This window comes from Micromonospora palythoicola (genome assembly GCF_036689795.1).
GTDB classification, from domain to species: domain Bacteria; phylum Actinomycetota; class Actinomycetes; order Mycobacteriales; family Micromonosporaceae; genus Micromonospora; species Micromonospora palythoicola.
The window spans coordinates 1-57671 of record NZ_JBAGKI010000029.1 but is presented as its reverse complement, the minus strand read 5'-3'; the positions used below and the strand labels follow the sequence as shown (position 1 = coordinate 57671).

Annotated in this window: 51 protein-coding genes, 1 tRNA gene and 2 pseudogenes (1 of these 54 running past the window's edge); 37 read left to right on the top strand and 17 right to left on the bottom strand. The window is 71.5% G+C overall.

Going from position 1 to position 57671, the window contains the following annotated elements:
• Positions 1-831, bottom strand: the 5' portion of a protein-coding gene (locus tag V5O40_RS15425) for an FAD-dependent oxidoreductase (protein ID WP_332906071.1). It extends 540 nt beyond the left edge of the window; only the first 831 of its 1371 coding nucleotides appear in the window; the start codon lies at positions 829-831; its stop codon lies beyond the left edge, outside the window.
• Positions 832-847: 16 nt separating this feature from the next.
• Positions 848-1996 (bottom strand): carboxylate-amine ligase, encoded by a 1149-nt coding sequence (locus V5O40_RS15420; RefSeq protein WP_332906070.1) that lies wholly within the window; start codon positions 1994-1996, stop codon positions 848-850.
• 212 nt (positions 1997-2208) lie between these two features.
• Between V5O40_RS15420 and V5O40_RS15415 the strand changes: the two genes are divergently transcribed.
• Entirely contained in the window at positions 2209-3633 is a 1425-nt protein-coding gene (locus V5O40_RS15415) for a carbohydrate-binding protein (RefSeq protein WP_332906069.1), read from the top strand.
• Positions 3634-3779: 146 nt separating this feature from the next.
• Positions 3780-5183, top strand: a complete 1404-nt coding sequence (locus tag V5O40_RS15410) for a chitinase (protein WP_332906068.1) — start codon at positions 3780-3782, stop codon at positions 5181-5183.
• A gap of 157 nt (positions 5184-5340) precedes the next feature.
• On the opposite strand, the gene V5O40_RS15405 is transcribed toward V5O40_RS15410, so the two are convergent.
• Together V5O40_RS15405 and V5O40_RS15400 are read right to left on the bottom strand one after the other, a co-directional pair.
• Positions 5341-5994 carry a DedA family protein gene (locus V5O40_RS15405; protein ID WP_332906067.1) on the bottom strand — a complete coding sequence of 218 codons (654 nt, stop codon included), beginning with the start codon at positions 5992-5994 and terminating at the stop codon, positions 5341-5343.
• 76 nt (positions 5995-6070) lie between these two features.
• Positions 6071-6661, bottom strand: coding sequence for a DUF1349 domain-containing protein (locus tag V5O40_RS15400; RefSeq protein WP_332906066.1), 591 nt, complete (start codon positions 6659-6661; stop codon positions 6071-6073).
• A 58-nt stretch (positions 6662-6719) separates the two neighbouring features.
• Here V5O40_RS15400 and V5O40_RS15395 point away from each other — a divergent pair, with 58 nt between their 5' ends.
• Both V5O40_RS15395 and fabG read left to right on the top strand, forming a co-directional pair.
• Positions 6720-8372 (top strand): alpha-amylase family protein, encoded by a 1653-nt coding sequence (locus tag V5O40_RS15395; protein ID WP_332906065.1) that lies wholly within the window; start codon positions 6720-6722, stop codon positions 8370-8372.
• 140 nt (positions 8373-8512) lie between these two features.
• Positions 8513-9271, top strand: a complete 759-nt coding sequence (gene fabG / locus V5O40_RS15390) for a 3-oxoacyl-ACP reductase FabG (protein WP_332906064.1) — start codon at positions 8513-8515, stop codon at positions 9269-9271.
• A gap of 29 nt (positions 9272-9300) precedes the next feature.
• Here fabG and V5O40_RS15385 read toward each other — a convergent pair whose 3' ends face one another.
• Together V5O40_RS15385 and V5O40_RS15380 are read right to left on the bottom strand one after the other, a co-directional pair.
• Positions 9301-9729 (bottom strand): hypothetical protein, encoded by a 429-nt coding sequence (locus tag V5O40_RS15385; RefSeq protein WP_332906063.1) that lies wholly within the window; start codon positions 9727-9729, stop codon positions 9301-9303.
• Positions 9722-10120, bottom strand: a complete 399-nt coding sequence (locus V5O40_RS15380; protein WP_332906062.1) for a hypothetical protein — start codon at positions 10118-10120, stop codon at positions 9722-9724. The genes V5O40_RS15385 and V5O40_RS15380 overlap by 8 nt, the downstream gene beginning before the upstream one ends.
• A gap of 192 nt (positions 10121-10312) precedes the next feature.
• On the opposite strand from V5O40_RS15380, the gene V5O40_RS15375 reads away from it, so the two are divergent.
• Positions 10313-11215, top strand: coding sequence for a Gfo/Idh/MocA family protein (locus tag V5O40_RS15375; RefSeq protein WP_332906061.1), 903 nt, complete (start codon positions 10313-10315; stop codon positions 11213-11215).
• Between the two features lie 329 nt (positions 11216-11544).
• Positions 11545-12342, top strand: coding sequence for an ErmE/ErmH/ErmO/ErmR family 23S rRNA (adenine(2058)-N(6))-methyltransferase (erm, locus tag V5O40_RS15370; RefSeq protein WP_332906060.1), 798 nt, complete (start codon positions 11545-11547; stop codon positions 12340-12342).
• Between the two features lie 5 nt (positions 12343-12347).
• Here erm and V5O40_RS15365 read toward each other — a convergent pair whose 3' ends face one another.
• A complete protein-coding gene (locus tag V5O40_RS15365; RefSeq protein WP_164447670.1) occupies positions 12348-12539 on the bottom strand; it encodes a DUF2795 domain-containing protein in 192 nt (63 codons plus the stop codon).
• Between the two features lie 85 nt (positions 12540-12624).
• On the opposite strand from V5O40_RS15365, the gene V5O40_RS15360 reads away from it, so the two are divergent.
• Complete coding sequence (locus V5O40_RS15360) at positions 12625-13881, top strand: erythromycin esterase family protein (protein WP_332906059.1); 1257 nt, start codon at positions 12625-12627, stop codon at positions 13879-13881.
• A gap of 59 nt (positions 13882-13940) precedes the next feature.
• Here V5O40_RS15360 and V5O40_RS27960 read toward each other — a convergent pair.
• The 3 genes and pseudogenes from V5O40_RS27960 to V5O40_RS15350 all read right to left on the bottom strand — a co-directional run.
• A pseudogene (locus V5O40_RS27960) lies at positions 13941-15074 on the bottom strand (MMPL family transporter); the annotation flags it as partial.
• A gap of 113 nt (positions 15075-15187) precedes the next feature.
• A pseudogene (locus V5O40_RS27955) lies at positions 15188-16193 on the bottom strand (MMPL family transporter); the annotation flags it as partial.
• A 36-nt stretch (positions 16194-16229) separates the two neighbouring features.
• Positions 16230-16781, bottom strand: a complete 552-nt coding sequence (locus V5O40_RS15350; protein ID WP_332906057.1) for a TetR/AcrR family transcriptional regulator — start codon at positions 16779-16781, stop codon at positions 16230-16232.
• 126 nt (positions 16782-16907) lie between these two features.
• Here V5O40_RS15350 and V5O40_RS15345 point away from each other — a divergent pair, with 126 nt between their 5' ends.
• Positions 16908-17678, top strand: a complete 771-nt coding sequence (locus tag V5O40_RS15345) for an isocitrate lyase/PEP mutase family protein (protein WP_332906056.1) — start codon at positions 16908-16910, stop codon at positions 17676-17678.
• Positions 17679-18009: 331 nt separating this feature from the next.
• A complete protein-coding gene (locus V5O40_RS15340; protein WP_332906055.1) occupies positions 18010-18969 on the top strand; it encodes a DNA polymerase domain-containing protein in 960 nt (319 codons plus the stop codon).
• A 91-nt stretch (positions 18970-19060) separates the two neighbouring features.
• On the opposite strand, the gene V5O40_RS15335 is transcribed toward V5O40_RS15340, so the two are convergent.
• Entirely contained in the window at positions 19061-19654 is a 594-nt protein-coding gene (locus V5O40_RS15335) for a hypothetical protein (protein WP_332906054.1), read from the bottom strand.
• A gap of 259 nt (positions 19655-19913) precedes the next feature.
• Here V5O40_RS15335 and V5O40_RS15330 point away from each other — a divergent pair, with 259 nt between their 5' ends.
• Positions 19914-20234 (top strand): PIN domain-containing protein, encoded by a 321-nt coding sequence (locus tag V5O40_RS15330; protein WP_332906053.1) that lies wholly within the window; start codon positions 19914-19916, stop codon positions 20232-20234.
• A gap of 259 nt (positions 20235-20493) precedes the next feature.
• On the opposite strand, the gene V5O40_RS15325 is transcribed toward V5O40_RS15330, so the two are convergent.
• From V5O40_RS15325 to V5O40_RS15310, 4 genes are all read right to left on the bottom strand, one after another.
• Positions 20494-20565 (bottom strand) — tRNA-Arg (locus V5O40_RS15325).
• A gap of 59 nt (positions 20566-20624) precedes the next feature.
• Positions 20625-21317, bottom strand: a complete 693-nt coding sequence (locus V5O40_RS15320) for a winged helix-turn-helix domain-containing protein (RefSeq protein ID WP_332906052.1) — start codon at positions 21315-21317, stop codon at positions 20625-20627.
• A 172-nt stretch (positions 21318-21489) separates the two neighbouring features.
• The gene (locus V5O40_RS15315) at positions 21490-22143 is read right to left on the bottom strand and encodes a DUF305 domain-containing protein (protein ID WP_332906051.1); all 654 of its coding nucleotides are present in this window, start codon (positions 22141-22143) and stop codon (positions 21490-21492) included.
• A 1-nt stretch (position 22144) separates the two neighbouring features.
• Positions 22145-22963, bottom strand: a complete 819-nt coding sequence (locus V5O40_RS15310; RefSeq protein ID WP_332906050.1) for a DUF3105 domain-containing protein — start codon at positions 22961-22963, stop codon at positions 22145-22147.
• 100 nt (positions 22964-23063) lie between these two features.
• On the opposite strand from V5O40_RS15310, the gene argS reads away from it, so the two are divergent.
• The 10 genes from argS to prfA all read left to right on the top strand — a co-directional run bounded on the left by argS (position 23064) and on the right by prfA (position 38592).
• On the top strand, positions 23064-24728 hold the full coding sequence (gene argS / locus V5O40_RS15305; RefSeq protein WP_332906049.1) for an arginine--tRNA ligase: 1665 nt from the start codon (positions 23064-23066) through the stop codon (positions 24726-24728).
• A 58-nt stretch (positions 24729-24786) separates the two neighbouring features.
• Positions 24787-26172, top strand: a complete 1386-nt coding sequence (lysA, locus tag V5O40_RS15300) for a diaminopimelate decarboxylase (protein ID WP_332906048.1) — start codon at positions 24787-24789, stop codon at positions 26170-26172.
• Positions 26169-27491 (top strand): homoserine dehydrogenase, encoded by a 1323-nt coding sequence (locus V5O40_RS15295; protein WP_332906047.1) that lies wholly within the window; start codon positions 26169-26171, stop codon positions 27489-27491. Before lysA ends, V5O40_RS15295 begins: the two co-directional genes overlap by 4 nt.
• Before the next feature lie 35 nt (positions 27492-27526).
• Positions 27527-28576 (top strand): threonine synthase, encoded by a 1050-nt coding sequence (gene thrC / locus V5O40_RS15290; protein ID WP_332906046.1) that lies wholly within the window; start codon positions 27527-27529, stop codon positions 28574-28576.
• Between the two features lie 250 nt (positions 28577-28826).
• Positions 28827-32123 carry an efflux RND transporter permease subunit gene (locus V5O40_RS15285; protein WP_332906045.1) on the top strand — a complete coding sequence of 1099 codons (3297 nt, stop codon included), beginning with the start codon at positions 28827-28829 and terminating at the stop codon, positions 32121-32123.
• An 88-nt stretch (positions 32124-32211) separates the two neighbouring features.
• Positions 32212-33450, top strand: a complete 1239-nt coding sequence (locus V5O40_RS15280) for an MFS transporter (RefSeq protein ID WP_332906044.1) — start codon at positions 32212-32214, stop codon at positions 33448-33450.
• 82 nt (positions 33451-33532) lie between these two features.
• Positions 33533-34477 (top strand): homoserine kinase, encoded by a 945-nt coding sequence (gene thrB, locus V5O40_RS15275; protein WP_332906043.1) that lies wholly within the window; start codon positions 33533-33535, stop codon positions 34475-34477.
• Positions 34478-34773: 296 nt separating this feature from the next.
• A complete protein-coding gene (gene rho / locus V5O40_RS15270) occupies positions 34774-36765 on the top strand; it encodes a transcription termination factor Rho (protein ID WP_332906042.1) in 1992 nt (663 codons plus the stop codon).
• A 429-nt stretch (positions 36766-37194) separates the two neighbouring features.
• On the top strand, positions 37195-37419 hold the full coding sequence (gene rpmE, locus V5O40_RS15265; protein ID WP_093405395.1) for a 50S ribosomal protein L31: 225 nt from the start codon (positions 37195-37197) through the stop codon (positions 37417-37419).
• Positions 37420-37503: 84 nt separating this feature from the next.
• Positions 37504-38592, top strand: coding sequence for a peptide chain release factor 1 (gene prfA / locus V5O40_RS15260; protein ID WP_332906041.1), 1089 nt, complete (start codon positions 37504-37506; stop codon positions 38590-38592).
• A gap of 14 nt (positions 38593-38606) precedes the next feature.
• On the opposite strand, the gene V5O40_RS15255 is transcribed toward prfA, so the two are convergent.
• Complete coding sequence (locus V5O40_RS15255) at positions 38607-40157, bottom strand: GGDEF domain-containing protein (protein WP_332906040.1); 1551 nt, start codon at positions 40155-40157, stop codon at positions 38607-38609.
• Positions 40158-40227: 70 nt separating this feature from the next.
• Between V5O40_RS15255 and prmC the strand changes: the two genes are divergently transcribed.
• From prmC to V5O40_RS15235, 4 genes are all read left to right on the top strand, one after another.
• A complete protein-coding gene (gene prmC / locus V5O40_RS15250) occupies positions 40228-41208 on the top strand; it encodes a peptide chain release factor N(5)-glutamine methyltransferase (protein WP_332906039.1) in 981 nt (326 codons plus the stop codon).
• Positions 41208-41852 carry an L-threonylcarbamoyladenylate synthase gene (locus V5O40_RS15245; RefSeq protein WP_332906080.1) on the top strand — a complete coding sequence of 215 codons (645 nt, stop codon included), beginning with the start codon at positions 41208-41210 and terminating at the stop codon, positions 41850-41852. Before prmC ends, V5O40_RS15245 begins: the two co-directional genes overlap by 1 nt.
• Positions 41853-42464: an arsenate reductase/protein-tyrosine-phosphatase family protein gene (locus V5O40_RS15240; protein WP_332906038.1), complete on the top strand. Its 612-nt coding sequence runs from the start codon at positions 41853-41855 to the stop codon at positions 42462-42464.
• A gap of 96 nt (positions 42465-42560) precedes the next feature.
• A complete protein-coding gene (locus tag V5O40_RS15235; protein ID WP_332906037.1) occupies positions 42561-44675 on the top strand; it encodes a transglycosylase domain-containing protein in 2115 nt (704 codons plus the stop codon).
• A gap of 5 nt (positions 44676-44680) precedes the next feature.
• Here V5O40_RS15235 and V5O40_RS15230 read toward each other — a convergent pair whose 3' ends face one another.
• A complete protein-coding gene (locus V5O40_RS15230; protein WP_332906036.1) occupies positions 44681-46174 on the bottom strand; it encodes an SDR family oxidoreductase in 1494 nt (497 codons plus the stop codon).
• A gap of 34 nt (positions 46175-46208) precedes the next feature.
• Here V5O40_RS15230 and V5O40_RS15225 point away from each other — a divergent pair, with 34 nt between their 5' ends.
• The 13 genes from V5O40_RS15225 (at position 46209) to V5O40_RS15165 (ending at position 57271) form a co-directional block, all read left to right on the top strand.
• The gene (locus V5O40_RS15225; protein WP_332906035.1) at positions 46209-47495 is read left to right on the top strand and encodes a serine hydroxymethyltransferase; all 1287 of its coding nucleotides are present in this window, start codon (positions 46209-46211) and stop codon (positions 47493-47495) included.
• Positions 47492-47962 carry a hypothetical protein gene (locus tag V5O40_RS15220; RefSeq protein WP_332906034.1) on the top strand — a complete coding sequence of 157 codons (471 nt, stop codon included), beginning with the start codon at positions 47492-47494 and terminating at the stop codon, positions 47960-47962. Before V5O40_RS15225 ends, V5O40_RS15220 begins: the two co-directional genes overlap by 4 nt.
• Positions 47963-48127: 165 nt before the next feature.
• Positions 48128-48349, top strand: coding sequence for a hypothetical protein (locus tag V5O40_RS15215; RefSeq protein ID WP_093405421.1), 222 nt, complete (start codon positions 48128-48130; stop codon positions 48347-48349).
• Positions 48350-49171 carry a F0F1 ATP synthase subunit A gene (gene atpB, locus V5O40_RS15210; RefSeq protein ID WP_332906033.1) on the top strand — a complete coding sequence of 274 codons (822 nt, stop codon included), beginning with the start codon at positions 48350-48352 and terminating at the stop codon, positions 49169-49171.
• 95 nt (positions 49172-49266) lie between these two features.
• Positions 49267-49488, top strand: coding sequence for an ATP synthase F0 subunit C (atpE, locus tag V5O40_RS15205; RefSeq protein ID WP_013735640.1), 222 nt, complete (start codon positions 49267-49269; stop codon positions 49486-49488).
• Between the two features lie 29 nt (positions 49489-49517).
• Positions 49518-50048, top strand: a complete 531-nt coding sequence (locus V5O40_RS15200) for a F0F1 ATP synthase subunit B (RefSeq protein WP_332906032.1) — start codon at positions 49518-49520, stop codon at positions 50046-50048.
• On the top strand, positions 50048-50869 hold the full coding sequence (locus V5O40_RS15195; protein WP_269738057.1) for a F0F1 ATP synthase subunit delta: 822 nt from the start codon (positions 50048-50050) through the stop codon (positions 50867-50869). Before V5O40_RS15200 ends, V5O40_RS15195 begins: the two co-directional genes overlap by 1 nt.
• A gap of 91 nt (positions 50870-50960) precedes the next feature.
• Positions 50961-52607, top strand: coding sequence for a F0F1 ATP synthase subunit alpha (gene atpA / locus V5O40_RS15190; RefSeq protein WP_093405432.1), 1647 nt, complete (start codon positions 50961-50963; stop codon positions 52605-52607).
• Positions 52608-52616: 9 nt separating this feature from the next.
• Positions 52617-53546, top strand: coding sequence for a F0F1 ATP synthase subunit gamma (locus V5O40_RS15185; RefSeq protein ID WP_332906031.1), 930 nt, complete (start codon positions 52617-52619; stop codon positions 53544-53546).
• Positions 53546-54982, top strand: a complete 1437-nt coding sequence (gene atpD, locus V5O40_RS15180; RefSeq protein ID WP_332906030.1) for a F0F1 ATP synthase subunit beta — start codon at positions 53546-53548, stop codon at positions 54980-54982. The genes V5O40_RS15185 and atpD overlap by 1 nt, the downstream gene beginning before the upstream one ends.
• A 301-nt stretch (positions 54983-55283) precedes the next feature.
• Complete coding sequence (locus V5O40_RS15175) at positions 55284-56429, top strand: LCP family protein (RefSeq protein ID WP_332906029.1); 1146 nt, start codon at positions 55284-55286, stop codon at positions 56427-56429.
• A gap of 89 nt (positions 56430-56518) precedes the next feature.
• The gene (locus V5O40_RS15170) at positions 56519-56803 is read left to right on the top strand and encodes a F0F1 ATP synthase subunit epsilon (protein WP_269738053.1); all 285 of its coding nucleotides are present in this window, start codon (positions 56519-56521) and stop codon (positions 56801-56803) included.
• 12 nt (positions 56804-56815) lie between these two features.
• A complete protein-coding gene (locus V5O40_RS15165; RefSeq protein ID WP_093405446.1) occupies positions 56816-57271 on the top strand; it encodes a DUF2550 domain-containing protein in 456 nt (151 codons plus the stop codon).
• The last annotated feature ends 400 nt before the right edge of the window (positions 57272-57671 follow it).

Here is a 57671-nt window from a genome sequence, read left to right as displayed (position 1 = left end):
CCGCATCTGGCGGTCCACCCGGATCCCGCCGCTCGGTCCCAGCGGCAGGCCGGCGGCGGCGGCCAGCTCCGTGTTGGGGCTTACGCCGAGACCGAGAACCACCAGGTCGGCCGGGATCGACCCGTCGTCGGTGACCACCTCGCTCACCCGGCCGTCGCGCTCCGCCAGGCCGGTTACCTTCACGCCGGTGCGGATGTCCACGCCCAGCCCGCGCATCGCCTCGGTGACCAGCCGGGCCATGTCGGGGTCGACGGTGGACATCGGCTGCTCGTCGCGCTCGACCAGGGTGACCGACAGCCCACGGCGGACCAGTGCCTCGGCCATCTCGACGCCGATGTAGCCGCCGCCGACCACCACCGCCCGCCGGGGCCGCGGGTCGGCCTCCAGCCAACCGCGCAACGCCGAACCGTCGTCGAGGGTCTGCACCCCGAACACCCCGGCGGCGTCGGTGCGCGCCCAGGCCGGCTTCTTCGGCACCGCCCCGGCGGCGTACATCAGGTTGTCGAACGGTTCGCGGACGTCGCCGCCGCCGTCCAGATCGCGGGCGACCACCTCGCGGCGGTCCAGGTCGATCCCGACCACCTCGTGCCGGATCCGCACGTCGATGGCGTAGTCCTCGCGGTGCGTCCTCGGCGAGCGGGCCACCAGTTGCTCCCGGTCGGTCACCAGGCCACTGATCCAGTACGGGATCCCGCAGGCCGAGTACGAGGTGAAGTGCCCCCGTTCGAACACGACGATCTCCAGGTCGTCCGGGCCCCGGCGGCGGCGCGCCTGGGCGGCGGCCGACATGCCGGCGGCATCCCCACCGATGACGATCAGCCGTTCCGTCACACCGTCACCTCCTTCCTCAGGCCGGGTCCTCGCCCCGGGTCTGGCGTGCCACGTCCGTCACCACATCCTCCAACCGTCCGGTCCGGGCGTACACCGAACGCTGCCGTTGGGCGCCGCTGCCGTGCCGGCGCAGCCCCTCCAACAGGCTGGTCACCTCGGCGAGGTCGCCGTGGCGTTCCAGCGCCGGCCCGAGGCGTCCGACGAGCTGGTGCAGCAGGTCCCAGGCCGGCCGTAGCTCACCGCTGGACAGGTCGACCGCCTCGCCCTCCAACCCGTCGTGGGCGGCCCGCCAGTGCGCGCCGACCAGCAGGTGATGGTCGGTCGGCAGCGGTGGCCGCCCGGCGGCGATGTCGTCGAGCGCGGTCGCCACCAGCCCACGGACCAGCGCGGCGACCAGGACCGCGTCGTCGACGGTCGGGCAGACGTCACCGATGCGCAACTCCACCGTCGGGTACTTGGCGGACAGCCGGGCGTACCAGTAGAGCATCCCCTCGTCGAGCATCACTCCGCTGCTGATCAGCTGCCGGATCAGCCGTTGGTAGTGCTCGTGGTTGACCAGGTAGGGCGTCGGCGCGACCGAGGGCCAGCGTTCCCACTCGATCGACCGCCAGCTGGCGTAGCCGGTGTCCGCCCCTCGGGAGAACGGCGAGTTGGCGGTGACCGCGTGCAGGATCGGCAGCCACGGCCGCACGTGGTTGAGCACCTGTACGCCCGCGTCGGGGTCCGGAATTCCGACGTGGACGTGCATGCCGTTGTTGCCCGGGCCGGGGACCAGCAGCCGGAACCGGGCGAGCATCCGGTCGAAGCGGGGCTTGTCGACCACGGCAGGCACCGGACCGTCGACCGGCCCGGTGCCGATCGCCAGCAGCCGGGTGCCGGCCCGCTCGGCGGCGTCGGCCAGCGAGGCGCGCAGCAGGCCGAGGGAGTGCCGGATCGAGGAGAGTTCCAACCCCGGCGGGCTGCCGATCTCGATCTGGCTGGTCTGGAACTCCCGCTCGACCTGTCCCCGCAGCTCGGCGGGGACCTGCTCCATCACCGCCTCGACAGCGGGTACCGCGACCCCGGTGTCCGGGTCGACGAGCAGGAACTCCTCCTCGACACCCACGGTGAGCAGATCGGTTGCCTCGGCCGAGGAGCCCGGGGCCGGTGCCGCCTGCGTGACCATCACTACCACCGTCCACTTCTGCCGGGCGGTCCGTCCGCACCGGGTCGGCCGGCAATTACCCCCTGTGGTGGCTACGGGAAACTCCGGCCGGTGTGGCGCGGCGTGTCCATCCGCCGGACCGGTCACATCGATCGACATTGACAACTGCGCGAGGGCGACGTACAACTCCTGAGAGAGCGCTCTCTCACCCGTCCCCGCAGAGAGGCACGTCCATGACACCTGCCCCGGCGGCATCCGCCGCCCCGCCTGTGCGACGCCGGCTGCCGCTGGCGTTGGTCCTGCTCACCGCCGTCACCACCGTCCTGGCCGGGCTCGGCACGACCGCGGACGCGGCCGTGCCGCCACCCCCGTCGGGCTGGAGCCTGGTGTGGAGTGACGACTTCACCGGTGCTTCCGGCACCCTCCCGTCCTCCGGAAACTGGATCATCGACACCGGCACCAGCTACCCGGGTGGTCCACCGCAGTGGGGCACCGGCGAGATCCAGACGTACACGAACAGCACCGCGAACGTCAGCCACGACGGTGCCGGCAACCTGCGGATCACCCCGCTGCGCGACAGCGCCGGCCGCTGGACCTCGGCCCGCATCGAGACCGTCCGCAGCAACTTCAAGGCCCCGGCCGGCGGAGTGCTGGCCATCGAGGGCCGCATCCAGATGCCGAACGTCACCGGTGCCGCCGCGTCCGGGTACTGGCCGGCGTTCTGGGCGCTCGGTTCGCCCTACCGGGGCAACTACCAGAACTGGCCGGGCATCGGTGAGTTCGACGTGATGGAGAACGTCAACGGCCTCAACTCGGTCTGGGGCGTACTGCACTGTGGCGTCGCACCGGGCGGCCCGTGCGACGAGTTCAACGGCATCGGCGCCTCCCGAGCCTGCCCCGGCAGCACCTGCCAGTCGGCGTTCCACACCTACCGCTTCGAGTGGGACGCCTCGATCAGCCCGCAGCAACTGCGCTGGTACGTCGACGGGCAGCTCTACCACACGGTCAGCCAGACCCGGGTCGGTGAGCCGTACTGGTCGCAGATGACCAGCCACGCCGGCTACTTCCTGCTGCTGAACGTGGCGATGGGCGGGGCCTTCCCGAACGGGGTCGCCGGCAGCGCCACGCCGACCTCGGCCACCGTGCCCGGCCGGCCGATGCTCGTGGACTACGTCGCGGTCTACAGCCGGGGTGGTGGCAGCAACCCGCCGCCCACCACGCCGCCGCCGACCACCCCGCCGCCGGGCGGCACCCGGGACGCGTACGCGACCATCCAGGCCGAGTCCTTCAACGCCCAGAACGGCGTGATCGTCGAGGCGTGTTCCGAGGGTGGGCAGAACATCGGGGCGCTGCGCAACGGTGACTGGGTCCGCTTCGACAACGTGGAGTTCGGCTCCGGTGGGCCGCGCGACTTCGTGGCCCGGGTCGCCTCCGGCGCGGGCGCCGGCGTCAGCGGTCTGGTGGAGGTACGGGTGGACAGCCCGACCAGCGCACCCATCGGCAGCTTCGCCATCGCCAACACCGGCGGCTGGCAGAGCTGGCGTTCGGTGCCCGGCAACGTCTCCGGGGTGACCGGACGGCGCACCGTCTACCTCACCTTCACCAGTGGCCAGCCCAACGACTTCGTGAACGTCAACTGGTTCCACTTCCGTCGCTGAGGCGTGCGGCGCGGCCCCCGGCATCGCCGCTGGCGGACGGGGGCCGCGCCTTGTCCGGAGGTCGACCCTGGACAGAAACAGTTAACAGTCTTAATAATAGGCGCCAGGTTGACGTCCATGGATTTTCGTCCGGGCTGGAGGGGCAGATGAAACGGTCCAGAACCCTGGTGCTGTCGGTGGTCGGCGCACTGGCCGCCGCGCTCGGCGCGGTGTCGCTGACGCCGGCCGCGTACGCCGCCGGAGTCAGCGCGAGCTTCGTCAAGACGTCCGACTGGGGCTCGGGCTGGGAGGGCAAGTACACGATCACCAACGGCGGCGGCGCCACGGTCAACGGCTGGAGTCTCTCCTTCGACCTGCCCGCCGGCACCACGGTCGGCACCTACTGGGACGCGCTGCTGACCTCCAGCGGCCAGCGGTACACCTTCACCAACCGCTCCTGGAACGGCACCATCGCACCCGGCGCCTCGGTCTCCTTCGGCTTCCTCGGCAGCGGCTCCGGCGTACCGGCGAACTGCCGGCTCAACGGCGCGGCCTGCACGGGCGGCACGACGCCGACCACGCCGCCACCCACCACGCCGCCCCCCACGACCCCGCCGCCGACCACGCCTCCTCCGACGACCCCGCCGCCGACCAGTCCACCGCCGGTCACCGGGCTGCCGAAGCACATCCTGACCGGCTACTGGCACAACTTCGTCAACCCGGCGGACGAGCTGCGGCTGCGGGACGTGCCCACCGAGTACGACCTGGTGGCGGTCGCCTTCGCCGACGCGACCGGCACGCCCGGCGCGGTCGGCTTCGCCATCGACCCCGGCCTGTCCGCCGCGCTGGGCGATTACACCGACGCCGAGTTCTCGGCCGACGTGCGGACCCTCCAGAGCCGGGGCAAGAAGGTGATCATCTCGGTGGGTGGCGAGACCGGCCGGGTCGTGGTGAACAGTTCGGCCTCCGCGGTGGCCTTCGCCGACAGTGTCCACGCCCTGATCCAGCGCTACGGCTTCGACGGCGTCGACATCGACCTGGAGAACGGGTTGAACCCGACGTACATGGCGCAGGCCCTGCGGTCACTGCGGGCGAAGGTGGGCAGCGGGCTGATCATCGCGATGGCGCCGCAGACGATCGACATGCAGAACCCGGCGGGCAGCTACTTCAAGCTGGCGTTGGACATCAAGGACATCCTGACCGTGGTGAACACCCAGTTCTACAACTCCGGGGCGATGCTCGGCTGCGACAACAACGCCGCGTACGCCCAGGGGACGGTCAACTTCATCGTCGCGCTGGCCTGCATCCAGTTGGAGGCGGGGCTGCGGCCCGACCAGGTCGGGCTCGGCCTGCCGGCCGGTCCCGGCGCGGCCGGCGGCGGCATCGTCGCGCCCAGCGTGGTCAACGCCGCACTGGACTGCCTCACCCGGGGCACCAACTGTGGCAGCTTCCGCCCCCCACGCACCTACCCCGCCCTGCGCGGCGCGATGACCTGGTCCATCAACTGGGACATCACCAACAACAACACCTTCGCCCGCACCGTCTCCCCCCACCTCCGCACCCTCCCCTGACCCCACCCTCCACCCCACCCCCGCCCCGCCCCGCACCCCCGGCCCTCCGCGATCTTGCACTTTCGGTCGCCGTTATGGACCTTTAGAGGCGATTTGCCCCGACAGAAAGTGCAAGATCGCGGGGGTGGGGGCGGGGGTGGGGTGGGGGTGGGGGTGGTCAGGGGGTGGGGGAGGGATGGTGGCGGCGGCGGAGTTTCTTGATCACCCAGGTGGCGAGCATGAGGGTGAACAGGGCGAGGATGCCGTAGTCGAACCAGGAGCTGTAGCGGTCGATCTGCTGCCAGCGGGAGCCGAGGGCGTAGCCGAGCCCGATGAAGATCCCGTTCCAGATGCCGCTGCCCAGCGTGGTCAGCGTGACGAACTCGACGAGCGGCATCCGGTTCGCCCCGGCCGGCACCGACACCAGGCTGCGGACCACCGGCGCCATCCGGCCGAAGAACACCGCCCACCGGCCGTACCGCTCGAACCACCGGTCGGCCTTCTCCAGGTCGTCCAGATCGACGAGGGGTAACCGGTCGAGCCACCGTTTGAGGCGGTCCTCGCCGACGACCGCGCCGACCCAGTAGAGGAACAACGCGCCGAGCACCGAGCCGACGGTCGCCGCCACGGTCACCACGAGCGCGTTGAACTCGCCCTCGCCGGCCAGGTATCCGGCCATCGCCAGGACGATCTCGCTCGGGATGGGCGGGACGATGCTCTCCAGGGCGACCAGCAGGGCCACCCCCACCGCGCCGCTCGCCTCGATCACCCCGGCGATCCAGCCGGTCAGCCCGCCGACCTGGGTGGGGTCGACGTCCTGGGCGAGCGCCATGATGATGCCTTTCGCGGGTTCGGCGTGAACGGAACTCTTACCCCGCCGCAACCGCGAGACACACCGGTCGAACAAATCACTCCTGCGGATGCAGCGCCTCGTCGGCCGGGCCGAGGCGCCATCCGGTGAACCGCACCACGAGCCCGCCCCGGCTGGGCGAGCAGCAGTACGGGCCAGCCGCCGCCACCGCGTCGGGAGCCAGCGGGGCGAGCCGGACCAGTCGCCACGACCCACCGGCGACCCGGGCCCGTACGGTGAGCGCGTCGCCCGCGCGGCTGACCCGTACGCTCACCTCCCGGCCCGCCCAGTCCGGCACCGGTGCCACCGACCAGTCGGAGACGTCCCGGGTCACCACCGCGCCCACCTGGGGCTGGCCGTCGCTGACCTCCACGCCCGCCTTCACCCAGTTCCGGTCGTCCACCCGGACCAGCACGCCGGCCTGGTCGAACTGCCCGGTCCAGGCCAGCCGGAAGTCGACCTCCACGGCCGTACCGACGGGAAACGGCGCGAGCAGTGCGGGGGCGTCGTCGTGCACGAAGCCGTAGCTGGTGTGCCGCCACAGGTCACTGCCGTGACCCGGCTCGACGGCCAGCGTGCCGTCCGGTTCCTCGGCCACCCGGACCGGCCGGCCGTGCCAGTCGCCACCGGACCAATCGATGCTGCGCATGCCGGCACCGTACCGAGTCGGGTTTGCCGACGTCCCGACCGGGAGAAGGTACGGGGGCATGTCTGACAGGTGGTACTCGGAGGCGGTCGTGTACTGCCTCGACATCGACACGTACGCGGACTCCGACGGTGACGGGGTCGGTGACATCCGGGGTCTGATCGGCCGGCTGGACTACCTCGCCCGGCTCGGGGTGACCTGCCTCTGGCTGCACCCCATCCATCCGTCGCCCAACGACGACGACGGCTACGACGTGACCGACTTCTACAACGTCGACCCACGGTTCGGCACGCTCGGCGACTTCGCCGAGTTGCTGCACCAGGCCAACAACCGGGGCATCCGGGTGATCATCGACCTGGTGGTGAACCACACCTCCGACCAGCACCCGTGGTTCGTCTCCGCGCGCTCCTCGCCGGACTCGCCGTACCGCGACTGGTACGTCTGGTCCGAGCAGGAGCCGGCCGACCGGCACCAGGGCATGGTCTTCCCCGGCGAGCAGCATGAGACCTGGACCTACGACCGGACCGCGAAGGCCTGGTACTACCACCGCTTCTACAAGTTCCAGCCGGACCTGAACACCATGAATCCGGCGGTACGCGCCGAGATCAAGAAGATCATGTCGTTCTGGATCCAGCTCGGCGTCGCCGGCTTCCGGATGGACGCGGTGCCGTTCATCATCGAGCGCACCGAGCCCGGCGACCCGAGCCCGGAACTGGACTTCGAGTTCCTCACCGAGCTGCGCCAGCACGTGCAGTGGCGGCGCGGGGACGCGGTCCTGCTGGCCGAGGCGAACGTCGAGCCGGACAACCTGCCCGCCTTCTTCGGCGACCGTGGCGGCTCGGCGAACCGGGTGCACATGTTGTTCGACTTCATGCTGAACGGGCGGCTGATGCTGGCCCTGGCCCGGCAGGACCCGGAGCCGGTGATCGAGGCGTTGCGGGACACCCCGGCACTGCCGCAGGGCGGGCAGTGGGCGACGTTCCTGCGCAACCACGACGAGATCGACCTGTCCCGGCTCACCGCCGAACAGCGCAACGAGGTGTACGAGCAGTTCGGTCCCGAGGAGCACATGCGCATCTACGACCGGGGCATCCGCCGCCGGTTGGCACCGATGCTGGGCAACGACCGGCGGCGCGTCGAGTTGGCGTACTCCCTGCAGTTCTCGCTGCGCGGCACGCCGGTGCTGCGCTACGGCGAGGAGATCGGCATGGGGGAGGACCTGTCGCTGGACGGCCGGGAGGCCATCCGTACCCCGATGCAGTGGTCGAACCAGCCCAACGCCGGTTTCTCCACGGCGGAGCCGGAGAAGCTCGTCCGCCCGGTCATCGACAAGGGCGAGTTCGGGTACGAGAAGGTGAACGTCACCCTCCAGCGCCGGGACCGGACCTCGCTGCTGGCCTGGTTCGAGCGGATGATCCGTACGCTGCGGGAAGCCCCGGAGATCGGCTGCGGCTCGACCACCCACATCGACGTGCCGATGCCCCCGGGAGTGCTGGCGCACCGCGCCGACGGGCCGACGGGGACGATGGTCTTCCTGCACAACCTCGGCACCACCGACGCCGAGGTGGACCTCAGCCAGCTTCAGCCCGAGGCGGACCTGCCCATCGACGTGCTCGCCGACCGCAACTACGACGACGTCGGCAAGCTGGACAAGCTGCAACTGTCCGGGCACGGCTACCGCTGGATCCGGCTCTGTCGATCCTGGTCGCACTGAGCCGAAGACCGGCCGACCCGGCGTGGATCGGTGACCTCCGGGCCGGCGCGGCCCGGTCCGGAGGTCGGGATCGACGGGGGTCAGGCGGCCCCGGCGTGGGTTAGGCTCCTGCCGTCGAGCCAAGTTACCGGGAGGTAGGCATGTCGGAAGGGCAGCGGGTCGCCATCGTGACCGGAGCGGCACGGGGAATCGGCGCGGCCACCGCCAGGCGGTTGGCCGCCGACGGGCTGGCCGTCGCGGTGGTCGACATCGAGGAGTCGGCGACGAAGGAGACCGTGGACGCGATCGCGGCGGCCGGCGGCCGGGCGCTCGGCGTCGGTGCGGACGTGGCGGACCGGGCCCAGGTGGAGGCCGCCGTGCAACGGGTGGCCGCCGAGCTGGGCGCGCCGACCGTGCTCGTCAACAACGCCGGCGTACTCCGGGACAACCTGCTGTTCAAGATGACCGACGCCGACTGGGACACCGTCCTGGGGGTACACCTGCGGGGGGCGTTCCTGTTCAGTCAGGCCGCGCAGAAGCACATGGTCGAGGCCCGTTGGGGCCGCATCGTCAACCTGTCCAGCACCTCCGCGCTGGGCAACCGGGGCCAGGCCAACTACTCGGCGGCCAAGGCCGGGATGCAGGGCTTCACCAAGACCCTCGCCATCGAGCTGGGCCCGTTCGGGGTGACCGCCAACGCGGTCGCGCCCGGCTTCATCGTCACCGACATGACCGCGGCCACCGCCGCCCGGATGAAGGTGGACTTCGAGGCGATGCAGAAGCACGCCGAGTCGGAGATCCCGGTCCGCCGGGTGGGCCGGCCCGACGACGTGGCGCACACCATCTCGTTCCTGGCCAGCGAGGGGGCGTCGTTCGTGTCCGGACAGGTCATCTACGTCGCCGGCGGTCCCCGGGACTGACCGGCCTCGAACAGCGGCCCCTTCTGGTCTCAGGAAGGGGCCGCTGCCGCCCTTCGGCGGGTGTGCCGGAGCCAGGCCAGGCCGAGGACCGGCAGCACCAGCGGGATGTAGCCGTAACCGCTGCCGAAGCCGGACCAGACCGTCTCGTCGGGGAAGAGGTCCGGTCGGGCCAGACTGACGGCACCGACACCGACGACGCCGACCAGTTCCAGCGCGCAGCAGGCCAGGGCGATCCGGCGGCCCGCGTGACCGGCCCGCGCCAGCCCGACCGCCGCAACGACGTAGACCATCGCGGCGAGCGCGGAGAGCAGGTACGCCAACGGCGCCTCGTCGAACCTGGTGGTGATCTGGAGAGCGGCGCGGCTGCTGGCGGCGATGGCGAAGAGCAGGTAGACGGCGATCAGCAACCGTCCCGGACCGGCGTTGGTGCGGGGCCGGGCGGTGCTCAGCTCAGCCACCGAGCACCTGCCAGGTCTGCTGGAGCCGCACCACGACCACCGGCGTCACCAGACACACCGCGCACACGATCGCCGAGCCCCACCGGGTCGGTTCCATCCGAGCCAGCACCGCCGCGAGCGGCGGCAGGCAGACCAGCGTGACCAGGTAGCCGAAGAACGATCCCGGTTCGCCCGGACGCTCACCGCCGGCCAGCGCCACGGCGGTCACCAGCACCAGGCCGAGCAGCAGCAGCTCCAGTACGGCCAGCCCGATCAACTGCGTCCGGTCCGGCGGCCGGTGGCGCAGCGCCGCCACCAGCGCCCAGGCCGCCACCAGCAGCGACAGCACGATGGCGGCGACCGCCAGCGCCCCGTCGGCCGGCGATCCGGTGGCGGTCGCGGCGGTGGTCACCCGGTCCGTCCGGTGCTCGTTCCGATCACCGCACCACTCTACTAACCCCCGTAGTAAGAGCGTCCGCCGCCAGGGCGGCCGGTTACCGTGCGCGCGGTCCCGGCCCCGGCCGGCGGGACGCCGGGTACGCACGGCCGCGGGGGACTAGCGTGATCACTGTCGCGGATCAGGCGAGGACGGCGGAGGTACGGGATGCGGTTCGGGTTGTTCGGCACCGGCCACTGGGCGGCGGAGACGCACGCGGCGGCGCTCGAGGCGCACCCGCGAGCGGATCTGGTCGGCGTGTGGGGGCGCAACCCCGACAAGGCCGCCGCGCTGGCCACCCGGTACGGGGTACCAGCCTTCGACGACGTCGACTCGCTGATCGAGGCGTGCGAGGCGGTGGCCGTCGCACTGCCGCCGGACGTCCAGGCGGACATCGCCGTCCGGGCCGCCACCGCCGGTCGGCACCTGCTGCTGGACAAGCCGCTCGCGCTGACCGTGGCCGACGCCGACCGCGTGGTCGAGGCGGCCACCGACTCGGGTGTCGCGTCGGTGGTCTTCTTCACCGGCCGGTACCAGCCGGACGTCGCCGGCTTCATCGCCGCGACCGCCGCGGCCGGCGGCTGGCACACCGCCAGCGTGATCCGGTTCGCCTCGATCTTCCAGCCCGGCAGCCCGTACGGGCAGTCGCCGTGGCGGCGGGAGCACGGCGCGTTGTGGGACATCGGTCCGCACGCGCTGGCCGTGTTGCTTCCGGTGCTCGGCCGGGTGGCCCGGGTGGCCGCCACCGACGGCCCCGGTGGCCTGGTGCACCTGCTGCTCAGCCATGCCGACGGTGCCACCAGCACGGTGTCGCTGACGCTTGACGCACCACCCCGTTCGGTCGCCGCGGAGTTCGTCTTCTACGGCGAGAGCGGCATCGAGCGACTGCCGAACGGTGGTGCCAGCCCGGCGACGGCGTTCGGGGTGGCGATCGACCAGTTGCTGGCCGAGGTCGACGCCGGTACCCGGGACCACCGCTGCGACGTGCGCTTCGGTCGCGAGGTGGTGGCGGTCCTCGCCGCCGCCGAGGCCGCCCGCGCCCAGGGCACCGTGGTCGACGTGCCGGCCTGAGCGCGGGCGGTAAACCGGTCGCCACCGGCCGGAGGAGTCGGTAGGGTCGCCGGCATGTGCGTGCACGCCCTGATCAACGCGGTCGCCTCGCCGGCCGCCTTCGGGCCGCTGCTGGTGGCCCGTCCGCGCGTCCGGCGTCCGGCCCTGGCCGGCGCGACCCGCGACTGACGCCTTCCGCGCATCCGCCCGCGTCACCCGCACCGCACCGCGCGGTGCCGCTTCCGCGCCATCTCACCAGGGCCGTCCGAGTCCCGATCGCTCGGACAGGCCCCGTCGACGGTCGCCTGTCCGCTCTCGTCGCCCACCCGGCGACAGACAAGGACGACGCCATGGCGCCCCGCCGTTTCCGCACGACCGAACGCGACCGGTCCCGTCGCGTGCTCTCGCAGAACTTCCTCGCCGACCCGGCCGCCGTCGCGCGATTCGTCGACGCCGCCCGCCCCGATCCGCACGGACTGGTGCTGGAGGTCGGCGCCGGCCGGGGGCAACTGACCCGCCCGCTGGCCACGCGCTGCGGCCGGCTGACGGCGTACGAGGTGGATCCCGCCGCCGCGGCGGAACTGGCCCGGATCTGCGCGACCCTGCCGAACGTGACACACCGCCAGGCCGACTTCCTCGCCACCGTGGCACCGGGGGAGGAGTTCTGCGTGGTCGGCAACATCCCGTGGTCGCTGACCGCGGCGGTGGTGCGCTGGTGCCTGGCCGCGCCGCGACTGCGCGCCGCCACCCTGCTCACCCAGCTGGAGTACGCCCGGCGGCGCACCGGCGCGTACGGCCGGTGGACCCGACTGACGGTGCTCAGCTGGCCGGAGTTCGACTGGCGGCTCGCCGGGCGGGTGTCGCGTACCGCGTTCCGTCCGGTGCCCCGGGTCGACGCGGGCATCCTGCGCATCGAGCGGCGGGCAACGCCGCTGCTGCCACCCCGGGCCCTACCGGCGTACCGACGGATGGTCGAGCTGGGGTTCGGCGGGGTCGGCGGCTCCCTCGCGGCGTCGCTGGCCCGCGAGCATCCGAAGGGTCGCTTGGCGGCGGCGTTGCGCGCCAGCCGGCTCGACCCGGACCTCCCGGTGGGGCATGTCTGGCCGGAGCAGTGGCTGGTGCTGTACCGCCTGCTGCACGCCCGCTAGCCGGCTCAGGGGAGGGTGCCCAGCGCCTCGGTCAACTCGGTGGGCGAGCTGAACTGGTCCACCGGCAGCGCGCGTACGGCCTGCAACTGCTCGGTGCTCGCGCCGTTCTCCTGGCACCAGCGGATCAGGTCCTCACGGGAGACGGGATACTCCAGCCCGGCGAGGTACTCGTGCAGGGCCGCACCGCTGTCGGTCATGCTGTGCGAACTACCCGCGTAGCTGCCCCGGCACACCCCGGCGGGCCGCCGCGTTTGCCCGTCGGGGTGCCGGGTAGCCGCAGGCATGCTGGTACAGCGGCTCGGCGCGCCGAGCGACCTCGATCCGTTGCTGGAGCGTGTCCGGGACGCGCGGGTGGTGATGATCGGGGAGGCGACGCACGGCAGCTACGACTACTACCGCATCCGGGAGCAGTTGACCCGCCGTCTGGTCGCCGAGTGCGGTTTCTCCTTCGTGGCGGTGGAGGGCGACTGGCCGGACTGCGACCGGGTGCACCGTTCGGTGACCGGTGCCCCGGGAGCGGCGGCCGAGCCGCAGACCGCCCTGGAGGGGTTCGAACGGTGGCCGACGTGGATGTGGGCCAACGCCGAGGTCGCCCGCTTCTGCCGTTGGCTGCGGGCCTGGAACATGGACCGGGCCGAGACCGCCCGGGTCGGCTTCCACGGGCTCGACGTCTACAGCCTCTGGGAGTCGATGCAGGCGATCTTCGACTACCTCGGTGAGGAGGAGCCGGCGTCGCTGGAGATCGCCCAGGACGCCTACCGGTGCTTCGAGCCGTACGGCAAGCGGGTCGAGGAGTACGGCGCGGCGAGCCGGTTCGTCTCCGCCCGGTGCGAGCAGGAGGTGATCCGGCTGCTGGCGCGTACCCGGCAACACGCCGCCGCCGACGGGGCGGACGCCTTCTCGGCCTGGCAGAACGCGGAGGTGGTGGCCGGCGCGGAGCGCTACTACCGGGAGATGGTCGCCGGTGGGCCCGGCTCGTGGAACGTCCGGGACATCCACATGACCGACACCCTGGATCGCCTGCTCGACCGCTACGGGCCGGGCGCCCGGGGGGTGGTGTGGGCGCACAACACCCACGTCGGTGACGCCCGGGCGACCGACATGGCCGCCGACGGGATGGTGAACATCGGCCAGTTGGCCCGGGAACGCCACGGCACGGACCAGGTGGCGTTGATCGGCTTCGGCAGTTGGCGGGGCACGGTGATCGCCGCGCCGCGCTGGGGTTCGCCGGCGGAGGCGATGGTGGTTCCACCGGCCCGGCCCGGTTCGCTCGAACATCGGCTGCACGAGTTGATGCCGGAGCGGGCGGTGCTCGTCTTCGGCGGGCCGGACCAGCCGGGTTGGGTCACCGACACGCTCGACCACCGGGCGATCGGGGTGGTGTACGACCCGTCGTTCGAGTCGTGGGGCAACTACGTGCCGACCCGGCTGGGGGAGCGCTACGACGCCTTCATCTGGTGCGACGAGACCACCGCCCTGCACCCGTTGCCCGCCCTGGCCGCCCCGGGCGAGATGGAGACCTACCCGGCCGGCGTCTGAGCCGGCGTCGACCCGGCCCTGCACCCCGCGTCGGGTGGAGGGCCGGGTCGCCGTGCGGGTCAGGCGCCGGCACCGACCTTGTCGTCGAGCCGGGCGCGCAGCTTCTCGCCCTCGATGTCGACGTTCGGCAGCGCCCGGTCCAACCAGCGGGGCAGCCACCAGGCCACCTTGCCGAGCAGCGACATCACCGCCGGGACGATGGTCATCCGGACCACGAAGGCGTCGATGGCCACGCCGATGGCGAGCGCGAAGCCCATCGACTTGATCACCGGGTCGTCGAGGAAGATGAAGCCGCCGAAGACCGAGGTCATGATCAGGGCGGCGGCGGTGACCACACGTGCGCCGTGCCCCATCCCGTTGATGGTGGCCTGTTGGGCGGTGTCGCCGTGGACGAAGTCCTCCCGCATCCGGGAGACCAGGAACACCTCGTAGTCCATGGCCAGGCCGAACAGGATGCCGATCAGCAGGATCGGCAGGAAGCTGATCAGGGGACCGGGAGTGTCCAGGCCGACCAGGTCGGCGAGGTGCCCCTGCTGGAAGACCGCGACCGTGATGCCGAAGGTGGCGGCGACGGTGAGCAGGAAGCCCAGCGCCGCCTTGACCGGCACCAGCACCGAGCGGAACACCAGCATCAGCAGCAGGATCGACAGGCCGACCACCAGCGCCAGGTAGATCGGCAGCGCGTCGGAGAGCTTCTCGGAGATGTCGATGCCGATCGCGGTGACCCCGGTGAGCAGCACGTCGGCGCCCTGGATGTCACCGACGGCGGTGCGGATGTCGTGCACCATCGTCTCGGTGGCCGGGTCGGTCGGGCCGGTCTGCGGGATCACCCCGAGCAGTGCGGTCCGGCCGTCCGGGCTGAGCTGCGGCGGGGCCACGGCGAGCACGTTGTCGGTGCGCTGGACCAGGGCGGTGACCTGTGGAATGGCGGCGGCGGTGGCACCGGCGTCGTCGCCGGCGACAACCACCGCGAGCCGGCCGGTGAAGCCCGGTCCGAAGCCCTCCGTGATCAGGTCGTTGGAGACCCGCGCTGCCGAGCCGACCGGCGCGGTACCGGCGTCGGGCAGCGCCAGACGCATGTCCGGTGCCGGCAACGCGAGCAGTCCCAGGCCGAGCAGACCGACCAGGATCACCGGAATCCGGAACCGGGTGATCAGCCGGACCCAACGGAAGCCGAACGCCGAGGTGTCCTCGCTGCCGTTGGTGGCGGTCTCCGGTGCCGCGCGGTGGGTGGTCACGTCGCTGCGACGGGCGGCGTCGTCCGGCAGGTCATCGGCGGTCAGCGCCACCGGCACCGACGAGCGCAACCGGCGGGGCAGCACCCGGCGGCCGGCGAAGCCGAGCAGCGCCGGTTGCAGGGTGATCGCCACCAGCACCGCGACGGTGACCGTACCGGCGGCGGCCAAACCCATCACGGTCAGGAACGGGATGTTCACCACCGCGAGACCGGCCAGGGCGATGACCACCGTGGCTCCGGCGAAGGTGACCGCCGAGCCGGCGGTGCCGACCGCCCGGCCGATCGCCTCGTCCGCCGGCATGCCGTCGAGTAGGTTCTGCCGATACCGCGAGGTGATGAAGAGCGAGTAGTCGATGCCGACGGCCAGGCCGAGCATCAACGCGAGGATGGGTGCGGTGCTGGTCAGCTCGATGACGCCGCTCAGCGCGAAGAGGCCGGCCATGCCGACGCCGACGCCGATGAGCGCGTTGAGCATGGTCATGCCCGCGGCCACCAGCGAGCCGAAGGTGACCACCAGGACGACGAGGGCCACCGCGACGCCGATCGCCTCGGTGGAGCCGACCTCGGGCTCGGTGTTGAGCACCTCACCGCCGGGCGCCACCTGCCAACCCTGGGCCTCGGCCTGGGCGCCGAGCTGCTCGTACGCCTCCCGCTGTTCCTCGGTGATCTGGTCGGCACCGTCATTGAACTGCACCTGGATCAGCGCGTACTGGCCGTCGGGTGAGACCGAGCCGACCTGGAACGGGTCGACGGCGGCGAGCACACCGGGGACGGTCGTGGCCTCCTGGACGATCGACTGGATCGCCGCCTGGCCATCGGGCGTGCCGAGCTGCCCCGGAGCGGGTGCCTTGACCGCGATGGTGCCGGTGGCGCCGGCCGCCGCTGGGAACTGCTCGTTCAGCAGGTCGAGCGCACGCTGTGACTCCGTGCCGGGCATGGTGAAGTTGCTGGCCGTCGGTCCGCGCAGGGTCGCTGCTGCCAGGCCGAGCCCGACGAGTACGACGAGCCAGATCGCGGCGACGAGTCGCCGCCGACGCATCGATCCCCGGCCAAGCCGGTAGAGCAGGGTCGCCATGAGGTCCTTTCCCTCGGTCGTGGATGGTGGGACGGGTCAGTGAGCGGGCGGTTCGAGCGCCCGGCGCAGCAGGGCCAGCAGCGCGTCGCCCAGTTCCTGGTCGGGCACGTCGGCGAACTGGCCGCAGGTCTCGGCGATGCCGGCGAGCAGCACCAGCGCGGTGATCCGGGCGGAGGCCCGCTCGGACCGCCCGGCGAGCGCGCTGATCAACCGTTCGGAGATCTGCTGGATGTGGGCGAAGTCCGGCTGTTGCAGCAGCTCCGTGAACTCGCCCCGGAGCAGGGCGATCTCACCGCGGAACCGGACGGCGAGGTCGACGAAGCCCTCGGCCGCGACCCGCTGCGCGGCGGCCGGCCCGGGCTGGTCGCCGATCCGGTCGTCGAGTGACCGCAGCACCTCGATCGCGGGTGCCATCAGCTCGGTGAGGATGGCCTCCTTGTTGGCGAAGTGGTACAGCACCGCCGCCTTGGAACAGCCCACCTCGGTGGCGATGTCCTGCAACGAGGTGCCCCGGTAACCGGTGGCGGCGAAACGTCTCGCCGCCGCCGCGAGGATCTCGCCGTGCGTCTGCGGGGTGGTGCGGGCCATGACTCTCAGCATGCCTGACCGATCGGTCAGAAGCTGACCGATCGGTCAGATCAGTGGCGTTTCCCACAACCAGCGATGCCGAACTGGCACTTTGGCCGGTTATCGGGTCGGGCCGAGAATCGGATCGTGACCGACTCGACGGCGGCCCGGGCGGTCGCGCTTCGTGCCCTGCACCGCCCCGGCGACCCGCTGGTGCTGCCCAATGTCTGGGACGCCGGCTCGGCCCGGGCGGTGGTCGACGCCGGTTTTCCGGCGGTGGCGACCGGGAGTGCGGCCGTCGCCGAGTCACTCGGGTACGCCGACGGCGAGCGCACCCCGCCGGGTGAGATGTTCGCCGCCGTGACCCGGATCGCCCGCGCGGTCGCCGTTCCGGTCACCGCCGACCTGGAGCGGGGCTACTCGCTGCGCCCGGACGAACTGGTCGCCCGGTTGCTCGACGCCGGGGCGGTCGGGCTCAACCTGGAGGACTCGGACCCGCGTACCGGCGTCATGGTCGATGCGGACGAACAGGCCGACCTGCTGGCCGGGGTACGGGCTGCGGCGGACGACGCCGGGGTGGCGGTGGTGGTGAACGCCCGGGTGGACGTCTTCCTACGGCCCGGTGCGCAACCGGCCGACCGGCTCGCCGAGGCGGTCCGCCGGGCGCGCCGCTACCTGACGGTCGGGGCAGACTGCGTCTACCCGATCCTGCTGGCCGACCCGACGCAACTGCGGAGCTTCGCGCAGGCCGTGGCGGCACCGGTCAACGTACTGGCTCGACCCGATGGGCCGGGGCGGTCGGAACTGGCCGGCCTGGGCGTGGCCCGGATCAGCTACGGCTCCGGCCTGTACGCGGCGACCCGCACGCACACCGCCCGGCTGCTCGCCGCCGTCGCCGCCGGAGATCCGCTCGCCTGACCGGTGCCCGGTCCACCGTCGCCGCAGGTGTCGCTCACCTGGACCCACCCGCCCCCGCTCGCCCGCTGCCTGCCGCCGCGCCCGCTGCCTGCCGCGCCCGCTGCCTGCCGCCGCGCCCGCTGCCTGCCGCGCCCGCCGCGCCCGCTGCCCGCCCGCCGCGTCCGCTGCCCGCCCGCCGCGTCCGCTGCCTGCCGGCCGCGGGCGATGCCGGTGGTGCCTCGCGGTGGGCGGCCGGCACCCTCCGCCCGTGGAGCCTGTCGAGCTGACGGCGTCAACGGATCACCTGCGGGTTCCGGTTGACCGAAGGGCATCCGGCCGGGATGGTGATCGGATGGGGGCTGACGAGACCCGGGACGGGGTCGCGCTTACCAATCTCGACCAGCCGTTGTTCGACGGCTCGGGCGCGAGCAAGCGCGACCTGGTCGACTACCTCGACGCGGTGACCGACCGGATCGTCCCGCAGTTGCGCGGCCGTCCGCTGTCGGTGGTCCGGGTGCGTCCGGGACAGCCGCAGTTCATGCAGAAGAACCTGCCGCGGTACACCCCCGACTGGGTGCGCCGGGTGTCGATCTGGGCCGAGGCGTCCCGCCGGGAGATCGCGTACGCGCTCTGCGACGACCGCCGTACCCTGCTCTGGTTCGCCAACCAGCGGGCCGTCGAGTACCACCCCACCCTGGCCGTGGTCGACGACCTGAGCCGTCCCACCCACCTGGTGCTGGATCTCGATCCGCCGGAGGGTGATGGGTTCGCTGCCGGGGTGGCGGCCGCGCTGCTGGTCCGGCAGGCTCTCGCCGACGCCGGGCTGGCGGGCGCGGTGAAGACCAGCGGCGCCAAGGGGATGCACGTCTTCGTCCCGGTCGAGCCCGGCCCCGACGCCGAGGAGTTGGCCGCGGCCACCCGGGCCCTCGCGGCTCGGGCGGAGCGCCTGGATCCGGCGCTGGCGACCACCGCTTTCATCCGGGAGGACCGGGGCGGCAAGGTCTTCGTCGACCCCACCCGCACCGGCGGCGCGACGGTCGTGTCGGTGTACAGCCCCCGACTGCGTCCCGGCGTGCCGGTCTCCTTTCCGGTGCCCTGGCCGGACCTGGAGTCCGTGACCCCGGCGGACTTCACCATCCGGACGGTCCCGGCGCTGGTGGCGCAGCGGGATCCGTGGGCCGAGCTGATGCCGCCGCCGCAGCATCTCCCGGCGGACCTGGTCGAGGAAGGGCGGACCATTCCGGTGCCACGGGTGCAGGCCATGCACGAGGGCCGCCGTCGAGCCCGCGCCCGGCGCGCCGCCGCGGACTGAACAGGACGAGCGCCCACACCGGTCTTCCTGCCGCCGGCACGCCGATGGCCGGACCGTGGCGGCGGTCCGGCCCAGCGGCTGGTCGAGCGGATCAGAGCATCCAGCGGTGGCGCTGCACGAAGGGCAGGCGGGCCCAGAGCCGACCCAGACCCCAGGTGTGTCCGGCGTACGCGGCGGCCAGGGCGACCAGGACCACGGCGTAGATCAGGTGGTAGTCGACCACCGGGTTGGTGGAACCGGTCGGGTCGCCACCGGCGTTGAACCGGGCCAGCGGGAACTCGGCCAGCCACATCAAGGCCATCATCAGGGTGCCCGAGGCGGCCGCCACCCGCAGGCCGACGCCGGCGATGAGGGCGAGGCCGATGGCGGCCAGCCCGACCATGAAGAGTGCGTTCGCCCACCAGGTCCCGGCGATCGTGTGGGCCACCGACTGCATCGGTCCGACTTCGACATTGGCGAGGAACCCCTTGGTCGGCGATCCGCCGTTGATCCAGGCTCGCTCGGTCGGGGTGGCGTAGCCGAGGCCGAAGGTCTTGTCGAGGAAGGCCCAGAGGAAGACGAGGCCGGTGGAGATCCGCAGCACGGCGAGGGCCCGGGCGGCGGTCGTGGTCAGCATGGCGCCGGGCAGTTCGGCGTGCTCGAGCGGACGCTCGATCGATCGGTGGGTGCCCTGGTGGACGGTCATCGTTGCCTCCGTGGTCAGCTTCTTACGTGACCACTCTCGCCCGGCGGCGGGCCGGGGCGCGCGGGCCGGAACACCCGAAGCCGCCAGGACCAAGGTCCCGACCTCGGCAGGCCGCTCAGCTGACGGCGACTACGCCTCACCGCTGCCTGGGACGCGGCGATCGGAGCTTGATCTGGCTGTGCTCACGGCGACCTGCGTGATCGTCGGGACGCAGCCGACGAACGTCGACGGCGCGTAGCACATGTGCTACGTCGGGCTTATGCTGGCCATCAGTGTCGCCAGCCTCGCCGAACTCCAGTTCGGTGTCCTGGTCGCGAAAAGCGCCGAGGCGAGGGCGCTGCGGTTGGCGCGGTTGAGTGCCATTCAACGTCGATTTGATCCGCTGCCTATCGACGAAGCGATCGCCGACAGCTACGCGCGGTTGGCCGCACGGGTCGTCGAGACCGGCCGCCAGCCGCGAGCCAGGGTGACGGACCTCCTCATCGCCGCAACGGCCCACGCCCACGACGCCGCCGTGTACACCCGTAACGCCGAGAATCTCACAGGTCTCGAAGACCTCATCACGATCCACCGCATCTGACTTCCGCCGCGCACATTGGCTTGGTCGCAACGGCAGAAGAAGCCGCAGATCTGGTGGTCGAGAGTCCACCGCCCGACCTCGGTGCTTCCTGACTCGACGCACTACCCGGAACGCCGGATGGCTGCTCAGCGGACGGATAGCTCGAAAGTCCCGCCGGTCAAGCGTCAAACCGCAGCCGTCTCATACTGCTCGGCGAGCACTACGTTCTCGGAAGGCTCCCGGGATGCGGCCGGGCCACTACAGATCTTTCAGAAAAAGGTGCCCCCGGCAGGATTCGAACCTGCGCCCCCGCCTCCGGAGGGCGGTGCTCTATCCCCTGAGCTACGGGGGCTCAGCGACTGGAGAAGACTAGCAAACGCCCCTCTCGATCGCCCAATCGGTATCGGCGCGTCAGGCGGCGAGTGCGCGTCCGCAGCTGGGCAGCGGGTGCGGCACGATGCGCCGGGGGAGTCGGCGCGGCCATTCGTTGCGGGCCCAGGAGCCGTCCACGATCAGGTGTACGGTGCGCCGCTCGGCCCCGCTGAGTCGGTGCACGAACTCCCGGGGCAGTGGTGGGTCGACCGACGGGGTGGTGACCATGAACCGGACCCGCCCCCGCGAGGAGACCGCCGAGATGACGTCGGCCGCCGGCATGGTGCCCCGCAGCCGGACCCGGCCGACCCAGTAGACCTCGGCCAGGTGTTCCTGGGCCGCCCGGGTGATTGCCGGGTACTCGCTGCGGACCCAACGTTCGACCGCTCCGACGCAGAGCCCGCAGGCCCGTTCGCGGGGCTCGCGCGGACCCAACCCCCAGGCCCGCAGGTACGCCCCGACGATCCCGACGTCCAGCGTCAGGCCGAACTGCTGCTGGATCAGGGCGTGCAGACTCTGGCGGGTCCACAGCTCCTCGTCCAGACCGAACGCGTCGGGGTGGACGCCCCGAAGGGTGTCGATCAGTTCGAGTTCCTGTTCGCGGCTGAGTGTTCCCGGCTCACCCTGCCGCTGTCCGCGACGGACGGCTGCCACCGCTCCGTCACCGCCGATGGTGTGGCGTCGGCACCAACTGGTGACCGAACGCCGCGCGTCTCTGAGTGCAACCCCCACGTCTCGGACAACGAGTGCACTTCGCTCCAAGTAACCCCTAGAGGGAAAATCGGTCTTATGTTCTCAAGGTGGGGCGGAGAAGGCGAACTCGCTGGCGCCTGGATGCCTACGCGTCGCCGCCCCGCTCGTATGACGAGCGGGGCGGCGAGGGTTGATTCGGCAGGCGAGCGGGTCAGCCGTCGGCAGGGGTCATCCGGCGCAGCTCGTTGATCTCCTTCTGCTGCGCCTGCTTCGACGCCTCGGCCAACCGGACGACCTCGGGCCGGTCCGACACCTTGAGCACACCGTCGGCCATGTGAACGCCGCCAAGATGATGATCGATCATCAGCTTGATGAAGAGCCGGTCGACCTCGACGCCCTGGGCCTCGTGCAGCTGGGTGATCTCCTCGCGGGTCGCCATGCCCGGCATCAGCCCGTCCGGGCCCACCGGCACCGCGTCGGGCATCCACTCCATCGCGGGCCGTGAACCGGTGGGCAGCAACTCCCACTCCTGCAACCAGCGCTGCATGTGACCGATCTGAGCCTGCTGGGTCAGGGCCATGTCGTAACCCATCTGCCGCAGCGCCGGATTCTGCGCCTTCGCGTACGCGATCATCGCCATCTCCACCGCCTGGGCGTGGTGTCGGGACATGTCCCGGGCGAAGCCGGCCTCGGCCGAGTCGTCACCCGGAGCCCGATCCGACACCAGGGTCGCGGCCGTCCACCCGATGCCGAGCAGCAGCACCGCCGCCATGACCAGGGTCAGGTAACGCAGCGTCCGGGACGGCCGGTGGAGTTCGGTGCCGTTGCGCTCCGCCGGGGTCGCCTCCTGGATGGCGCTGGGCATGTCAGCCACCCGTCGGCGGAGCCAACTCGCGCGGCTCGGTGCCGGTGCCGGTGGTGTAGTTGCCGGACGAGCAGGGCACACCCGGCTCGATCGAGGCGTTCTGCGCCAGCGTGGTGGCGAACTCCTTGATCCGCGGGTCGTCGGCGCTGTCGACCTTGAGCTGGTAACCCCAGGCCTGGAGCGACACGGCGGCGTCCAGCCCCTCGTACGGGCTCATCAGCATGAAGTCGTTACCCCGGATCACGCTCGCCAACTTCTCGACGTCGGCCGCGGGCAGGTCGGGGCGGTAGGTGAGCCACACCGCGCCGTGCTCCATGCTGTGTACCGCGTGCTCGGCCGCGATCGGCGCGTCGTAGACGTCGCCGAGGCAGCGCTGCCAGGCGTTGTTGTGCGCGCCGCCGACCGGCGGGGCGTACTTGTATTCGATCTTGCCGGACTGGTGCGACTCGTAGGTGAGGCTCTCCGGGTCGTCCTGGCGGTAGTTGACGATGCCCGCGATGTCGGCCGCCTTGTCCTCCCAGGACTGGCTGCCCTTGAAGGTCGCCCAGGCGCCGAATCCGATGATCGACGCGGCGAGCACGCCGACGGCGACGAACAGCGCGATCGGTCCCCACGACCGACCCTGGCTGACCTTCACCGGGGTGATCGGCTTACGTGGCCCCTTGCCGCCCCCCGCGCGCTGGGCCGAGCCGGCCTTGCCCGGGCCAGCCTTGGCTCCGGTCGCCTTGGCGCCGGCGGCCGGCCGTCCCGCCGCCGGCTTCTTGCCGGTGCTGACCACGGTCGGGCGGCGCTCCGGGCCGCCCGGGGTGCTGATACTCATCGTGCCTCGTCAGGTCGGTCGGTCAGGGGCTCTGGCGGGCCGGGTTCGGTTGCTGGGTCGCCGCCGCGGGGACCGAGTCTACCCCCGATAACATGGATCGGTGACTCCAGCAGAACTCGCCGAAGCCGTCCTCGCCGCCGCTCACGCCGTCTTCGCCGACCGAGAGTGGGATCGCTCCGCGCTGCCGGGGCACACGACGGTCGAGCGGCCGCGCAACCCGGAGCACGGCGACTACGCGGCCACTCTGGCGCTTCAGCTGAGCAAGAAGGTCGGTCTGCCGCCCCGGGAACTGGCCGCCGCGCTCGCCGCCGAGCTGGCCAGCACGCCGGGGATCAAGTCGGTCGAGATCGCCGGGCCGGGCTTTCTCAACATCCGACTCGACGCGGCCGCCGCGGGACAGCTCGCCCGTTCGATCGTCGAGGCGGGCGACGAGTACGGACGCGGCGACCGGCTCGCCGGTTTGAAGATCAATCTGGAGTTCGTGTCGGCCAACCCGACCGGCCCCGTGCACATCGGTGGCGTCCGCTGGGCGGCGGTCGGCGACGCGTTGAGCCGGCTGCTGCGGGCGACCGGCGCGGAGGTCGGCACCGAGTACTACTTCAACGACGCCGGCTCGCAGATCGACCGCTTCGCCCGCTCGCTGCTCGCCGCCGCCCGTGGTGAGCCGGCGCCGGAGGACGGCTACGGCGGCGCGTACATCGCCGAGATCGCCGAGCAGGTCACCGCCCGGCGGCCCGACGTGCTGAGCCTGGACGACGCCGCCGCCCAGGAGGTCTTCCGGGTCGAGGGTGTCGCGCTGATGTTCACCGAGATCAAGTCCTCGCTGCGGGACTTCGGGGTCGAGTTCGACACCTACTTCAACGAGAAGGACCTGCACGATCGCGGCGAGCTGGAGCACGCCCTGACCCGGCTGCGCGAGCAGGGCCACCTCTTCGACTCCGACGGCGCCACCTGGCTGCGGACCACCGACTTCGGCGACGACAAGGACCGGGTGCTGCGCAAGTCCAACGGTGAGTGGACCTACTTCGCCGCCGACTGCGCCTACTACCTCGACAAGCGGGAACGGGGCTTCGACCGGGTCGTGATCATGCTGGGGGCGGACCACCACGGCTACGTCGGCCGGATGAAGGCGATGGCCGCCTGCTTCGGTGACGACCCCGAGCAGACGCTGGAGATCCTCATCGGGCAGCTGGTGAACCTGGTCCGCGACGGCGCGCCGGTCCGGATGAGCAAGCGGGCCGGCACCGTGGTGACCCTGGAGGACCTGGTCGACGCGATCGGCGTGGACGCCTCCCGCTACGCGCTGGCCCGGTACTCCAGCGACTCGCCGATCGACATCGACATCGAGCTGTGGACCCGGGCCACCCGGGACAACCCGGTCTACTACGTGCAGTACGTGGCGGCCCGCACGGCAAGCGTCGGCCGCAACGCCGCCGAGGTCGGCCTCACCCGGGGCGACGCGGCGTCGTTCCGACCCGAGCTGCTCGACCACGACAAGGAGAACGAGCTGCTCAAGGCGCTTGCCGAGTTTCCCGCCGTGGTGGCCGCCGCCGCCGAGCTGCGTGAGCCCCACCGGGTGGCCCGGTTCCTGGAGGACCTGGCCGGGGCCTACCACCGGTTCTACGACAACTGCCGGATCCTGCCCCGGGGCGACGAGGCCGTCACCGACCTGCACCGGGCGCGACTCTGGCTCAACGACGCGACCCGGGTGGTCATCGCCAACGGGCTGCGCCTGCTCGGCGTCTCGGCGCCGGAGCGGATGTAGTGGTGAGCGCGAGGAGTGAGCCGGCGGGTCCCGCGGTCGCGAATCCAGGGAGGCACTGATGCGGGCACACGAGGCGGGCGCACTGCACGGCGACATCGGTAACCGGGGGCCGGCCTGGCTGCGTACCCCGGACGACGTCAACGCCCTGGTGCCGCAGCTGTGGCCGCGCAACGTGACGCGCGCCGCCGACGGCGCGCTCACCGTCGCGGGCCTGGGCGTCCGCGCCATCGCCGCCGAGTTCGGCACCCCGGTGTACGTGCTCGACGAGGACGATCTCCGCTCGCGCTGCCGGGACTTCCAGGCCGCCTTCCCGGACGAGGACATCTACTACGCGGGCAAGGCCTTCCTCTGCCGGGCGGTGGTCCGGATGATCGCCGAGGAAGGCATGTTCCTCGACGTGTGCAGCGGCGGGGAACTGGCCGTGGCGTTGGCCGGCGGGATGCCGCCGGAACGGATCGGCTTCCACGGCAACAACAAGTCGGTGGCCGAGTTGAGCCGGGCCCTCGACGTCGGGGTGGGACGGATCATCGTCGACTCGTTCCACGAGATCGAGCGGCTCACCGCGCTGGCCCGCGAACGCGGCGTCCGGCCCCGGGTGCTGATCCGGGTCACCGTGGGGGTGGAGGCGCACACCCACGAGTTCATCGCCACCGCCCACGAGGACCAGAAGTTCGGCTTCTCCCTCGCGGGTGGGGCGGCCCTGACGGCGGCGCTGCGCGTGCTCGACGAGGACGTGCTGGAGCTGCGCGGGCTGCACTCGCACATCGGCTCGCAGATCTTCGACACCAGCGGCTTCGAGGTCTCCGCCCGTCGGGTGCTGGCCCTGCAGGCGCAGATCCGCGACGCCCGCGGCGTCGAGTTGCCCGAGCTGGACCTCGGCGGCGGGTTCGGCATCGCGTACACCTCGCAGGACGATCCCGCCGCCCCGCACGACCTGGCCAAGCGGTTGCGCAAGATCGTGGACTCGGAGTGCGCGGCGGAGCGGCTGGTCACGCCGCACCTGTCCATCGAACCCGGGCGGGCGATCGTCGGCCCGGCCGTGTTCACCCTCTACCAGGTGGGTACGGTCAAGGACGTCGACGGCATCCGGACGTACGTCAGCGTCGACGGTGGGATGAGCGACAACATCCGGACCGCCCTGTACGACGCGTCGTACTCGGCGACCCTGGCCTCCCGGGCGAGCACCGCCGGGCCGATGCTCGCCCGCGTGGTGGGAAAGCACTGTGAGTCCGGGGACATCGTGGTGAAGGATGAATTCCTGCCCGCCGACGTGCAGCCCGGAGATCTTGTCGCGGTGCCCGGCACGGGCGCGTACTGCCGCAGCATGGCCAGCAACTACAACCACGTGCCCCGCCCCGGCGTGGTCGCGGTTCGCAACGGCCGGGCCCGGCTGATCGTTCGACCGGAGACCGAAGAGGACCTGCTCGCTTTGGATGTGGGATGACGTCACCTGTACGCCTCGCCCTGCTCGGCTGCGGCACCGTCGGTGCCGAGGTGGTCCGGCTGCTGCACGAGCAGTCGGCCGACCTCGCCGCCCGCGTCGGTGCGCCGTTGGAGATCGCCGGCATCGCCGTACGCCGTAGCGGGCGGGACCGCGGCGACCTTCCCGTCGACCCGGCCCTGTTCACCACCGACGCGCTCGGGCTGATCAAGCGGGACGACGTCGACGTGGTGGTCGAGGTGGTCGGCGGCATCGAGCCCGCGCGCGGCTGGCTGGTGGAGGCGTTGCGGGCCGGCAAGAGCGTGGTCACCGCCAACAAGGCGTTGCTCGCCGAGGACGGCGGCGCCCTGCACGACGCGGCGGCGGAGGGCGGCGGCGACCTCTACTACGAGGCGTCCGTGGCCGGGGCCATCCCGCTGCTGCGCCCGCTGCGTGAGTCGCTGCACGGTGACCGGATCACCCGGGTCACCGGCATCGTCAACGGCACCACCAACTTCATCCTCTCCGCGATGCACGCCACCGGCGCCGGGTTCGCCGAGGCGCTGGAGGAGGCCACCGAGCTGGGGTACGCCGAGGCCGACCCCACGGCCGACGTGGAGGGCTTCGACGCCGCCGCCAAGGCGGCGATCCTCGCCTCGCTGGCCTTCCACAGCCGGGTCGCCGCCGCCGACGTGCACCGCGAGGGCATCACCGAGGTCACCGCCGCGGATGTGGCCAGCGCCAAGGCGATGGGCTGCACGATCAAACTGCTCTGCATCGCCGCCCGCGGCGCCGACGGGCAGGGTCGGGAGGCGGTCAGCGTCCGGGTGCACCCGGCGATGATCCCGGTGACCCATCCGCTGGCCAGCGTGGGCGACGCTTTCAACGCGGTCTTCGTGGAGGCCGAGGCGGCCGGGCAGTTGATGTTCTACGGACGCGGGGCCGGTGGGGCACCGACCGCCAGTGCGGTGCTCGGTGACGTGGTGGCGGTGGCCCGCAACCGGCTCGCCGGAGTCCGCGCGGCCAGCGAGTCCGCGTACGCCGACCTGCCGGTGCGGCCGATGGGTGAGGCGCTCACCCGCTACCACATCAGCCTCGACGTGGCCGACCGGCCCGGTGTGCTGGAGTCGGTGGCCGGGGTGTTCGCCCGGCACGACGTCTCGATCGCCACCGTCCGTCAGGGGCCGGCCGCCGGTGCCGCCGGCGCCGCCGGTGACGCCGTACTGGTCATCGTGACCCATGTCGCGCCGGACGCGGCGCTCGCGGCGACGGTCGGGGAACTTCGTGGGTTGGACATCGTCCGGTCGGTGGCGAGCGTGCTGCGGGTCGAGGGCGGGCTGTGAGCGGCCGGGTCAATGGCGGAGGCGAGGAGAGCGTGATGTGGCGTGGTCTGATCGAGGCCTACCGGGACCGGTTGCCGGTCACCGAGGCCACGCCGGTGGTCACCCTGCACGAGGGGAACACTCCGCTGCTGCCGGCGCCGGTGCTCTCCGCCCGGCTCGGCTGCGACGTGTACCTCAAGGTGGAGGGTGCGAACCCGACCGGCTCCTTCAAGGACCGGGGCATGACGATGGCCGTCTCCAAGGCGGTCGAGGCCGGCAACAAGGCGATCATCTGCGCCTCCACCGGCAACACCTCCGCCTCCGCCGCCGCGTACGCGGCCCGGGCCGGGATGACCTGCGCGGTGCTGGTGCCGCAGGGCAAGATCGCGTTGGGCAAGCTGGCGCAGGCGCTCGTGCACGGCGCCAAGCTGCTCCAGGTCAACGGCAACTTCGACGACTGTCTGGCGCTTGCCGCCAAGCTCGCCCAGGACTACCCCGTGGCGCTGGTCAACTCGGTGAACATCGACCGGCTGCACGGCCAGAAGACGGCCGCCTTCGAGATCGTCGAGGCCCTCGGCGACGCACCCGACATCCACTGCCTGCCGGTGGGCAACGCCGGCAACATCTCCGCGTACTGGATGGGTTACGCGGAGGACCATGACGCCGGCAACGCCAGCCGGCGACCGAAGATGTACGGCTTCCAGGCGGCCGGCGCGGCACCGATCGTGACCGGGCAGGTGGTGGCCGAGCCGTCCACCATCGCCACGGCCATCCGGATCGGCAACCCCGCGAGCTGGACGAAGGCCCTGGACGCGCGGGACACCTCGGGTGGCCTGATCGAGGCGGTCACCGACCGGGAGATCCTGGCGGCGTACCGGCTGCTGGCCCGGGAGGTCGGTGTCTTCGTGGAACTGGGCAGCGCGGCAAGCGTCGCCGGCCTGCTCCAGCAGGCCGCCGCCGGCCGGGTGCCGGCCGGGGCGACGGTGGTCTGCACGGTCACCGGGCACGGTCTGAAGGACCCGGAGTGGGCCATCTCCACCGCACCCGCGCCGGTCACCATCGCCAACGACCCGATCGTCGCCGCCCGCTCGCTCGACCTCGCCTGACCCCGGCACCTCCCGCTGGCCGGTCGGCCGGGGGTGGCGGGCGTCATCGGCTGGCTGCGGCTTACCGGTCTCCACGCGGCGATCCGTCTGTGCAGTCAGCTCGACAGCGCGCGGAGTACCTGGTGATGGAGGCGCCCGAGCCGGTGCTGCCGTCGGCGTGATCCCCGCCCGCCCCGGAGATCGGCAGACCGACGGGGTCGGGCACACTGCTCGTACCCCTCGACCGTCTCCCCCAGGAGTGAGCCTCGCGATGTCGCTGCTCGCCAGATTCAGCCTCGCCAACCGGGGGCTGGTAGCCCTCATCGCGGTGGTGACCACGGCGTTCGGTGCGTACGCCGTGCCGTCACTGAAGCAGCAACTCCTACCGTCACTGGAGTTCCCCGCCGCCTTCATCGTGGCCCAGTACCCCGGTGCCGCACCGGAGGTCGTCGAGTCCGAGGTCGCCGAGCCGATCGAGAACAGCCTGCGCGGCATCTCCGGTCTCGACTCGGTCATCTCGACCTCCCGGGAGGGCCTGACCACCATCCAGGTGCAGTACGAGTTCGGCACCGAACTCGACGACATGGTCAGCAGGATGCAGACCGCGATCAACCGGACCAGCCTGCCGGAGGGCGTCGACCCGCAGGTGATCGCGGGCAGCACCGACGACCTGCCGGCGGTGGTGCTGGCCGCGTCCGGCGACGACGACGAGCGGACCCTCGCCGGCAAGCTGCGGGGCACCGTGGTGCCGGAACTGGCGGCGATCGACGGCGTACGCGGCGTCGAGCTGACCGGCGTCCGGGACGAACTGGTGGTGATCACCCCGGATCCGGCGAAGCTGGCGAAGGCGAAGGTGCAGCCGACCGCGATCGGCACGGCGTTGCGGGCCAACGGCGTGGCGGTGCCCGCCGGTGCCGTGCTGGACGGCCAGCGCACTCTGCCGGTGCAGGTGGGCGCCCCGCTGACCACCCTGGACGAGCTGCGGGACGTGATCGTCGCTCCGCCGGTCAAGAAGGCCGGACCGGTCCGTCTCGGCGACGTCGCCACGGTCGAGGAGCAACTCGCCCCGGCCACCGCCATCACCCGCACCAACGGCCGGGAGAGCCTCGGCATCGCGGTCACCGCCGACCCGGACGGCAACGCGGTGGAGATCTCGCACGCGGTCGCCGACCGGCTCGCCGACCTGCGGTCCGCCACGGGCGCCGAGCTGACCGTGGTGCTCGACCAGGCGCCGTTCGTGGAGAAGTCCATCAAGACGCTGAGCACCGAGGGCCTGCTGGGTCTGATCATGGCCGTGGTGGTCATCCTGGTGTTCCTGCTGTCGGTGCGTTCCACTGTGGTCACCGCGGTCTCCATCCCGCTGTCGGTGGTGGTGGCGCTGATCGCCCTCTGGATCGGTGACTACTCGCTCAACCTGCTCACCCTCGGCGCGTTGACGGTCGCGGTCGGCCGGGTGGTGGACGACTCGATCGTCGTACTGGAGAACATCAAGCGACACCTGACGTACGGGGGGCCGAAACGGCAGGCGATTCTCACCGCCGTACGCGAGGTGGCCGGTGCGGTGACCGCGTCGACGTTGACCACGGTTGCCGTCTTCGCGCCCATCGCTCTGGTCGGTGGCTTCGTCGGGCAGCTCTTCGCACCCTTCGCGATCACGGTCACCGTGGCGCTGCTCGCCTCGCTGCTGGTGTCGCTGACGGTGATCCCGGTGCTCGCGTACTGGTTCCTCAAGCCGGTCAGCGCCGCGGCCGACGGGGCGGCGGTCCGGCGGGCGGCCGAGGAGCGTGAGCTGCGCAGCCCGTTGCAGCGGGCGTACCTGCCGGTCATCCGGTTCGCCACCGGGCGGCGGGCCTACCGGTGGGCGACCCTGGCGGCGGGACTGCTGGTGCTGTTCGGCACCTTCGGGCTGGCCCGGCAGCTGGAGACGAACTTCCTCGACGACTCCGGTCAGGACACCCTCAACATCCGCCAGGAGCTGCCGGTGGGCACCGGGTTGGCCGGCACCGACGCGGCGGCCCGGCGGGTCGAGGCGGTGCTGGCGGACACTCCGGGTATCGACTCGTACCAGGTCACCGCCGGTGGCGGGGACACACCCTGGGCCGGCAGCGCCGGCAACAACGTGGCCAACTACGCCCTGCGGCTCGGCGGGGAAACCGACGCGAAGGCGATGCGCGGCGTGCTGCGGGACCGGTTCGCGGCGCTCGGCTCCGAGGCCGGCGAGATCACCTTCCCGGCCGGCCAGGGCGGGGCGTCCGCCAACGAGCTGGCGGTCATCGTCCGGGCCGCCGATCCCGAGGTGCTGGCCGCCGCCGCGGCGCAGGCCGAGACGGCGCTGACCGGCATCGGTGGGGTCGAGGACGTCTCGACCACGCTGGCCGAGCGGGTACCCCGGATCGACGTGACGGTCGACCGCGTGGCCGCCAGCCGGGCCGGGCTCACCGAGGCCGCCGTCGGCCAGCTGGTGTCGCAGTCCTTCCGGGGTACGCCGCTGGGCCAGGTGACCGTCGACGGCGCCGCCCGGGACGTGGTGCTGCGCCTGTCGGCGGCACCGCCGGCGACCGTGGCGGAGCTGCGGGCCCTGCCGGTGGGCGCGGTCGAGCTGGACGACATCGCCGACGTCACCGAAACCACCGGCCCGCAACAGGTACGGCGGATCGACGGTGAGCGCAGCGTCTCGGTGACCGGCACGGTCACCGGCTCCGACCTGGGCGCGATCAGCACGGAGCTGCAGCGTCGCCTCGACGCGATCGACGTACCGGGGGCCACGTTCTCCCTCGGCGGGGTGAGCGCCGAGCAGCGGGAGACCTTCGCCGATCTGGGCCTGGCCGTGCTGGCCGCGATCGCGATCGTCTTCCTGATCATGATGGCGACGTTCCGCAGCGTGGTGCAGGCGCTCATCCTGCTGGTCTCCATTCCGTTCGCGGCCACCGGAGCGGTCGCCCTGCTGCTGGTAAGCGGTACCGCACTGAGCGTGCCGGCGCTGATCGGCGTGCTCATGCTGGTCGGCATCGTGGTGACGAACGCCATCGTGCTGCTCGATCTGGTCAACCAGTACCGGGCCCAGGGCATGGGTGTGCGGGAGGCGGTGGTCGAGGGTGGACGGCACCGGCTGCGGCCGATCCTGATGACCGCGATCGCCACCATCTTCGCGTTGACGCCGATGGCCTTCGGGCTGACCGGTGAGGGGGGTTTCATCTCGCGACCGCTGGCCATCGTGGTGATCGGCGGCCTGCTCACCTCCACCCTGCTCACGCTGATCCTGGTGCCGACGTTGTACGCCATGGTGGAGGACACCAAGGTCTCGGTGCGGGCGTGGCGGCGTCGCCGCCACGGTGATCCGGCCGGCGAACCGGGTGCCGGCGAGGTCCACGACGCCGACGGCACCGAGCCGGACACCGACCGGACGCCGGTGGGCGCGCAGGCCGGTGCCGGCACGGCGGAGACCGGCCGGCGGGAGAGCCGGCCGGTACCGGCGGCGCCCTCCGGGGCGTTGATCGAGAACACCGATCAGTTCGAGGTGCTCCGGCTGCCGAAGACCCGTAACTCGCCGTTCCCACCGAACGCGTGACCGGACGTCCCCGGAGGGTCCTCAGGCCCTCCGGGGGGTGTCCGCGCTCCGACCCGGCCACCGACGGTGGCCGGGTATGGTCCGCACCGTGGCGTCCACCCTCTCGGTCCTCACCCGCAACCGGAACTTCCGCAATCTCTTCCTGGCCGAGCTGGTGGTCTTCGGTGCCGACTGGTTCGTCATGGTGCCGTTGCTGGTGCTGCTGCCGAAGCTGACCGGCAGCGGGGTGTGGGGCGCCCTGGTGCTCGCCGTGGACACGGGCATCGTGGCACTGTTGCTGCCGTACTCCGGCACCGTCGCCGACCGTTTCGACCGGCGTACGATCATGATCGTCTCGAACGCCGCCGCGCTTGTCGGCGTCCTGCTGCTGCTCGGCGTACGCGATGCCGGCACGGCCTGGCTGGCGCTGCTCGGCATCGGCGTGGTCGCGGTGGCGAAGGCGTTCTACTCCCCGGCGGCACAGGCGGCGCTGCCGAACGTGCTCGATTCCGACGAGCTGGCCGCCGGCAACGCGGTGGCCGGTTCGGCGTGGGGCACGATGACCGTCGTCGGCGCGTCGCTCGGTGGGGTGCTCAGCGCGGCCGCCGGGCCGTACGCCTGTTTCTGGGTCGGCGCGGTCGGGTTGGTGATCGCCGCGGGCCTGGCCACGCTCATCCGCCGCCCGTTGCAGGCACCCCGGGAGCGGGGTGCGAGACCGCCGCAGACCTGGGCGGCCATCCGTGAGGCGCTCGTCTACATCGGTCGCCGTCCGCGGGTGCTGGCGCTGGTGACGGTCAAGTCGGCGGTGGGCCTCGGCAACGGTGTGTTGACCGTCTTTCCGCTGCTCGCCGGGGTGTACGGGGTCGGCGCGCTCGGTGCCGGCCTGCTGTTCGCCGTCCGTGGTGCCGGCGCGTTGGTCGGTCCGATCATGATGCGTCGGGTGCTGACCAACCGTGCCTGGCTGCTGCCCGGCCTGGCCCTGTCCATGTCGGCGTACGGGCTGGCCTACCTCGGTACCTCCGTGGCCGCCTGGTTCCCGCTGGTGCTGGTCCTGGTCTTCGTGGCGCACTTCGCGGGTGGCAGCAACTGGGTGATGTCGAACTTCGCCCTGCAGGGCGAAGTGCCGGACCGGCTACGGGGTCGCGTCTTCGCCACCGACATGATGCTGGCGACCCTGGCGATCTCCGTCAGTCAGCTGGTGGTGGCCGCGGTCGTGGACATCGTCGACGAGCGTGTCGTCCTGGCCGGCTGCGGCCTGGTCACCCTGGTCTACGCGATCGGCTGGCGGATCGCGACGCGGGGCCTGTCGCTCGCCGCGTCGCCACCCGCCGTCGCGGAGAACCGGTAGCGAGGGTGCGATCGGTGCGCTCGGTGTCCCAGGTGCCGGGCGATGCTCCCCATCGGTGGCGGCTGTCCCTAGCATGGGCGGGGTGTCGACCACATTCGTCGCCGAACCGGTCCGGGTCCGGGTGCCGGCCACCAGTGCGAACCTGGGGCCGGGCTTCGACGCGCTCGGGCTGGCCCTCGCGCTGCACGACGACGTCGCCGCCGAGGTGACGGCGGAGGGCGTGACGGTGACGGTGACCGGCGAGGGGGCCGGCGATCTGCCGACCGACGACAGCCACCTGGTGGTACGCGCCATGCGCGCGACCTTCGACGCGCTCGGTGGGCAACCAGCCGGGCTGGCGGTGGAATGTGTCAACCGCATCCCGCAGGCGCGCGGGCTCGGCTCCTCGTCGGCGGCGATCGTCGCCGGGGTGCTGTTGGCCCGGGCGCTGGTGGCGGAGGGCGCAAGTCGCCTCGGCGATGACGCGGTGCTGCGGCTGGCCGCCGAGATCGAGGGCCATCCGGACAATGTCGCACCCTGCCTGCTCGGCGGCTTCACCCTGGCCTGGACGGAGCCGGACGGCGCCCGGGCGGTGTCGCTGCCGGTGGCCCATGACGTGCGCCCCACGGTGCTGGTGCCGGCCGAGCGGGGGCTGACCGCCTCGGCCCGTGCGGCGTTGCCGGCCACCGTGCCGCACGCCGATGCCGCGTTCAACGCCGGCCGGGCGGCACTGCTGGTGCACGCGTTGACCGCGCAGCCGGCACTGCTGCTGCCGGCGACCGCCGACCGGTTGCACCAGGACTATCGCGCGGCGTCGATGCCGGGCACGAACGCCCTGGTCAACGAGCTGCGTGCGACCGGTGTGGCCGCCGTGGTCAGTGGTGCCGGCCCCACCGTGCTCGCCCTGTCCGAGCTACCCGTAGAATTCGACGCGGGAACAGACTGGCGGCCGCTGCGGTTGGCGGTAGATGTATGCGGGGCCCAGGTCGGACGGGGTAGACTCGGACACGCGGAGCGGGACCCTGTTGCCGCAGGTCGCAAGAGTTGATTACGCTCTAGACTTAGCACAGCCGCGAAGCATGCGATCTCCCTGCGGGTCGGCGCACCCCCGAAGCTTTCGGCGGTAAGCCCGTCACCCCTGCCTAGGCCCACGCCGCACCGCAGTCTTCACTGGTCGCCGCAGACGGCGAAACCCGCCCACCGCTCCATCTGGTGGGTCGGGAGACCGACCGGCTGCTGTGTTAAAGACTCCCGCGAAGCGTCATGCGAGGCGGGTGTACCGAGGCCGCCCGGCCACCTGTTGTCGATTCCGGGCAGTCCCGGCCTATCGAGGGAAGGAATCCATTGAGCGACACCACCGACGTGACGTCGGATGTTTCCAACGTCGCTGGCGATGCCACCACCGCTGCCCCCGCCCGCCGCCGGCGCAGCGGCACCGGCCTGTCGGCGATGCTGCTGCCGGAGCTGCAGAGCCTGGCCGCGTCGCTCGGCATCTCGGGGACGGCTCGCATGCGCAAGGGCGAGTTGATCAGCGCGATCACCGAGCGGCAGGGCGGCACTGCCGGGGCCCCTCGACCGCGGGCCGAGGTCGCGGCGGCCGCCGCACCGGTCCGCGAGGAGGTGCACGCGGAGGTACGCGACACGGGCGAGCGGCCGGAGGCCGAACGCCGTGGCGCCGAACAGCCGGCGGCGAGCGTCGAGAGCGAGGGTCGTGGCCGTACCCGGCGGAGCCGGACCGCCGTGGCGGAACCGCGTGCCGAGGAGGCCACCGCCGAGGGCGAGCGATCCGAGGGCCGGTCCGGCCGGGACCGTGGCGCCGACCGCGCCGACCGTGCCGAGCGCGGTGAGCGCACTGACCGTGGCGAGCGTGCGGAACGCGGTGACCGTGCCGACCGTGGTGACCGTGCCGAGCGTGCCGACCGTGGTGACCGAGGTGAGCGTGCCGACCGTGGTGACCGAGGTGAGCGTGCCGACCGTGGTGACCGCGGTGAGCGTGCCGACCGTGGTGACCGCGGTGAGCGTGCCGACCGTGCCGACCGTGGTGACCGCGGACAGCGCGGCGAGCGCGACAACGACGGTGACGACGACGGCGACAGCGGCGGTCGGCGCAGCCGGCGCAGCCGTTTCCGGGACCGCCGGCGGGGCCGGGGTGACCGCAACGATTCCGGCGGCGACGGCGGCCGTGAGCCGCAGGTCGGCGAGGACGACGTGCTCGTGCCAGTGGCCGGCATCGTCGACGTGCTGGACAACTACGCCTTCGTCCGGACCACCGGCTACCTGGCCGGCCCCAACGACGTCTACGTGTCGATGTCCCAGATCAAGAAGTACGGCCTGCGGCGCGGTGACGCGATCACCGGCGCGGTCCGGGCGGCCCGCGACGGCGAGCAGCGGCGTGACAAGTACAACCCGCTGGTCCGGCTGGACACCATCAACGGGATGGAGTCGGACGAGGCCAAGCGCCGGCCGGAGTTCTACAAGCTCACCCCGTTGTACCCGCAGGAGCGGCTGCGGCTGGAGACCGAGCCGCACATCCTCACCACCCGGGTCATCGACCTGGTCATGCCGATCGGCAAGGGGCAGCGGGCGCTGATCGTGTCGCCGCCGAAGGCCGGTAAGACCATGGTGCTGCAGGCGATCGCCAACGCCATCACGCACAACAACCCGGAGTGCCACCTGATGGTGGTGCTGGTGGACGAGCGACCCGAAGAGGTCACCGACATGCAGCGGTCGGTCAAGGGCGAGGTCATCGCGGCCACGTTCGACCGCCCGCCGCAGGACCACACCACCGTCGCCGAACTGGCGATCGAGCGGGCCAAGCGCCTGGTCGAGCTGGGCCACGACGTCGTCGTGCTGCTCGACTCGGTGACCCGGCTCGGTCGGTCGTACAACCTGGCGGCGCCGGCCAGCGGCCGGATCATGTCGGGTGGTATCGACTCCACCGCGTTGTACCCGCCGAAGCGGTTCCTCGGCGCGGCCCGCAACATCGAGAACGGCGGCTCGCTGACCATCCTCGCCACCGCCCTGGTGGAGACCGGCTCCATGGCGGACACGGTCATCTTCGAGGAGTTCAAGGGCACCGGCAACGCGGAGCTGAAGCTGGACCGGAAGATCGCCGACAAGCGGACCTTCCCGGCAATCGACATCCACCCGTCCGGCACGCGCAAGGAGGAGATCCTGCTCGCGCCGGAGGAACTGGCCATCGTGCACAAGCTCCGCAAGGTGCTGCACTCGCTGGACTCGCAGGCGGCACTCGACCTCCTGCTGGACCGGCTCAAGCAGTCCCGTACCAACATCGAGTTCCTGATGCAGATCGCCAAGTCGACGCCGGGGGAGTAACTCCCGCCGACGAAGACCGACGAAAGGGCGTGGCCGGATCCGGCCACGCCCTTTTCGGGTGCCGGATCGGCTCGGGTCCCTCCGCCCGTACCCTCTCGGTTCTGGCCCTTTGCTCTGCTTCACCCCACGCACTGGAAGCCAGCCGGAACCAGTGCGCCGGTTGAAGCAAAGCAAAGGGGGCGCGGGGGTGGATATCTCCCTGCTGGTGGCGGCGGGGCGGGTGCAGGAATGCTTCGCGCAGGTGGTGGGAATGCGTACTCGAGGCCCGATGTTGCTACCGGCGACCAGCTGACGCGGCCCGGCTCCAGGGCCCACCGGGGCCCATGGCAGACTGGTCAATCGGCCACCGGTTCCGGTTCACGCCCCCATCGGCAGGCAGCGGCAGGCCAGGGGCGACCCGGCGACCACAGACGAGAGGACCGAGGCGACATGAAGCCCAACATCCACCCGGAGTACGTGACCACCGAGGTCAGCTGCTCCTGCGGCAACACCTTCACCACCCGCAGCACCGCCAAGGGCGGCTCGATCCACGTTGAGACGTGCAGCGCCTGCCACCCGTTCTACACGGGCAAGCAGCGTGTGCTGGACACCGCTGGGCGGGTCGCGAAGTTCCAGCAGAAGTACGCCAAGGTTCAGGGCAAGAAGGCCAAGTAGCTCCTCGTCCGACGCCCGCGTCCGGTTCACCGCCGGGCGCGGGCGTTGTCCGTCTGTGTCCGGTCCCAAGGAGCGATCTCCAGCATGAGCAGTGAACGCCTGGCCGCCCTCCTCGACGAGTACGCCGAGTTGGAGAAGCGACTGGCCGACCCCGCGATCCACGCCGACCAGGGCACCGCTCGTCGGATCGGCCGCCGCTACGCCGAGCTGGTGCCGCTGCACAAGGCCGCCGCCGAACTGGAGCAGGGCCGCGCCGATCTCGCCGCGGCCCGTGAACTGGCCGCCGAGGACGCCTCCTTCGCCGCCGAGGCCGAGACGATCGCGGCGACGCTGCCGGTGCTGGAGGAGCGTCTCGCCGAACTGCTCATCCCTCGTGACCCGCACGACGCCAAGGACGTCATCGTCGAGATCAAGGCGGGCGAGGGCGGTGAGGAGTCCGCGTTGTTCGCCGGTGACCTGCTGCGCATGTACACCCGGTACGCGGAGCGGCGCGGCTGGGTCACCGAGGTGATCGACGCCCAGGACTCCGACCTCGGCGGCGTCAAGGACGTCTCGCTGGCGATCAAGACGAAGGGTGTGCCGGAGGGCGGCAACGGCGTCTGGTCCCGGTTGAAGTGGGAGGGCGGCGTACACCGGGTGCAGCGGGTCCCGGTGACCGAGTCGCAGGGACGCATCCACACCAGCGCGGCCGGCGTACTGGTGCTGCCGGAGGCCGAGGAGGTCGACGTCACCATCGACCCGAACGAGTTGCGGATCGACGTCTTCCGCTCGTCCGGGCCCGGGGGGCAGTCGGTGAACACCACGGACTCGGCGGTGCGGATCACCCACCTGCCCACCGGCATCGTGGTCTCCTGCCAGAACGAGAAGTCCCAGCTGCAGAACCGGGAGCAGGCGATGCGGATCCTGCGCGCCCGGCTGCTGGCCGCCGCGCAGGAGCAGGCCGACGCCGCCGCGTCGGACGCCCGCAAGGCCCAGGTGCGTACGGTGGACCGCTCCGAGCGGATCCGCACCTACAACTTTCCGCAGAACCGGATCACCGATCACCGGATCGGTTTCACCGCGTACAACCTGGATCTGGTGCTCGCCGGGGAGCTGGACGGTGTGCTCGACGCGCTCAGCGAGGCGGACCGGGCCGCGCGCCTGGCGGGCGACGCGGAGCTGACCCGGCGCTGAGGGGCTGCCGTCGGTCAGGCGGTACGCGGCCGGGCCTTGGCCCGCAGCATCTCCCGGTCGGCGGCCTCGAAGGCGGCGCCGAGCGCGTCCCGCTGGCCGGGGCCGCCGGCTCCCACCTCGGCGAAGCCGATGCTGACCCCGACCGGAGTGCCCGGTACCAACGACTCCCAGTCCTCGGTGCGGACGGCGGCGTCGATCCGCCGCGCCACCTCGGCCGCCTCGGTCATCCCCGCTTCCGGCAGCACCACCACGAACTCGTCGCCGCCGTAGCGGGCGACGAAGTCGCCGCGGCGCATCACCCGGTTGATGACTCCGGCGACACGTTGCAGGACCAGGTCTCCCGAGTGGTGCCCGTGCCGCGTGTTCACCGCCTTGAAGCCGTCCAGGTCGCAGACGCCGATCACCACCCGCTCACCCCGGGCGACCACGGCCGCGATGTAGCGCTCCAACCGGCGCCGGTTGGGCAGCCCGGTCAGCGGGTCGGTCAACGCCTCTCCCTCGAACCGGGCCGCCTCGCGACGCATCTCCTCGTGGTCGATCCGGGCGGCGATGCCGTCGATGTAGACGTCACGGAGCCGGTCGTGGCGTTGCGCGGCGAGCCGGAAGGCCAGCCGGTCGGCCCGGTGCGCGGCGGCGTGGTCACCGGCTCGTCCGAGCGCCATGCTGCGCAGCCGGGCCGGCTCGGCCGCGCCGAGCGTCTCCGCGGACACCTGGATGGTGTCCAGCCGGGTGACCGCCTCGATGGGGCGTCCGCTGGCGATGGCGAGACACACCTGGCCGAGCTGGCGCATGTCGCGGGCCCGGGCACTGTCCGCGCCGTAACCGAGCAGTCGGGCCGGGTCCAGGCCCGGGACGGGGTCGATGTCGTCGCCGAGGGCGCACCGGCGGGCGGCGGCGTAGCCGTAGGCGGCCAGGCTGCTGGGGCGCAGCCGGTCGGCCCGTCCGGCGGTGACGAACCGGCCCAGGTCGCCGCCGACATCCCGCAGTACCCGCAGACAGCCGTCGCTGTCACCGGTGTGGTCCAGGGCGACCGCGTTGCGCAGTCGGATGCCCGGTGCGGCGAACGTCTCCTCCGGGATGCCGGCGGCGGTGCCCAGTTGCCGGGCGCGTTCGATCGCGCCCAACGCGTAGCCGTGGAAGCTGAGGTACGAGTAGGCCATCGCCAGGTCGTGCCAGCCCCAGGCGGTGTCCCGGTCCGCCTCCTCGACCGCGCCGAGCGCCCGGGCGGCCTTGACCAGGTGCGTCACGCAGCGGTCCAGCGCGCCCTGGTGATGGGCGGCCAGCGCGGCCAGGGCGTTGAGGTGCCCGTGCAGATAGGGCTCGGCGAGGTCGCGTACCGCCGCGGACGCCTCCTCGATGGCGCGGGTGTACTCGGCGGTCCGCCCGAGGTTGATCAGGGCCGAGAGCCGCTGCACGAGCGCGTCGGCGCGGGCGTGCGGGTCGCGGGTGGCACGCAGCACCTGCTCCAGGAGCCCGTACGCCTCGGTGGAGCGGCTCACCTCCTGCAACGCCCGCGCCTTCGTCAGGGCGTCAACCTGGTCCTCGACCCGGTCGAGCCAGCCCACCCGTGACCTCCTGTCGGTGTGCCGCTGCACCCGCTTATGCACGTGCACGGCGACGCTTCATGATTATTGCGTGACCACCGCGCCGCAACACCCGTCCGAAGGGACGAGACGTCACCGTCCGACGCCCGTGATCGCCGACGCGGCCCGTACTCTCGCCACTGCCGGCGTGACCTCGGCCCGCACGGAGGCCGAGCTGCTGGCCGGGTACGTGCTCGGGATCCCTCGCGGGCGGTTGGCGCTGGCGGACGGCTTCACCGACGAGCAACTCGACGGTTACCGAGCGCTGGTGACCCGCCGGTCCCGACGGGAACCGTTGCAGTATCTCACCGGCACCGCCGGCTTCCGGCACCTGGAGCTGGCCGTCGGGCCGGGTGTCTTCGTACCGCGCCCGGAGACCGAGCTGCTCGCCGGGTGGGGCGTCGACCAGGCCCGGCGAATCGCGGGCGACGACGGCGGGCAGGCTGACGGACGGTCGGAGCCGCTGGTGGTGGACCTGTGCAGTGGGTCCGGGGCGATCGCCCTGTCGGTGGCCTCCGAGGTGCCGCAGGCCCGGGTGGTGGCGGTGGAACGCTCGCCGCGGGCGCTGTCCTGGCTGCGACGCAACGCGGCGGATCGGGTCGCCGCCGGTGACCGGCCGATCGAGGTGGTGGCGGCGGACGCCACCGATCCGGCGCTGCTGGCCGAGCTGGCGGGTCGGGTGGACGTGCTGCTGTGCAACCCGCCGTACGTCCCGCTCGCGGTGGCCGTACCTCCGGAGGTGGCCGACCACGACCCGGCGGAGGCCGTGTTCGGTGGGACGGACGGGCTGGACGTCATCCGTCGGGTGATCGACCGGGCGGGTTTCCTGCTGCGTCCCGGCGGTGTCCTCGGCATCGAACACGACGACAGCCACGGCGCGGTGGTGCCGGGCCTGCTCGCCGCCGACGGCCGGTACGCCGCGATCGTCGACCGTCGCGACCTCGCCGACCGGCCGCGTTTCGTCACCGCGTCCCGCCTCGCGGACCGCCCGCCACCCGGTGCCACCGCGACGTGGCAGACTGGCTCCTCGTGATGCTCTACGACTGCCGGTCGCTCGCCGACCGGGACCGCGGCATCGCTGCGGCCATCGAGGCGGTCCGCAACGGCGAGCTGGTCGTCCTGCCGACCGACACGGTCTACGGGATCGGCGCCGACGCGTTCACCCCGTACGCGGTCAAGGCGCTGCTGGACGCCAAGGGTGTCCCGCACGCCTCGCCGCCGGTGCTGATCGGTTCCCGGCACACCCTCGACGGCCTGGCCTACACCCTGCCCGCCGCGGCGCGTGATCTGGTCGAGGCGTTCTGGCCGGGCGCGCTGACCATCGTGGTGAAGCACTCGGCGAGCCTGCGGTGGGATCTCGGCGACGACAGCGGCACGGTGGCGGTGCGGATGCCGCTGCACCCGGTGGCGCTGGAGGTGCTCCGCGAGACCGGGCCGATGGCGGTCGCGTCGGCCAACAAGCTCGGTCAGCCGGCCGCGCTCACCGCCGACCAGGCACGCGACCAACTCGCCTACTCCGTGCGGGCCTACCTGGAGGCGGGGCCGGCGGTGGATCCGGTGCCCAGCACGATCGTGGACCTGACCGGCGACGAGCCGGTGCTGGTCCGGGAGGGCGCGATCGACCTGGCCCGGCTCCGTGAGGTGGTACCGGAGCTGCGTGAGAGTCAGGTGGTGTAGGTGCCTCCCTTCACCGTCCTGCACGTCTGTATGGGCAACATCTGCCGTTCTCCGATGGCCGAGCGGCTGCTCACCCTCGCCGTGGCCGATCGGCTGGCCCGGCGCGAGGTCGACCCGGCCCGGGCCGAGGAGCTGCTGCACAGCCACAGCGCGGGCACCGGCGGTTGGCATGCCGGTGAGGAGATGAACCCGCCGGCCGCCCGTCAGGTCACCACCCGGGGCGGCGACACCGCCGGGTTCGCCGCCCGCAAACTGCGCTCCGATCACATCGACGCCGCCGACCTGGTGCTGACCGCCACCGCGGATCAGCAGGAGTACGTGACCGCGTTGCGGCCCGACGCGGCCGCCCGCACGTTCGTCCTCGGCGAGTTCGGCCGGTTGCTGGCCGCGCTCGACCCGGCCGGGTTGCCGGCGGCCGAGGCCACCGCCGACGCGGTCCACGCCCGTGGCGTGGCGTTGGTCGAGGCGGCGCACGAGGCCCGTCAGGGCGCCACCGCGCTGCCCACCGACGACCTCGACGACCCGTGGGGGCGCGGTGACCAGTGCTTCAGCCGGGTCGCCGACGAGATCGAGGAGACGGTGCAGCCGCTCGCCGCGCTGTTGCTCCCCTGATCGGCGAATTTCATCCGGGTTTGGGGGAAAGGTGCGGCAGAAGGGGTGATTAGCGCCATCCTGGGGGAGTCCTGACGGCTCCTGCGGGGAGAGCTGATGACCCGGGCGTTCCTGCCGAAGATGTTCACCGTCCTGCTGGCCGGCACGCTCGCCGGCCTGGTCCTGGCGGTGGCGGCGCTGCCGGCCGCGCTGGTGTTCGGCATCGGATTCTCGGCGCTCTCCGCGCCGTACGCGGAGCTGCCCAACACGCTGCGGACACCGCCGACGGCCCAACGATCGAACCTGTACGCCAGCGACGGCACCACCCTGATCACCTCCTTCTACCAGGAGGACCGGGTGGACGTGCCGCTGGACGAGGTGGCGCCGGTGATGCGGCAGGCCATCATCGCCGCCGAGGACGCCCGCTTCCACGAGCACAGCGGGGTGGACCTGCGGGGCATCGTGCGGGCCTTCACCGCCAACCGGCGCGACGGCGCCACCCGGCAGGGCGCCTCCACGCTGACCATGCAGTACGTCCGCAACGTGTTGAGCACCGACCCCCGGCTCAGCGAGGCGCAGCGGGCCGCGGCCACCGAGGTGAGCACCGCCCGCAAGATCCAGGAGATCCGGTACGCGCTGGCGCTGGAGCGGGAGCTGACCAAGGAGCAGATCCTCGCCCGTTACCTGAACATCGCGTACTTCGGTGCCGGCGCGTACGGCATCGCCGCCGCCAGCAAGCGGTACTTCTCCACCTCGCCGGCGAAGCTCACGCTGGCCCAGGCGGCGCTGCTGGCCGGGCTGGTCCGCTCGCCGGACAGCGACGACCCGATAAACGGCGACGCCGACAGCGCGACCGCCCGGCGCGGCTACGTGCTGGACCGGATGGTCGAATCGGGCGTGGCCGCGCCCCAGGAGGCGGCCCGGATCGCGGCCCAGCCGTTGAACCTGCGGCCCAGCGAGACACCGAACGACTGCACCGCGGTGCCCGAGGGGCACAACGACTGGGGCTTCTTCTGCGACTGGTTCACCCGGTGGTGGAACAGCCAGAAGGCGTTCGGCGGCAGCGTCGACGAGCGGCAACGCACCCTGCGCCGGGGCGGCTTCAGCATCGTCTCCTCACTCGACCCCGGTGTGCAGCGGGCCACCACCGAACAGGTGCGGCGGATCTACCCGGCCGAGCACCCGCACGCCATGCCGACCGCGGTGGTCCAGCCCGGCACCGGGCGGGTGCTCGCCATGTCGGTGAACCGCACCTACAGCGTGGCCGCGAACCCCGGCGGGCAGCAGAACCACCCCAACACCGTCAACCAACTGGTCGCCGGCGGCGGCACCATCGTCGGCTACCAGGGCGGTTCCACGTTCAAGCTGTTCACCATGCTGGCCGCGCTGGAGGCCGGGCTGCCGCTGAACACGGTCTTCGACGCGCCTCGACGGATCGTGACCGACTTCCGGGTCAGCGGCACCGAGGCGAGCTGCGGAGGGTACTGGTGTCCGCAGAACGCCAGCGCCTCGGTGAGCGGCCGGCACGACATGTGGACCGCCTTCGGTGAGTCGGTCAACACGTACTTCGCCTGGCTCACCGAGCGGGTCGGGGCGGACCGGGTGGTGGAGATGGCCGAACGGCTCGGCATCGTGTTCCGGGCCGACGACGACGCCCAACTGGCCCGGCACGGTGCCCGGGAGTGGGGTCCGTTCACCCTGGGGGTCTCCGCGACCACCCCGCTCGACCTGGCCGGTGCGTACGCGACGTTGGGCGCGGAGGGCACCTGGTGCGCGCCCACGCCGGTCACCTCGATCACCGACGCGGACGGTCGCCGGGTGGCCGCCGGGCAGCCGGACTGCCGGCAGGTGCTCGACGTCGACGTGGCCCGGGCGGCGGCGGACGCCGCCCGCTGCCCGGTCGGCGACCAGTCCATGTACCAGGGCTGCGACGGCGGTACGGCGACCGGGCTGCGCGGTCAGCTCGGCCGGCCGGTGGTGGGCAAGACGGGCAGCTCCGAGCGGTACGCCACGGAGACGGTCGTGGCCCTCACCCCGCAAGTGGCGGTGGCGGCGATGGCGGCCAACCCCGACGAGCCGCGCGACGCCGTCGGCCGGGCGGTGCAGACCGCCATGGTGGAGGCGGTCGGGGAGATCCTCTCCTTCGCCCTGCGCGACGAGCCGGCCCGCGACTTCGTGCCGCCGAGCGAGACGACCGCCTGGCGGGTCACCGGGCAGCGCTCCGGCAACTGACCGGCTCAGCCGGCGGCCGGTCCGTGGGCCGGGGCGTCCGCCGCCAACCGTTCGGCACCCTCGGCGATGTTGCGGGCCATCCCGCCGAAGACCACCGCGTGGAACGGTGTCACCGCGGCCCAGTACGCGTGCCCGGCCAGACCCCGGGGCAGGAAGACCGCCCGCTGCCGGTAGCTGACCTGTCCCGCGTCGTCGGTCTGTACCCGCATCTCCAGCCAGGCCCGGCCGGGCAGCCGCATCTCGGCGCGCAGCAGCAGCAGTTCGCCGGGGACGATCTCCTCCACCCGCCAGAAGTCGAGTGCCTCGCCGATCTGCAGCCGGTGCGGGTTACGCCGGCCGCGCCGCAGCCCCACCCCGCCGACCAGCCGGTCTAACCAGCCGCGCACCGACCAGGCGAGCGGGAACGAGTACCAGCCGTTCTCACCGCCGACCCCCTCGATCACCTGCCACAACGCCTCCGGCGGGGCCGCCACCGTCTGCTCCCGCAGGTCGGTGTAGGCGGTGCCGCCGCTCCAGTGCGGGTCGCTCGGCAGCGGCTCGGCGGGGGCGTCCGCACCGGCCGCGTTCGACCACCGGGTCTCCACCTCCGCGTCGCGTACCTTGGCCAGCGCCAGCTCGACCGCCCGGTCGAAACCGGTCAGCCCGCCCGGTGGGTCCGGCAGGTACCGCGCGATGTCGTGCTCGTGCGCCACCGCCTCGTGCACCAGGCTCTCCACCAGCGGCCGCGCGAGCGCGTTCGGCACCGGGGTGACCAGTCCCACCCAGTACGACGACAGCGTGGGCGTCAGCGGCCGTACCGGCAGCAGGAGACGGCGGGAGAGCCCGGCGACCCGGGCGTAGCGCTGCATCATGTCGCCGAAGGTCAGTACGTCCGGACCGGCGATGTCGAAGGCCCGGTTGAGCTCCGGCGGCAGCGCCGCGCAGCCGACCAGGTAGCGCAGCACGTCGCGGACCGCGATCGGCTGGATCCGGTTGGCGACCCAGCGGGGGGTGACCATCACCGGCAGCCGCTCGGTCAGGTAACGCAACATCTCGAACGACGCCGAGCCGGAACCGATGATCACCGCTGCCCGCAGCACCACCGTCGGCACCCCGCTGTCCAGCAGGATCCGCGCCACCTCCGCCCGGGAGCGCAGGTGCGCCGAGGCGACGTCGTCGGGCGCCGGCTCCGGCCCACCCAGGTAGACGATCCGGCGTACGCCCGCGGCGCGGGCCGCCTCGGCGAAGGCCGTCGCGGCCTGCCGGTCGGCGGCCTCGAAGCCGGCCTGGCCGAGCGAGTGCACCAGGTAGTACGCCACGTCGACGCCGTCGAAGACCCCGGCCAGGCTCTCCGGCCGGCTCAGGTCGCCCTCGACCACCTCGACCTGCGCGGCCCACGGCACGTCGCGCAGCCGATTGGCCCGCCGCGCCAGGCAGCGCACCGCGTATCCCTCGGCCAGCAGGCGCGGCGCCAGGCGCCCGCCGATGTATCCGGTCGCTCCGGTCACCAGGCATCTCACGCCTCCAGTCTGCGGTCTCCTAGACTCTGGCGCTGTGGAGACCGCCGAGGGCACCTTCTGGGGGCCGGACTTCGAGCAGCTCAGCACGGCCGACCCGGAGATCGCGGAGGTGGTGCTGGGCGAGCTGGACCGGCTGCGCGGCGGGCTGCAACTGATCGCCAGCGAGAACCTCACCTCGCCGGCCGTGCTGGCGGCGCTGGGCTCGACGCTCACCAACAAGTACGCCGAGGGCTATCCGGGCCGGCGCTACTACGGCGGCTGCGCGCAGGTGGACCGGGCCGAGGAACTCGGCATCGCCCGGGCGAAGGACCTCTTCGGCGCCGAGCACGCCAACCTCCAGCCGCACTCCGGCGCGAGCGCCAACCTGGCCGCGTACGCCGCGCTGGTCCAGCCGGGCGACACGGTGCTGGCGATGGAGCTGCCGCACGGCGGGCACCTCACCCACGGCAGCCGGGTGAACTTCTCCGGCCGGTGGTTCAAACCCGTCGGCTACACCGTCCGGCGGGACACCGAGCTGATCGACTACGACGAGGTACGGGATCTCGCCCGCACCCACCAGCCGAAGATGATCATCTGTGGGGCGACCGCGTACCCACGGCTGATCGACTTCGCCCGGTTCCGGGAGATCGCCGACGAGGTGGGCGCGTACCTGATGGTGGATGCCGCGCACTTCATCGGGCTGGTCGCCGGGCAGGCGATCCCGTCGCCGGTGCCGTACGCCGACGTGGTCTGCGCGACCACCCACAAGGTGCTGCGCGGCCCGCGCGGCGGCATGATCCTCTGCCGGGAGGCGGTGGCCGAGCGGATCGACAAGGCGGTCTTCCCGTTCACCCAGGGCGGCCCGCTGATGCACGCCGTGGCGGCCAAGGCGGTCGCGCTGCACGAGGCGGCGCAACCGGCGTACCGCGGTTACGCCGCGCAGGTGGTGGCGAACGCCCGGGCGCTCGCCGCCGGGCTGGCCGCCGAGGGGATGCGGCCGGTCTCCGGCGGCACCGACACCCACCTGGCCCTGATCGACCTGCGGGAGACCGGGGTCACCGGCGCAGAGGCGGAGGCGCGCTGCGACGCGGCGACCATCACGTTGAACAAGAACGCGATCCCGTACGACCCGCAGAAGCCGTTTGTCGCCTCCGGGATCCGGGTGGGCACGCCCAGCGTCACCACCCAGGGCATGGGGGAGGCGCAGATGCGTCAGGTCGCCGGGCTGATCGCCCGGGCGGTGCGGACAAACCCGTCCGCCCCGGGTGGCGCCGACGAGTTGGCCCGGATCGCCGCCGACGTGGCCGAACTGGCGGCCGAGTTCCCGGCGTACCCCCGATGAGCGCGCCTGCGGGCGGACCCGGCGTACCCCGGGCGACCGCGCCCCGGGCCGGGGAACCCGGCGCGATCCGGGCCCGGCTGCCGTACCTGCGCCTGCCGCTGCTGGCCTGTGCCGTGCTGGCGGTGGTGGCGGTGCCGGCTGCCGCCGTGCTGCGCGGCCCGACCGGTGCGGCCGGGGTGGCCGCCGGCATCGCCCTGGTGGTCGTCAGCTACCTGATCTCGGGTTTCTCGGTGGCCTGGGCGGACGCGGTCCACCCGCGACTGATCATGTCGGTGGGGTTGGTCACCTACGCCACGAAGATCGTCATCCTGGGGGTGGCGATGGCGGCCGTGGCGGCCACCGGCTGGCCGGGGCTGCCGGACATGGGCGCGGCAATCATCGCGGCCGTGCTGGTGTGGACCGGTGCCCACCTGACCTGGGCGTTGCGCTCCCCGCTGCCCAGCGTGGACCGTCCGTCGGATCACTGACCGTACGGCTGGCGTTTCCCCGGCGTTTCGTCGGCCTGTCCGGCCGGCCGGACAGGAGTAGGCTAACCCCGGCTTGACGCGCCGCACCCGCCGCCCGCACGCTGCTCGCAGTGTGGGGGGTGCCGCACACTCGCGAAACACCCGGCTGATAGTGTTCGCCTCGTCATGGCCGACAACCCACACCGCAGAAGCCCCGACGAACACTCGTCGGAAGGTGTCGCCGGAGCCGTCCTCGGCTACCTGCTCGCCGGCATCGTGGTGTGGGGATTCCTCGGCTGGTTGGCGGGGGAGTTCCTGGGCCTGCCGACCGGCGTCGGAATCGCCGTGGGCATGATGCTCGGCGCAGCCGGAGCGATCTACCTGATCATGAAGAGGCTCAGTGCCTGAGTGCCGGCACGCGCGGGTCTGTCGAGTGCGGAGGATGACACGGTGAGCGGACAGCTTGTCGCCGCAGAGGGCCTTCCCTGGCCCCCCAGCGTCGGAGACTTCTACCCGCCGGATCTCGCCGGCCCGTGGGTCACGAAGTTCACGCTGATGGTCTGGCTGGCCGTCGGGCTTCTGATCATCTTCTTCATGGCCACCTACCGGAACCCGAAGCTGGTGCCGAGCAAGGGTCAGTGGATGGCCGAGTCGATCTACGGCCTGGTCCGGGACAACATCGCCCGGGAGCAGATGGGCAAGGACGGCATCCGGTTCGCGCCCTACTTCACCGTGCTGTTCTGCTTCATCGCGGTGACCAACCTCTTCGGCGTCACCCCCGGGTTGCAGATCTCCCCGAACTCGCACATCGCCTTCCCGATCGTGCTGGCCGCGATCACCTACGTGATGTACCTCTACATCGGCGTCCGCAAGCAGGGTCTGGGCCGCTACCTCAAGCAGAGCCTGATCATCCCGGGCGTGCCGTGGCCGATGCACGTCCTGCTGATCCCGATCGAGTTCCTGCAGAACTTCATCAACCGACCCGTCACGCTGGCGGTACGACTCTTCGCCAACATGTTCGCCGGGCACCTGATCCTGCTGGTGTTCACCGTCGGCGGCTTCGTGATGCTCGCCTCGGACAACGTCTTCGTCCAGGTGACGTCGGTCTTCTCGTTCCTGATGGCGATCCTGATGGCCTTCTTCGAGGTGCTCGTCGCGCTGTTGCAGGCCTACGTCTTCGTCACCCTGACCGCCAACTACATCGGCACGTCGCTCGCCGACGGGCACTGATCCACAGACCTCGGCGGGCCGCCCGGCCCGACCAAGCTTCCGGTACGACCGCGTACGCGTGAGGACTCACGCGTCTACTAGGAGGAATACCCGCAATGGACGTTATTGCCGCCATCGAGGGCAGCGTCAACACCATCGGTTACGGTCTCGCCGCCATCGGCCCCGGCATCGGTGTCGCCCTGGTCTTCGCGGCCTACATCCAGGCCAGCGCCCGCCAGCCGGAGTCCGCCGGCTACAACCGCACCTGGCTGGTCCTGGGCTTCGCGCTGGTCGAGGCGCTCGCCCTGTTCGGCCTGGTGCTCGCGTTCGCAGTCTGACGTAGCCCGACGCGACCCGGAGGTCTGACATGTATCTCGCCGCTGAAGGTGTGGAGCACCACCCGCTCGTGCCGATCTGGCAGGAGCTCGTTATCGGGTCGATCGCCTTCGCCCTGCTCTGCTTCGTGCTGCTGAAGTTCGTGATGCCGCGCATGGAGGCGATGTACCAGGCGCGGGTCGACGCGATCGAGGGCGGCCTCAAGCGTGCCGAGGCTGCTCAGGCCGAGGCCAACCAACTGCTGGAGCAGTACCGGGCCCAGCTCGCCGAGGTGCGTACCGAGGCGGCCCGGATCCGGGACGACGCCCGCGCCGACGCCGAGTCGATCCGGACGGAGATCCTGGCCAAGGCCCGGGAGGAATCCGACCGGATCATCGCCGCCGGCCGGGAGTCGCTGGCCGTGGAGCGCCAGACCATCGTGCGCGAGCTGCGCGCGGAGGTCGGCGGCCTCGCGGTCGACCTGGCCAGCCGGATCGTGGGCGAGTCGCTCGCCGACGAGGCCCGCCGCAAGGGCACCGTCGAGCGGTTCCTCACCGACCTCGAGAGCGCGGGGGCCCGCTGATGCAGGCCGCCAGCCGGGAGTCCTACGCCGCCGCGCTCGCGCGGCTGGAGGCGTACGTCGCCGGTGCCGAGCCGTCGACCGTGGCCGGCACCGGTGCGGAACTGCTCGCCGTCGCGGACCTGCTGCGGCGGGAGGTCCGGCTGCGCCGGGCGCTCTCCGACCCGGCCCGTGAGGGTGCGGACCGCACCGGCCTGCTGAACTCGGTGCTCTCCGGCAAGGTCGGTGCGGACACGCTCGACCTGCTCGGGACGCTTGTCGCCGGCCGCTGGTCGGTGCCGTCGGAGCTGCTCGACGGCGCGGAAGGTCTCGGCGTGCAGGCCCTGCTCGCCAGTGCCGACCGCGCCGACGAGCTGGGCGAGGTGGAGGACGAGCTGTTCCGTTTCGGCCAGGTGGTCGCGGCGGACCCGCAGCTGTCCAACGCCCTGTCCGACCCGATGGCGCCGGTGGCCCAGCGGGCCGAGCTGGTCGGGATGCTCCTGACGGGCAAGGCCCGGCCGGTGACGGTGCGGCTGGCGGAGGCGGCCCTGGCCGGCTTCGGTGGCCGGTCGTTCACCGCCGCGTTGTCCCGGCTGGTGGAGCTGGCGGCGGAGCGGCGGGACCGGCAGGTCGCGTACGTCACGGTCGCCGCCCCGCTCACCGAGGAGGAGGAGCGGCGACTGGGCGATCGGCTATCCGCCATATACGATCGACAGGTTGCTGTCAAGCTTACGGTTGACCCGACGATCCTCGGTGGAGTGAGCGTACGGGTGGGATCGGACCTCTACGACGGGACGATCCTGCGCCGCCTCAACGAGACCCGCAACGCGCTCGCGAAGCGCTGACCAGCACCCGCGAAGCGCCCGGAAAGACAGTCGACCCGAGGACCGGTCGGTACTAGGTATCCCGGGCCCCTGATACTTAAGGAAGCAGAGGATGGCCGAGCTGACCATCTCGACGGAGGAGATCCGCGGCGCCCTTGAGCGTTACGTCTCCTCCTACTCGCCCGACGTCTCCCGTGAGGAGGTCGGCACCGTCGCCGACACCGGCGACGGCATCGCCCACGTCGAGGGCCTGCCCTCGACCATGACCAACGAGCTGCTGGAGTTCGAGGACGGCACGCTCGGCGTGGCGCTGAACCTCGACGTCCGGGAGATCGGTGTCGTCGTCCTCGGCGACTACTCCGGGCTGGAGGAGGGGCAGCGCGTCAAGCGCACCGGCCGGGTGCTCTCGGTGCCGGTCGGCGACGCCTTCCTGGGCCGCGTGGTCAACGCGCTTGGCCAGCCGATCGACGGCCTCGGCGAGATCGCCGACGAGGGCTACCGCGAGCTGGAGCTGCAGGCCCCCAACGTGATGGCCCGGCAGTCCGTCTTCGAGCCGATGCAGACCGGCATCAAGGCCATCGACGCGATGACCCCGATCGGTCGGGGCCAGCGGCAGCTGATCATCGGTGACCGGAAGACCGGCAAGACCACCGTCGCCCTGGACACCATCCTCAACCAGCGGGAGAACTGGGCCTCCGGCGACCCGAAGAAGCAGGTCCGCTGCATCTACGTCGCCATCGGCCAGAAGGCCTCCACCATCGCCGGCATCAAGGGCATCCTTGAGGAGGCGGGCGCGATGGAGTACACCACCATCGTCGCCTCCCCGGCGTCGGACCCGGCCGGCTTCAAGTACCTCGCCCCGTACACCGGCTCGTCGATCGGCCAGCACTGGATGTACGGCGGCAAGCACGTGCTCGTGGTATTCGACGACCTGAGCAAGCAGGCCGAGGCGTACCGGGCCGTGTCGCTGCTGCTGCGTCGCCCGCCGGGCCGTGAGGCGTACCCGGGTGACGTCTTCTACCTGCACTCCCGGCTGCTGGAGCGCTGCGCGAAGCTCTCCGACGAGATGGGTGGCGGCTCGATGACCGGCCTGCCGATCATCGAGACGAAGGCCAACGACATCTCGGCCTTCATTCCGACAAACGTCATCTCGATCACCGACGGTCAGATCTTCCTGGAGACCGACCTGTTCAACCAGGGCGTCCGGCCGGCGATCAACGTCGGCACCTCGGTCTCCCGGGTCGGCGGCGCCGCTCAGGTGAAGCCGATGAAGAAGGTCTCCGGTTCGCTGCGGCTGAACCTGGCCCAGTTCCGTGAGCTGGAGGCGTTCGCCGCCTTCGCCTCCGACCTGGACAAGGCCTCCCGCGCCCAGCTGGACCGCGGTGCCCGCCTGGTGGAGCTGCTCAAGCAGCCGAACTACTCCCCGTACCCGGTGCAGGAGCAGGTGGTGGCCGTCTGGGCCGGCACCGAGGGCAAGCTGGACGACGTCCCGGTCGGCGACGTGCGGCGCTTCGAGACCCAGTTCCTGGAGCACCTGCGGCGCAAGCACAACGCCACGCTCCAGGCGATCGCCGACAACAAGTGGGACGACGACATCATCGCCACCCTCGACTCGGCCGTCGCGGAGTTCAAGCAGGGCTTCCTCGGCCGTGAGGACGAGCGCACGATCAACGAGGCGCCGGCGGCGCCGCTGGAGGGCGAGGCCGAGCACGAGACGGTCACCCGGTACAGCGGCGAGGCTCCGGCCGAGAAGCAGTAGGGCCGGGCCATGGCGGCGCAGGTACGTGTTCTTCGTCAACGGATCCGCTCGGCGAAGGGGATGAAGAAGATCACCAAGGCGATGGAGCTCGTGGCGACGAGCCGGATCGCCAAGGCCCAGGCCCGGGTGGAGGCGTCCCTGCCGTACGCCCAGGCCGTCACCGGTGTGCTCACCGCGCTGGCGTCCAACGCCTCGGTCGACCACCCGCTGCTCACCCCGCGCGAGCGGGTGCGGCGGGCGGGCGTGCTGCTGGTGACCTCCGACCGCGGCCTGGCCGGTGGCTACAGCTCCAACGCCATCCGGACGGCGGAGTCGTTGATCGCCCGGCTCAAGGCCGACGGCAAGGAGCCGGTGCTCTACGTCATCGGGCGCAAGGGCGTGTCGTTCTACCGGTTCCGCAACCGGCCGATCGAGGCCAGTTGGACGGGCTTCTCGGAGCAGCCGTCCTTCGCCGACGCCCGCGAGGTCGGTGAGACGCTGATCAAGGCGTTCACCGCCGGTGCGGACGACGGCGACGGCGATGCGGGCCCGGACGGGGTACGCGGGGTGGACGAGTTGCACATCGTCTACACCGAGTTCAAGTCCCTGATGACCCAGAACCCGATCACCCGGATCATCGGGCCGTTGCAGATCGAGGAGCGTCCCCGGTCGGAGGGTGCGCTGCCGGCGTACGAGTTCGAGCCGGACGCGGAGGCGCTGCTCGACGCGCTGCTGCCGAAGTACATCAACACGCGGATCTACGCGGCGTTGCTGGAGTCGGCGGCCAGCGAGTCGGCGGCCCGGCGGCGGGCGATGAAGAGCGCCACCGACAACGCCGAAGAGATGATCGACAAGTACACGCGTGAGATGAACTCGGCCCGCCAGGCCGGGATCACCCAGGAGATCAGTGAGATCGTCGGCGGCGCGAACGCGCTGGCCGCGTCGGGAAGTGAAGTGTGATGACTGCCCCAGTAGAGACCAAGACGGCCACGGGTCGCGTGGTCCGGGTCATCGGCCCGGTCGTCGACGCCGAGTTCCCGCGCGACGCCATGCCGGACCTGTTCAACGCGCTGCACGTGGACGTGACCCTGTCCGGCGGCGAGAAGACGCTGACCCTGGAGGTCGCCCAGCACCTGGGTGACAACCTGGTCCGCGCCATCTCGATGCAGCCGACCGACGGCCTGGTGCGCGGTGCCGACGTCCGGGACACCGGCGGCCCGATCAAGGTGCCGGTCGGCGACGCGGTCAAGGGCCACGTGTTCAACGCGATCGGCGAGTGCCTCAACCTGACCGAGGGCGAGACCATCCAGGCCGACGACCACTGGGGCATCCACCGCAAGGCCCCGGCCTTCGCGGACCTGGAGCCGAAGACCGAGATGCTGGAGACCGGCATCAAGGTCATCGACCTGCTCGCCCCGTACGTCAAGGGCGGCAAGATCGGCCTGTTCGGCGGCGCCGGGGTGGGCAAGACGGTGCTCATCCAGGAGATGATCACCCGGGTCGCCCGTAACTTCGGTGGTACCTCGGTCTTCGCCGGCGTGGGTGAGCGCACCCGTGAGGGCAACGACCTCATCCACGAGATGACCGACTCCGGCGTCATCGACAAGACCGCCCTGGTCTACGGCCAGATGGACGAGCCGCCGGGCACCCGACTGCGGGTCGCGCTCTCCGCGCTGACCATGGCGGAGTACTTCCGGGACGTGAAGAAGCAGGAGGTGCTGCTCTTCATCGACAACATCTTCCGCTTCACCCAGGCCGGTTCCGAGGTCTCCACCCTGCTGGGCCGGATGCCCAGCGCGGTGGGTTACCAGCCGACCCTGGCCGACGAGATGGGTGAGCTGCAGGAGCGGATCACCTCCGTCCGGGGCCAGGCCATCACCTCGATGCAGGCGATCTACGTGCCGGCGGACGACTACACCGACCCGGCGCCGGCCACCACGTTCGCCCACCTGGACGCGACCACCAACCTGGAGCGGTCCATCTCCGACAAGGGCATCTACCCGGCGGTGGACCCGCTGGCCTCCTCCTCGCGGATCCTGGCCCCCGAGTTCGTCGGCCAGGAGCACTTCCAGGTGGCCAGCGAGGTGAAGCGGATCCTCCAGCGCTACAAGGACCTGCAGGACATCATCGCCATCCTCGGTATCGAGGAACTCTCCGAGGAAGACAAGATCACGGTCCAGCGGGCCCGGCGGATCGAGCGCTTCCTGTCGCAGAACACCTACGCGGCGGAGCAGTTCACCGGCGTGCCGGGCTCGACGGTCCCGATCAAGGAGACCATCGAGGCGTTCCGCAAGATCAGCGAGGGGGAGTACGACCACTTCCCCGAGCAGGCGTTCTTCATGTGCGGTGGGCTCGACGACCTGGAGAAGAAGGCCGCCGAGCTGATGAAGGGCTGACCCTTCGTCCTCCTCCGTGAGACACGAAAAAAGAAGGCCGTCCCGGTAACCCCGGGGCGGCCTTCTGTTCATCTTCGCGACGTACCATCGCCGCTGCCGGTTTCCCGTGCTCGGCGATCACGCCGACTGCGAGCTACCGTCGGTGCGATGTCCAGGAAGGCAGCCCGCGCCGTACCGAGGCACGGCCCGGCGCATGTCGTCGGACACCGCACAGCCACGCTCATGCGCCGATGAGCGTTGATTGGTTAAACCATTCGGCCCCGCGCGCCCGTACTTTCCCCCGGGGGCGTGACGAACGGAGATGCTTGTGGGTAAGGCCGGCAGACGCGGCAAGCGTGGTGGGCGCTCGTCGGTGTGGCGGGGCGTGCCCCGCTGGGCGCAGCTCTGCACCATCTTCGGCGTTGTCCTGATGGTGCTCAGCGGGACCAGTCTGGTGGGCGCGGAGGCGCTGATCGCCCGCTACGAGGGTGCGGTCGGCAAAGCGGACCTCTTCGGCGACCAGGCGGCCGGCGCCACTCCCAAGAGCGACATCAAGGGACCGCTCAACATCCTGCTGGTCGGCATCGACCCGCGCGACAAGGACACTCCGCCGCTGTCCGACGCGATCATGGTGCTGCACGTGCCGAAGGAGATGGACCGCGCGTACCTCTTCTCCCTGCCGCGCGACCTCTACGTGGAGATCCCGCCGTTCGAGAAGGCGAACTTCCCCGGCGACACCACCAAGCTGAACGCGGCGATGTCGTACGGCAGCCGGGTGCCCGGCGGAAAGCCGGACGCGGCGAAGGGCTTCGAACTGCTCGCCATCACCGTGCAGCGGGTCACCGGCATCAAGCGGTTCGACGCCGGCGCGATCATCAACTTCTCCGGTTTCCAGAAGATCGTCGACGCCATGGGCGGCGTCACGATGAAGATCGAGCGGGAGGTCCGCTCGGAGCACCGGGAGCCGAACGGCAAGCACCGCCAGGGCAACCCCAACGGCGAGGGCTACATCGGGCCGCAGGCGGTCTACCCGAAGGGCAAGCAGCACCTGAGCGGTTGGCAGGCGCTGGACTACGTCCGCCAGCGGTACCCGGAGAACGGTGTCCCCGACGGCGACTACGGCCGGCAGCGGCACCAGCAGCAGTTCGTCAAGGCGATGGCCGGTCAGGCCCTCAGCGCCGACGTGGTGACCAACCCGGTCAAGCTGGACAAGGTGCTCCGCGCGGCCGGCGAGTCGCTGATCTTCAGCGGCCGGGGGCACAGCGTGGTCGACTTCGCCGTCGCGCTCAAGGACATCCGTCCCGGCAACATCCAGATGATCAAGTTGCCGGGTGGCGGAATCAAGGAGAACGGCAAGTACCTCGGTGAACAGTTCGCGCCCGAGGTGGACGACTTCTTCGTCGCGCTGGAGCGGGAACTGTTGGACCCGTTCCTGCTCGAACATCCGAAGCTGGTGAACAGGAGCTGATCGTGGCGCGGGTCTTGGCACCCGCCTGAAGAACAGGTCCCGGGCGCGACTAGAATTTCCCCAATCCGCCGCCTCAGCAAGGAGACAGCGTGGCAGAGCAGCTTAACGTCCAGCTCGTGGCCGTCGAGGAGAAGGTCTGGTCCGGCACGGCCGAGATGGTCATGGCCCGGACGACCGAGGGTGAGCTGGGTGTGCTGCCGGGGCACGCGCCCCTGCTCGGCCAGCTCGCCGAGCCCGGCCAGGTACGCATCAAGCTCTCCGGGGGTGAGCAGCTCAGCTACGACGTGGCAGGCGGCTTCATCTCGGTCAGCGAGCAGGGCGTGACCGTACTGGCCGAGACCGCCACTCCGGCCGCCGCGGCTTCCGGCAACTGAGCCGACCCGCCGATGGAGATCGTCGAAGGGGTCGGAATCGGCGTCGCCGTGCTCCTCGGCGCGTTCCTGTTTCTCTTCATCCGGCGGGCTCTGGTCACCCGTAGCGGAGGCATCATCCGGCTCAGTGTCCGGACCTCCACCATGCTCGACGGTCGCGGCTGGTCACCCGGTTTCGGCCGCTTCGTCGGCGACGAACTCCGTTGGTACCGGATGTTCAGTTTCGCCGTACGCCCCAAGCGGGTGCTGTCCCGCGAAGGGCTGGCGGTCGAACGACGGCGACTGCCCGAGGGGCAGGAACGAATGTCCATGCCGGCCGACTGGATCATCCTCCGCTGTACCAGTCGACACGCCCCGGTCGAGATCGCCATGGCACGATCCACCGTCACCGGCTTCCTCTCCTGGCTCGAGGCCGCCCCTCCGGGGGCGGTCTCGCCACGTATGGCCTCCCAAGACTGGCCCGCCGCCTAACCCCACCCCACCCACCCCACCCTCGGCCCCCGGCTGATCCTCGTTGATCATGAGGTTGGCGGCGTTTTTGATCTCGAAAACTGCCGCTAACCTCATGGTCAACACTGTGGGTGCTGTGGGTGCTGTGGGTGCTGTGGGGTGTGGGGCGGTGGCGGGGGTTTGGGCGTGGTGCCCGGCTCCGGGGGTGATCGGGGTTGGCCGCTGCGCCGGGCGGTCAGCTTTGGTCCGTGCGGCGGGCGCGGCGGGCCGCACCCTTCCTTGTCGCCCCGGAGGGGTCAGCGTTTGGTGTGAATCTTGGTGCGGTTGTGCCCTCTGGTGGGCGTTGTCGGACCAAGATTGCGGGAGTTGTGGGGGGTGGTTGTCGGGGGTGGGGGTGGGTGTCGGGTTCCGGGGGTGGCTC

Bases quoted from the DNA above. Each gene is read 5' to 3' on its own strand.
- V5O40_RS15175 (WP_332906029.1), top strand. From the start codon at position 55,284: ATGCTTGTGGGTAAGGCCGGCAGACGCGGCAAGCGTGGTGGGCGCTCG.
- rpmE (WP_093405395.1), top strand. From the start codon at position 37,195: ATGAAGCCCAACATCCACCCGGAGTACGTGACCACCGAGGTCAGCTGC.
- V5O40_RS15315 (WP_332906051.1), bottom strand. From the start codon at position 22,143: ATGCCCAGCGCCATCCAGGAGGCGACCCCGGCGGAGCGCAACGGCACC.
- V5O40_RS15365 (WP_164447670.1), bottom strand. From the start codon at position 12,539: ATGACCGACAGCGGTGCGGCCCTGCACGAGTACCTCGCCGGGCTGGAG.
- V5O40_RS15220 (WP_332906034.1), top strand. From the start codon at position 47,492: ATGAGCGCGCCTGCGGGCGGACCCGGCGTACCCCGGGCGACCGCGCCC.
- V5O40_RS15410 (WP_332906068.1), top strand. From the start codon at position 3,780: ATGAAACGGTCCAGAACCCTGGTGCTGTCGGTGGTCGGCGCACTGGCC.
- V5O40_RS15405 (WP_332906067.1), bottom strand. From the start codon at position 5,994: ATGGCGCTCGCCCAGGACGTCGACCCCACCCAGGTCGGCGGGCTGACC.
- atpA (WP_093405432.1), top strand. From the start codon at position 50,961: ATGGCCGAGCTGACCATCTCGACGGAGGAGATCCGCGGCGCCCTTGAG.
- V5O40_RS15195 (WP_269738057.1), top strand. From the start codon at position 50,048: ATGCAGGCCGCCAGCCGGGAGTCCTACGCCGCCGCGCTCGCGCGGCTG.
- atpD (WP_332906030.1), top strand. From the start codon at position 53,546: ATGACTGCCCCAGTAGAGACCAAGACGGCCACGGGTCGCGTGGTCCGG.
- V5O40_RS15200 (WP_332906032.1), top strand. From the start codon at position 49,518: ATGTATCTCGCCGCTGAAGGTGTGGAGCACCACCCGCTCGTGCCGATC.
- V5O40_RS15360 (WP_332906059.1), top strand. From the start codon at position 12,625: ATGCTGGTACAGCGGCTCGGCGCGCCGAGCGACCTCGATCCGTTGCTG.
- V5O40_RS15185 (WP_332906031.1), top strand. From the start codon at position 52,617: ATGGCGGCGCAGGTACGTGTTCTTCGTCAACGGATCCGCTCGGCGAAG.
- V5O40_RS15285 (WP_332906045.1), top strand. From the start codon at position 28,827: ATGTCGCTGCTCGCCAGATTCAGCCTCGCCAACCGGGGGCTGGTAGCC.
- V5O40_RS15245 (WP_332906080.1), top strand. From the start codon at position 41,208: ATGCTCTACGACTGCCGGTCGCTCGCCGACCGGGACCGCGGCATCGCT.
- thrC (WP_332906046.1), top strand. From the start codon at position 27,527: ATGTGGCGTGGTCTGATCGAGGCCTACCGGGACCGGTTGCCGGTCACC.
- fabG (WP_332906064.1), top strand. From the start codon at position 8,513: ATGTCGGAAGGGCAGCGGGTCGCCATCGTGACCGGAGCGGCACGGGGA.
- V5O40_RS15420 (WP_332906070.1), bottom strand. From the start codon at position 1,996: ATGGTCACGCAGGCGGCACCGGCCCCGGGCTCCTCGGCCGAGGCAACC.
- V5O40_RS15395 (WP_332906065.1), top strand. From the start codon at position 6,720: ATGTCTGACAGGTGGTACTCGGAGGCGGTCGTGTACTGCCTCGACATC.
- V5O40_RS15415 (WP_332906069.1), top strand. From the start codon at position 2,209: ATGACACCTGCCCCGGCGGCATCCGCCGCCCCGCCTGTGCGACGCCGG.
- V5O40_RS15165 (WP_093405446.1), top strand. From the start codon at position 56,816: ATGGAGATCGTCGAAGGGGTCGGAATCGGCGTCGCCGTGCTCCTCGGC.
- V5O40_RS15215 (WP_093405421.1), top strand. From the start codon at position 48,128: ATGGCCGACAACCCACACCGCAGAAGCCCCGACGAACACTCGTCGGAA.
- prfA (WP_332906041.1), top strand. From the start codon at position 37,504: ATGAGCAGTGAACGCCTGGCCGCCCTCCTCGACGAGTACGCCGAGTTG.
- V5O40_RS15350 (WP_332906057.1), bottom strand. From the start codon at position 16,781: ATGGCCCGCACCACCCCGCAGACGCACGGCGAGATCCTCGCGGCGGCG.
- V5O40_RS15340 (WP_332906055.1), top strand. From the start codon at position 18,010: ATGGGGGCTGACGAGACCCGGGACGGGGTCGCGCTTACCAATCTCGAC.
- lysA (WP_332906048.1), top strand. From the start codon at position 24,787: ATGCGGGCACACGAGGCGGGCGCACTGCACGGCGACATCGGTAACCGG.
- V5O40_RS15400 (WP_332906066.1), bottom strand. From the start codon at position 6,661: ATGCGCAGCATCGATTGGTCCGGTGGCGACTGGCACGGCCGGCCGGTC.
- V5O40_RS15295 (WP_332906047.1), top strand. From the start codon at position 26,169: ATGACGTCACCTGTACGCCTCGCCCTGCTCGGCTGCGGCACCGTCGGT.
- atpE (WP_013735640.1), top strand. From the start codon at position 49,267: ATGGACGTTATTGCCGCCATCGAGGGCAGCGTCAACACCATCGGTTAC.
- V5O40_RS15310 (WP_332906050.1), bottom strand. From the start codon at position 22,963: ATGAGTATCAGCACCCCGGGCGGCCCGGAGCGCCGCCCGACCGTGGTC.
- V5O40_RS15330 (WP_332906053.1), top strand. From the start codon at position 19,914: ATGCTGGCCATCAGTGTCGCCAGCCTCGCCGAACTCCAGTTCGGTGTC.
- V5O40_RS15335 (WP_332906054.1), bottom strand. From the start codon at position 19,654: ATGACCGTCCACCAGGGCACCCACCGATCGATCGAGCGTCCGCTCGAG.
- V5O40_RS15375 (WP_332906061.1), top strand. From the start codon at position 10,313: ATGCGGTTCGGGTTGTTCGGCACCGGCCACTGGGCGGCGGAGACGCAC.
- V5O40_RS15235 (WP_332906037.1), top strand. From the start codon at position 42,561: ATGACCCGGGCGTTCCTGCCGAAGATGTTCACCGTCCTGCTGGCCGGC.
- erm (WP_332906060.1), top strand. From the start codon at position 11,545: ATGGCGCCCCGCCGTTTCCGCACGACCGAACGCGACCGGTCCCGTCGC.